Consider the following 52,195-nt stretch of genomic DNA (forward strand, 5'->3'; position numbering starts at 1 on the left):
AGATGTTTATAAGAGACAGCAATGGAGACATCCGATGTCCGGTCCGCTCCATCTCGCACTGATCGTTGCAGCGCATCTTGCCTGCATGACACTGCTGGTGATGCTTTCGCTCTAGAGCTCCCGATACGCATAATGGCAATCAGGCAACGAACGGTTTTTGTGATCGAGACACGCCAGCATGCGGCGTTCGCGTTTGAGGCTGCGAGCCTTGCGCAGGCCCGGCAATTGCTGCGGACGCCATGGCTCGCCGCGGCCTTCGAGGCGTTTCATCGTCGACACCGCGAGCCATCGCAGGCGTGCGAGCCCACCGGTATCCGTGCGGCCACCCCCGAGGAAGCCATGCTGTATCGCGACGTCGCTGACGAATTTGCCGACGGCTCTGATCGCTTCCTGCTCGCCGAGTTGCCCGATGAGACCGGCGCTTCCTAGCAAACGCCATTGCTGGGGAGCGCGCTCGGGCTTGACTTATTGGGAGTGCCGCCGGCTCACTCCGTCTTCCATTCGGCATCGAATACGTTGATCGCCTTCGGGATCAGCTTGAGGCGGGTGAAGACATCGGCAATCTTCTGCTGCTCCGCAAGCACCGAAGCGTCCACGCGCCGGGCGCCGAGCTCGGCGCGATTGACCGAGCGCTCGATGATGTCGGCGGGCAGACCGATCTTCGGACTGAGTTCGGCCGCGTATTGCTTGCGGTTGTCCCTGATCCATAGATCGATCTCGTCGATCGCCGTCAGCACGGTGGTCAGCACCTTCGGATTCTCTTCCGCGATCGGCCGCGATGCGATGTAGAAGGAAACATTGGCTGCAAGGCCGCTCGCGTCCGCAATGCTGCGCGCGCCGAGGCCGATTTCCGCCGCGGCATAGTATGGATCCCAGATCACCCAGGCGTCCACCGCGCCGCGTTCGAACGCCGCGCGCGCGTCCGCCGGCGCAAGGTAGACCGGCTCGATATCTTGATAGTTCAAACCGTTGGCTTCCAGCGCGCGCACCAGGAAGTAATTGACGTTCGATCCCTTGTTCAACGCGACGCGCTTCTTCCGCAGATCGGGAATCGTCTTGATCGGGCTGTCCTTCGGCACGATGATCGCCTCGTTTCGGGGCGACGCGGGCTCGTAGCCGGCATAGACGATGTTGGCGCCGGCGGCCTGCGCGAAGATCGGCGGCGCCTCGCCCACCGGACCGAAGTCGGCCGCGCCGATATTCAGGGATTCGAGCAGCTGCGGGCCGGCCTGAAATTCGTTCCAGCTCACCGTCCAGCCGAGCGGCGCCAGTTTCTGCTCAAGGATACCGCGCTCCTTGAGGAAGATCAGATTGCCGCCGCCCTTCTGGAACGCGATGCGAAAGACCTTGTCTCTTGCCTGCGCGGACGGAAGCGCGCTCCAGCCCAGAAGCAAGCCGGCCATCGCCAGCGCAAGACTTCGACCCAGCCAGTTTCGCATGCTCGCTTTCCCCCTCGAAAGACAGTATTGGAGAGGGCAAGCGTGTTTGATTTTGCTGATCGCAGCAATTTCAAAGATAGGCGATTTCCGGTTCAAGCCTTTCACGCAGCATCGGCGCGGCAGAATTTCTTTGACGCCGTCCGCAACGACAACAGGGAGAGCAGCATGCAACTATCGATGAAGGACCGCGTCGCGGTGGTCACCGGCGGCAGCAAGGGCATCGGGATCGCGGTAGCGCGGCGGTTTGCCGAATCCGGTGCCAAGGTCGCGATCCTTGCCCGCGGCGCCGCCGATCTCACAGCGGCGCGCGAAGCGCTCGCCAGGGATGGCCTTGTGGCGCGCGATTACGTCTGCGACGTCGCGAAGGCCGCCGATATCACCAAGGCCCACGACCAGATCGTCGCGGATCTCGGCAAGATCGACGTGCTCGTCAACAACGCCGGCACCGCGCGCACGCTGGCGTTCGAGAGCATCAGCGACGAGGCCTGGCAGGAGGACCTCGACCTGAAACTGTTCGCGGCGATCCGCTTCAGCCGGCTGGTGTGGCCGGGCATGAAGCAGCGCAGATGGGGCCGCATCATCAACGTGCTCAACACCTTCGCCAAGGCGCCGGCCGGCAATTCCGCGCCGACCTCGGTGTCGCGCGCGGCCGGCATGGCGCTGACCAAGGTCATGGCCAATGAAGGCGGCGAGCACAACATCCTGGTGAATGCGCTCCTGGTCGGCCTGATCATGAGCGATCAATGGGTCAAGCGGCATGCTGCCCAGGCGCCGAGCACGGATTTCGGGGAATTCGCCAAGGGTCTTGCCAAGGGCACGCCGCTCGGCCGCATCGGCACGGCGGAGGAGTTCGCCAACCTCGCCTGCTTCCTGGCCTCGGAGCAAGGCTCCTACATCACCGGCACCGCGATCAATGTCGATGGCGGCCGGTCGCCGGTAGTCTAGAGCCATTTCCGTTCCGATGGAATCGGAACGGGGCTCTAGATTCTAGTTTTGACGCGTTTTCTTGACGCGAACCGGTATCCACTTCGCTCGAAAACGCTCTAGAGCCCCGGTCCTGGTTCAACCAGAACCAGGGCTCCAGATTCTGCTTTGGCGCGTTTTCTTCACGCGAACCGGTGTCCACTCGCTGGAAAACGCGGGCTGGCAACCAACGGCAGGAAGCGACGGCTCAAAAGCAAAAGGCCTCCGTCACCGGAGGCCTTCTCGTCTTAAACCGCGTCCTTGGCGGCCTTGACCGGCCGTGCGCGGACGATCTTCCGGGCCGGCTTGGCCTTGAACATCATCTCTTCGCCGGTGAAGGGGTTGGTGCCCTTGCGCGCCTTGGTCGCCGGCTTCTTGACCACAACGAACTTCGCGAAGCCGGGGACGAGGAACACCCCGGCCTTCTTCAGCTCCTTGTGGCCGACATCGACGAGCGAGTCCAAAACGTTCTTGACGTCGCGCTTGGAGAGTTCGGTGGTGGTCGCGATCTTCTCGATCACTTGCGACTTCGACAGTTGGGTAGCCATGGTTGCTCCATTGATTCTGGAGTGGGCACGATATGGCGGAAAACGCCGAGAAAAACAGTGTTTTCTGCACTCCCAACCACAATATCGCTGTGGACAGCCCCCGAATCAGGGGTTTTTCCAGTGTTTTTTCCAGTCAAGGCGCTTCCGACCCCTAAATTTACAGGGTTTGCGCGGCTTCGGCGCTCCCGAAAACGTCCCCTGGAGAGAATCACCAGGCGCATCCCGCGCGGCCCAAGTGCGACAATGCCGCGCGCAATCCGGGTTGCGAGACGCTGCGGCACGCCACTTCAGGTTTCGGAAACGATCCTCCAAAAGGCCGAGCCATTAGAAAATGACTCGGGTTCCCAATCCAAGGTAACATCGGCGAAGCGTGGCCACGACCGATCGGCTGGCCGCCGGATGCAAGCCTTTATGTATGTGCTGGAGACCCGCGTATGGATTTGAGCCGCCTCGAGATCAACCGCCGCACGGCCCTTCTGACCTCGGCCGCGATTGCGGCCAATGTCATCAATCCGATGCGGGCATTCGCGCAGGAAACCCCGCGCAAGGGCGGCGTGTTCAACGTCCATTACGGCGCCGAGCAGCGCCAGCTCAATCCCAGCATCCAGGCCTCGACCGGCGTCTACATCATCGGCGGCAAGATCCAGGAGAACCTGGTCGACCTCGACGCCAACGGCCAGCCGGTCGGCGTGCTCGCCGAGAGCTGGGAGGCGACACCGGACGGCAAGACCGTCACCTTCAAGCTGCGCAAGGGCATCACCTGGCACGACGGCAAGCCGTTCACCTCGGAGGACGTCGCCTTCACCGCGATGAACATGTGGAAGAAGATCCTCAACTACGGATCGACGCTGCAGCTGTTCCTCACATCGGTCGATACGCCCGATCCGCAGACCGCGATTTTCCGCTACGAGCGGCCGATGCCGCTGAACCTGCTGCTCCGCGCCCTGCCCGACCTCGGCTATGTCTCCGCCAAGCATCTCTATGAGAGCGGCGACATCAGGCAGAACCCGACCAATCTGGCGCCGGTCGGCACCGGCCCGTTCAAATTCGTCAAATATGAGCGCGGGCAATACATCATCGCCGACCGCAACCCGGACTACTGGCGGCCGAACGCGCCCTATCTCGACCGCATCGTCTGGAAGGTGATCACCGACCGCGCCGCCGCGGCCGCGCAGATGGAGGCCGGCGAGCTGCACTACAGCCCGTTCTCGGGCCTGACGATCTCGGACATGGCGCGGCTCGGCAAGGACAAGCGCTTCATCGTCCAGACCAAGGGCAATGAGGGCAACGCCCGCACCAACACCATCGAGTTCAACTTCCGCCGCAAGGAACTGGCCGACATCCGGGTCCGCCGCGCCATCGCGCACGCGATCAATGTGCCGTTCTTCATCGAGAATTTCCTGGGCGATTTCGCCAAGCTCGGCACCGGCCCGATCCCGTCGACCTCGACCGACTTCTACCCCGGGCCGAACACGCCGCAATATCCTTATGACAAGGCCAAGGCGATCGCGCTGCTCGACGAGGCCGGTTTCAAGGCCAGTGGCGGCAACCGCTTCGCGCTGAAACTGCTGCCGGCACCGTGGGGCGAGGACATCTCGCTGTGGTCGACCTTCATCCAGCAGTCGCTGGGCGAAGTCGGCATCCAGGTCGACATCGTGCGCAACGACGGCGGCGGCTTCCTCAAGCAGGTCTATGACGAGCACGCCTTCGATCTCGCGACCGGCTGGCACCAGTATCGCAACGACCCCGCTGTCTCGACCACGGTGTGGTACCGCTCCGGCCAGCCCAAGGGCGCGCCGTGGACCAACCAGTGGGGCTGGGAGGACAAGACCGTCGACAAGACCATCGACGATGCCGCTACCGAAGTCGATCCGGCCAAGCGCAAGGCGCTCTATGCCGATTTCGTCAAGGAGGTGAACACCGAGCTGCCGGTCTGGATGCCGATCGAGCAGATCTTCGTCACCGTGATCACGGCCAAGGCGCGCAACCACTCCAACACGCCGCGCTGGGGCTCGACGAGCTGGCACGATCTTTGGCTGAGTGCGTGAGGCGTGGCTCACCCCTCATGGTGAGGAGCGCGAAGCGCGTCTCGAACCATGGGGCCCCGGTGGTGGCCTCATCCTTCGAGACGCTTGCTCCGCAAGCTCCTCAGGATGAGGAATTGGCCGGCGCGGACTGGCCCGTTGAAATCAGTGGCTTGACGAACAGATCGAAATGGCACGACGAAAGTCGTCGCACTCCAACTCCTTATCAGTCACAATAACGCATGCGTATCCTGAGCCTTGCGGGGCGGCGGCTCGCCGCCTCGATCCCGACCCTGTTCCTGATCCTGATCGGCGTGTTCCTGCTGCTGCAGCTCGCGCCGGGCGACACCGTCGATGCGCTGATGGCGCAGATGGGTGGCGGCGATGCCGCGACCGCCGAGGCGCTGCGCAAATTCTACGGGCTGAACCTCTCGGTTCCGGCGCAGCTCGGCAACTATCTGTGGCATCTGGTCCGGCTCGACCTCGGCTTCTCCTCGATCTACGGCAAGCCGGTGGCGACCGTGATCCTGGAACGGCTGCCGCCGACCATCCTGCTGATGACGGCGTCGCTGTCATTCGCGTTCTTCTTTGGTCTCGTGTTCGGCGTGATCGCCGCGCGTGGCGTCAACCGCTGGCCGGACACGATGATCTCCACGCTCGGCCTGATCTTCTACGCCACGCCCTCGTTCTGGTTCGGGCTGATGGCGATCGTGCTGTTCTCCGTCTATCTGCAGTGGCTGCCGCCGGGCGGCTTCGAGGATATCGGCAACGTCCAGACCGGAATCTGGCGCGTGCTGGATATCGCCGCCCATCTGGTGCTGCCGACGCTGACGCTCGGGCTGATCTTCCTCGCGATCTATTTGCGCATCATGCGCGCCTCGATGCTGGAGGTCTTGAACCTCGATTTCGTCCGCACCGCCCGCGCCAAGGGGCTGGACGAGACCCATGTCATCACCCGCCATGTGCTGCGCAACGCGCTGCTGCCGATGGTGACGCTGATCGGATTGCAGGCCGGCACCATGCTCGGCGGCTCGGTCGTGGTGGAGAGCGTGTTCTCCCTGCCCGGCCTCGGCCGCCTTGCCTATGAATCCGTGGTGCAGCGCGATCTCAACACCTTGCTCGGCATCGTCTTCGTGTCCGCCCTGCTCGTCATATCCGTGAACTTCGTCGTCGATCTGCTCTACGCGCGGCTCGATCCGCGCATCGCGGCGGAGGGCTGACGATGGATGCCGTGAAACGCTACTTCCGCAGCCCGGCCGCGGTGATCGGCCTGATCCTGCTGCTGCTTGTCATCGCGATGGCAATCAGCGCGGGTCTCCTCTATCCGCGCGATCCGCTCGCCCTTGCGGGCCGGCCGCTGATTTGGCCGTTCTCCAACCCGCGCTTCCTGCTCGGCACCGACAATTCCGGCCGCGACATCGCCGCCCAGATCTTCTACGGCGCGCGGATCTCGCTGCTGATCGGCGGCGTCGCCACCGTGATCGCGATCCTGATCGGCATCCTGGTCGGCGCCTTCGCCGGCTACTACGGCGGCTGGGTCGACAATGTGCTGATGCGGATCACCGAGGCATTCCAAACCCTACCGAACTTCGTGCTGCTGCTGGTGCTAGTCGCGGTGTTCGGCTCGACCCTGACCACGGTGACGATCGCGGTCGGCGTGGTGTCATGGCCGGCGCCGGCGCGGCTGACCCGCGCCGAGTTCCTGTCGCTGCGCAACCGCGAATTCGTTCAGGCCGGCAAGACGCTCGGCATGAAGGACGTCCAGCTCATTCTCGGCGAAATCCTGCCCAACGCGCTGCCGCCGGTGATCGTCTATGCCAGCGTGGTGATGGCGGTCGCGATCCTCTTGGAAAGCGCGCTCGCCTTCCTGAGGCTGTCCGATCCCAACGTCGCCTCCTGGGGCAATCTGATCGGGCTCGGCCGCGACGTGCTCCGGGTGCAGTGGTACGTCTCGGCGATCCCCGGCATTGCGATCCTCGTCACCGTGCTCGCGGTGTCGCTGGTCGGCCAGGGCCTCAACGACGCGCTCAATCCGAGGCTGAAGAGCCGATGAGCGAGAGCGTCCTTTCCCTCGACGCCCTGACGGTGCGCCTGCCCGAGGGCGCCGACCGGCCGCATGCGCTGTCCGACGTCTCATTGTCGATTGCCTCCAACGAGATCCTCTGCGTGGTCGGCGAGTCCGGCTCCGGCAAGTCGATGATGGCGAACGCCATCATGCGGCTGCTGCCGAACGAGGTGACGATCGAACGGGGCCGGATGATGTTCGACGGCCGCGACCTCTGCGCCGCCGACAGCGCCGAAATGCGCGATGTGCGCGGCGCCGGGATTGCGATGATCTTCCAGGAGCCGATGACCGCGCTCAATCCGCTGCGCACCATCGGCGACCAGATCGGCGAGATGTTTGCGATCCACACCGGCCTGTCGAAGTCCGAGATCAATGCGCGGGTCGAGGCGCTGCTCGAGGACGTCCGCATCCCCGACCCCAAGGCGGCCGCAAAAGCCTATCCGCACGAGCTGTCCGGCGGCCAGCGCCAGCGCGCGATGATCGCAATGGCGCTGGCGCTCGACCCGAAGCTTTTGATCGCGGACGAGCCGACCACCGCGCTCGACGTCACGACGCAAGCCCAGATCCTGAAGCTGATCCGCGATTTGCAGCAGCGCAAGAAGACCGCGGTGCTGTTCATCACGCATGATTTCGGCGTGGTCGCCGAAATCGCCGACCGCGTCGGGGTGATGCAGCACGGCGCGATCGTCGAGCAAGGCACGGCCGATGATGTGCTGAACGATCCGCAGCATGCCTACACGAAACAGCTGATTGCGGCCGTGCCGCCGCTGAAGGCGCCGCTGCCGCGCATCCTGTCCGGCAAGGACATCCTGACCATCGACGGCGTCTCCAAGACCTACCGCACCGGCGGCTTCCTCGGCCGCGGGGCGCGGATCACGGAGGCCGTCAAGAACGTCTCGCTGCACCTGCCGCGCGGCGCGACGCTCGGCATCGTCGGCGAATCCGGTTCGGGCAAATCGACGCTCGCGCGCTGCATCGTGCGGCTGATCGATCCCGACACCGGGTCGATCGTGCTCGACGGCAAGGACTGGGCAAAGCTCGGCCGCGACGATGTCAGGCGCGAGACCCGCCACATCCAGATGGTGTTCCAGGATCCGTTCGCCTCGCTCAATCCGCGCCGCAAGGCGGCCGAGCTGGTGGCGCAGGGACCGATCGTGCACGGCACCGACCGCGCCACCGCGATTGCGGAGGCGCGAAAGCTGTTCGAGCTGGTCGGCCTCGATCCGTCCGCCGGCGATCGCTACCCGCACGAATTCTCCGGCGGCCAGCGGCAGCGCATCGGGCTCGCCCGGGCACTGGCGTTGAAGCCGGACGTGCTGGTTGCGGACGAGCCGGTCTCGGCGCTCGACGTCTCGGTGCAGGCGCAGGTCTTGAAGCTGCTCGCCGGGCTGCGCCAGCAGCTTGGCCTCTCCATCATCTTCATCACCCACGATCTGCGCGTCGCCGCCCAGATCTGCGATCTCGTCGCCGTGATGAAGGATGGCGCCGTGGTCGAGCAAGGGCTGACCGCCGAGGTGTTCGGCAAGCCGCAGCACCCCTATACGCAGGCGCTGCTGTCAGCGATCCCCGGCGGCGCGTTCGCGCGCGAGCACGGCACCGCAACCGTGTAGCCGGGCACGCGCGGCCTACTCCGCCGCTTGTGGCTTGGGCTCCTCCCGCAGCCGGAAGCGCTTCAGCAATCCGGATACCGTGTCGCGGAATCCGCCATATTCCAGCTCTGAATAGGGCAGCATCGCAGCGCCGGACCAGCCCTGGCTGCGCATCTCGATCGCCTTGCGCTGCGCGCGCTGGCGGACCTCGTCCCACGCAAGGTTGTCAAAGAAATCGGTATAGGACTCCGCGAACTTCCCGTCCCGGTCGATCGAGAAGCCGACGCAGGACACGATCGGCAGGCAGTACATCCCCGTCACCGGGGTGTTGAGCGGCACCGGCATGAGCGGCATCACATGCGAGCCGCGCGCATCGCCGCCCACGAAGTGCGCCTTGGCGAAGGGCGAGATGATTTCTTCGGGCGCCGCGAAAATGCCCTGGTTCCTGACGACCGCGACCGGATCATCCTTGCCGGTGTACTTGCCTGCGATGGAGTGAAGGCGCTGCGCCGAAACGGCGGCGGCGACCTCGCCATAGGTTTTCGAGACGATGCGATCAATGCCGAAGCGCTCGTTGTCGCGAAGCAGCGCCGCAATGTGGTAGCCGTCCGCGGGCGCATCGAGTTCGATCACGCTGTCGCCGGCCGTGTTGTCCATATCGATGATATGGAAACGGAAGCCCTTGATCATCGGGGGCAGCATCAGCCCGGCGCAATACATGGGATCGGCAAAAGCCAGATAGAGCGGCAGGTTGTAGGCGCCGGGGCCGCATTTGTCTGCGGCGAACACCATGAAGGACTCCGCGGGTCTCGCGCCCGAGAGGCTGTGGTCGAAGCTGAGTTCGGCGACGGCCGGGCCCGCGCCGCGAACGTTTCCGGAAGGGGCGTCGACGAGAAGATCCTGGCCGGCGCCGTAGAGGCCGGAGGTCTTCGCAACCGCAGTGGCCGCGAGAAACGTCTTCCAGGCGAATTGGTGGACTTCGGAGCTCCCTTCGCCCCGCGTGTGCGTCATGATGATCGCAATATCGTCGCCGGTATGGCGCACGAACCCGTCGATCAGGAGACCGTTGTCGATCGCCTTCGCGACCTCCCCTTCGACAGCCGCCATCATGCGCGCAGATGGTTTCGTGTGGCCCCCAACGGAGCCAATGTCAGCCTTGATGACCGAAATGGTGAGTTTCATGAGCATCCCTCCGACCGCAGCGCAGCGCCTTCGCCTCGGCGCTCGCTGCGCCGGGGGCGACGGCGCGCTCATTTGCGAAAAAGAACGTCGTGTGGTGCGACAGGTTCCCTGCGCAAATTGCTTGCGGAACTATGGCCCTCCGTCACCGCGTGTCGATACGGGCTATCGACGCATCTGGAATAGCTCGTCATGCTCGATGGGGTTACCACCCGCCCTATGAAGCGCGGTTGAGAAAGATCGGCAGGCCCCGCTTGTTGGAATAGAGAGGACGGTAGCGCTCGGTGTTGTACGCGCTTGCGACGTCCAATTTGCGTGGCCCGAGCTTGGCGTCGGGGATCGGCACGAGGTCGTAGCGGCCCTCGACCAGCGCCGACATGAGGCCGGTTTTGCCTTCCAGGATCGCATCGTAAGCCATGTTGCCGAACGTCAGCGCCACAAGCTTGTCGATGAAGTCCGGATCGCCTGACCGCAGGTCGTAGGTGAGGTCAGAGACGATGGTCTCCTCGCCGGTGCGCCGCTTGATCTCGTCCGCGAACGCTTCGGCCACGCTCGCCTTCCTGCGGTGACCGTAGGCGTCAGGCTCGCCGAATTCCTGCACCTTGTAACCCTCCCACTCGGCGCCCTCGCTGAGCACGATCAGCGCGTAGTTGCTTGGGTTGCCGTGCTTGTCATCCAGGAGAAGCTGGATCAGCTTGTCGAGATTGACCTTGTACTCCGGTATGGCGCATCGGATCGAGGTTGCGTATGCGGTATAGAGTGCCGTAAAGCCGGCATCGCGACCGAAGACGCGGAAAATGCCGATACGCTCATGCGAGCCGACGGTGGTGCGCTGGCGCTGGATGGCATCGCTGGCACGGGTGATCGCGGTCGAGAAGCCGATGCAGTATTCGGTGTTGCGAACGTCGTTGTCCATCGTCTTCGGGATGGCAATGATCTTGACGCCTCGCCTGTTGAGCTTGTCCGCGTAGCTGAGAGTATCGTCGCCGCCGATGGCGATCAGATGTTCGATACCGAGCCCCGCGAGGTTCGCGAGCACCTCGTCGGTGAGGTCCCACGTCGCGGTTGCGATGCCACCCTTGGTGCTCCGGGAAACCGGAAAGTCGCGGCCCGCGAGATGATCGGGCAGCTTCTTCATTTTGGAGGGATTGGTGCGGCTCGAGTGCAGCACGGTGCCGCCGCGCCGGTCGATGACGCGCGTGTTTTCGCGGTTCAGCGGGATGATGTAATGGGACTTGCTGGCCGGGTCGTCGAGGTTCAGGTGCGTGAGGGCCTCCCAGCCCCGGCGAAGACCGACAACCTCGATGTCGTCCTCGCTGCCGCGATAAGTCACGCTCTTGATCACCGCGTTAAGGCCGGGGACGTCACCGCCTCCCGTGAGAATACCAATGCGCTTCCTCGCCATGCCCACCTCCCAGGGTTGCTATCTGGCAATAACGCCTGCGTCGCGTCGGGGTTTCCACAACGCTATCCGCCAACGGCGGAATCCTCGTGATCGCGGCACCGGCCGAACCTGCTTGGGCCCCCTTGGGCCCCCACTCTTCCAGCGACGTTCTCCGACCAGTCCCCGCCTCAGGCGGCTTGCCCCTCCATGCCCATTATCTCGCGTGCGTGGCGCGACGTTGCTCCGCGCTTACCGTGAACGGCGCGAGGCGAGGAAATACTCCGCCCATCGCAGCAGCTCGAAACGATCGCCCTTGACCAGTTCCTGTGCATCGCGGCGCCGGTAGAGCACCAGCATCCAGGGCGCGAGCTTGCGCAGCAATCCATGCGCCATGTACTGCACCGGCTCGGAGAACGGCAGCGCCAGCTCGCTTTCCGGGACGCCCTGGGCCGCGCGTGCCAATTCGCGGCCGAGCGGGATCGTCAATGCGACCGCGCGGCCGTTGCAGCCGGTCCAGCCATAGGCGTTCGGACCCAGCCGGTGCATGCGCGGCAGGAAATCCGCGGTCATCCCGACATAGCCGTTCCAGACAAAGTCGAAGGAGACGTCGCCGATCTGCGGCCACAGGCGCTGCAACCGCTCGGTCACCCGTGCCTTCAGCCGCCCGGTCTTGTCGCCGGGGCCGAGCACGGCGCCGCCGGTGACGAGGCGATTGCGGGCGTCGTAACGCGCGAAATACAGTTCGCCATGGGTGTCCGACATCGCTTGCCGGGCGGGGATGATGGTCTTGCGGACATTGTCCGACAGCGGCTGCGTCGCCATCTGCCACGACAGCACCGGCATCACCTCGGTTGCGATCTCCGGCACCAGCGATTTCGCGAACTCGCCGCTATAGGCATTGGTCGCGACCACCAGCGCGCGGCCGGAGATTTCACCCTTCTCCGTCTTCACCACCCAGCGATCGCCGCGGCGCTCGAAACTGAGTGCCGGCGAGCGGGCATAGATCCGCGCACCGAGGCCGAGCACGGTGCGCGCAAGGCCCCGCGCCAGCGCCAGCGGATTGACGTGACCGCCGGTCCTGTTCCAGAAGCCGCCGTACCAGGCATCCGAACCGAGCATGTCGCGGGTCTGATCGCGCGACAGCAACTCGACAGGCGCGCCGAATTTCGACCATTGCTGCACCCGCCGCTCCGCGATCTTGATGCGACCCGGCGAGTGCACCGGCTGCACCCAGCCGGCCTGCTCCTGCTCGGCCTCGATGTTGTAGCGTTTGACGACGTCGAACAGATCAGCGGCACTGTCGCGCAGCATCGCGACGAAGCGCTCGCCGGCCGCGCCGTGTCTCGCGATGATGTCGTCGGGATCGGGACGCGACAGCGTCGGGATCACCTGGCCGTTGTTGCGCCCCGAGGCGCCCCAGCCCGGTTCGGCGGCCTCGACGATCGCGACGTCGACATTGGCCTCGCGCAGATGCAGTGCGGTCGACAAGCCAGTGAAACCGCCGCCGATGACGACGACATCGGCCTGCTGCGCGCCGGTCAGCTCGGGACAATCAGGGCCGGAGGGCGTCACTGCTGCCCAGAGCGAATTGGGCCAGCGCACGGCATTGCTGTTCATCATGATCCTTTCTTGCGGGCGCCCGGTCATTCTGGTTAGCTAACTCTACTCTCCTATTCCAGCCGGGAAGACAACAAGTGGCACTCAAGAACGTCATCGGAATCGATCACGCCGTGGTCATGGTGAAGGACCTCGACAAGGCCGCCGAGAACTACAAGCGGCTCGGCTTCACCGTGTCGCCGCGCGGCACCCATAGCGCGCATATGGGATCGGGCAATTACACCATCATGTTCGACCCCGACTACATGGAATTGCTCGGCGTGCTGACGCCGACCGAACACAATGCGCCGGCGCGCGCCTTCCTCGAGAAGCGCGGCGAAGGCATCGAACGCATTGCGTTCACCGCGGTGGATTCCGCTGCTGGCGCCGAGGAGATTCGCGCGCGCGGCTATGCGCCGATCGGGCCGACCGATTTCGAACGCCCGGTGACCTTGCCTGATGGCACCGTCTCCGCGGCGAAATTCCGCACCTTCCAGTGGCCGACCGCGGAGGCGCCCGGCGGCGTCCGCATCTTCGCCTGCCAGCACAAGACCCGCGAGACGGTGTGGATTCCCGAATTGATGAAGCACGCCAATGGGGCAAAACGCCTCAAGCAGGTGCTGATCGTCTCGCCCGATCCCGCAGCCGATGCCGCGCATCTCTCCAGGATGATCGACGTCGCCGTCAGGAACGACGCCGACGGTGCGGTTGCGGTGCCGTCCGGCGGCGACCGCGCCGACTTCGTGTTCCTGACCAGGGATCAGCTCGGCAAGCGTTATCCCGGCGTATCGCTGGATGGCCTGTCCGACCGCGGCGGCGCCGGCCTCGTGATCGCGGCCGACCTTGCCGCGACCGAGAAAGCGCTGGGCTCAGCCGGCGTGAAGAGCGGCAACAGCATCACCGTGCCGCCGGCTTCCGGCAACGGCACCCTGCTCGCTTTCGTCAAGGCATAGCTGCCATACCATGCGCGGCGCAGCGTTATGCAACGGCGCCGCGCATGTGGGACTAGGCACAGAAAGTTGAGGCGCTAGTATCTCTCCCAAACAAGAACCGTCCAGGGAGAGAAACATGTCGCATCACCTGATCTCGCGCCGGCAGATGCTGGCCGGCACCGCGGCCGCCGGCGCGGTTGGACTGACCAGATTTCCAGCCCGCGCCGACATCAACTGGAAGAAATATTCCGGCACCACACTCGAGGTGATCCTCGCCAAGGGGCCGCGCGGCGACAATCTGCAGAAATACATCAAGGAATTTACCGAGCTCACCGGCATCAAGGTCGAGTCGGAGCAGATTCCCGAGCAGCAGCAGCGCCAGAAATGCGTGATCGAGCTGTCCTCGGGCAAGCCGAGCTTCGACGTCGTGCATCTGAGCTATCACGTGCAGAAGCGGCAGTTCGAGAAGGCCGGCTGGCTCGCCGACATGTCGGGCTACCTCAAGGATCCGAGCATGACGCCGCCGGACCTCGTCGAGAGCGATTTCTCGGCGGCCGGCCTTCAATATGCGCGCAACGACAAGGGCCAGATGCTGTCGCTGCCGTGGTCGGTCGACTATTTCATCCTCTACTACAACAAGGAGCTGTTCCAGAAGAAGGGCGTCGAGGTCCCGAAGACGCTGGAGGAGATGGCAATCGCGGCCGAGAAGCTGACCGATCCGAAGGAAGGCATCTACGGCTTTGTCGGCCGCGGCCTGCGCAACGCCAACATGGCGATGTGGACCAACTTCTATCTGAACTATGGCGGCGAGTTCCTCGATGCCAAGGGCAACATCCTGACCGACGGCCCCGAGGCGATCGAGGCCACCAAGCTCTATCAGCGCCTGCTGACAAAATGCGCGCCTCCCGGCGTCGCCGGCTTCAACTGGATGGAGTCGATGGCCTCCTTCACGCAAGGCCGCTCGGCGATGTGGATCGACGCCGACGGCTGGGCGCCACCGCTGGAAGACCCCGCCGCCTCGCGCGTCGTCGGCAAGGTCGGCTACACGCTGGTGCCCGCCGGCCCCAAGGGCAAGTTCTCCTCGACCTATGGCGACGGCGTCGGCATCGCCGCCGCGAGCAAGAACAAGGAAGCCGCCTATCTGCTCTGCCAATGGGTGGTCTCGCGCGGCCAGGGCGCGCGCCTGCTGCAGGCCGGCGGCGGCGTGCCGTTCCGCAACTCCATCGTCGACGATGCCGAGGTCGCCAAGGGCGTGAAGACCAAGGAATGGCTGCAGTCGGTGGTTGATTCCGCCAAGATCTCGAAGCTCGGCCTGCCCGTCATCATCCCGGTCGCCGAATTCCGCGACATCGTCGGTGCGGCGCTGACCGCGACGCTGTCGGGCGCCGATCCCGCCACCGAGCTGAAGAAGGCGCACGAGCAATTCCGCCCGATCCTGGAGCGTAGCGAAAAAGCGTGAGCGTGGTGACACAGACTGAGCCGGCGGCGGCCAGCAAAGCGTTTTCAAGCGAAGTGGGTACCGGTTCGCGTGAAGAAAACGCGTCAAAGCAAGAGTCCAGAGCCGCAGGCTCTGGAGAGGCCGCCCCGGCGCGTGAATGGCGTCCGCCGTCCTATTGGCCGTTCGTGATCCCGGCGCTGGTCGTGGTGCTGGCGGTGATCATCTTTCCGTGGGTGTTCACGATCTGGATGAGCCTGCAGGAATGGAAGGTCGGCTCGCCGACCGTGTTCGTCGGCCTCGCCAACTATTTGCGGCTGCCGACCGATCCGCGCTTCGTCGAGGCGGTCGGGCACACGCTGTCCTACACGGCGCTGTCGGTCGTACTGCCGCTGGTGTTCGGCACGCTGGCGGCGGTGGTGTTCCATCAGAAATTCGCGGCACGCGGCTTCCTGCGCGGCATCTTCATCATGCCGATGATGGCGACCCCGGTGGCGATCGCGCTGGTGTGGACCATGATGTTCCACCCGCAGCTCGGCGTCTTGAACTATCTGCTGTCGCTGGTCGGGCTGCCGCCGCAGCTCTGGGTGTTCAACCCCGCGACGGTGATCCCCTCGCTGGTGCTGGTCGAGACCTGGCAATGGACGCCGCTGGTGATGCTGATCGTGCTCGGCGGCCTCGCCGCGATCCCGACCGAACCCTATGAGAGCGCGCAGATCGACGGTGCCAATTTCTGGCAGGTGTTCCGCTTCATCACGCTCCCCTTGATCATGCCGTTCCTGTTCATCGCCGGCATGATCCGGATGATCGATGCGGTGAAGAGCTTCGACATCATCTTCGCGATCACGCAAGGAGGACCGGGCTCGGCGTCGGAGACCATCAACGTCTATCTCTACAGCGTGGCCTTCGTCTATTACGACCTCGGCTACGGCTCGGCGATCGCGGTGGTGTTCTTCCTCCTGATCGTGGCGCTCGCCGCGCTGCTGCTTTACTTGCGCAAGCGCCTGCTGTGGACCTCGGAGCTCGGGGGCGAGGCATGAACCCGCGTCAGATTCTCGGACGGATCGGACTGTGGCTGTCGGTGTTCGTCATCGTCTCGCCGGCGATCCTGTTCTTCCTCTGGATGGCCTCGCTGTCGCTCAAATTCGAGATCGACAACGCCTCCTACCCGCCGGTGTTCTTTCCGGAGCACATCGCCTGGAAGAACTATGCCGACGTGTTCGCCTCCAACCGCTTCCTGACCTATTTCAGCAACAGCCTTGTGGTCACCGGCTGCGCCACGGGCCTTGCGATGCTGGTCGGCGTGCCCGCCGGCTACGGCATTGCACGGATGGCCGCGCATAAATCGGCGATCGTGATCCTGATCGCGCGCATCACGCCCGGCCTGTCCTACCTGATCCCGTTGTTCCTGCTGTTCCAGTGGCTCGGCCTGCTCGGCACGCTGGTGCCGCAGATCATCATCCACCTCGTGGTCACAGTGCCGATCGTGATCTGGATCATGATCGGCTATTTCGAGACCACGCCGCTGGAGCTGGAGGAAGCCGCGCTGATCGACGGCGCGACGCGCTGGCAGGTGTTCCGCCATGTCGCGCTGCCGATCGCCAAGCCCGGCCTCGCGGTCGCCTTCATCCTCGCGGTGATCTTCTCCTGGAACAATTTCGTGTTCGGCATCGTGCTGGCCGGGCGCGAGACCCGCACGCTGCCGGTCGCGGTCTACAACATGATCTCGTTCGACCAGCTGAGCTGGGGCCCGCTCGCCGCCGCCGCATTGATCGTGACCGCGCCGGTGCTGCTGCTCACCGTGATGGCGCAGCGGCAGATCGTCGCCGGGCTCACCGCGGGCGCGGTGAAAGGCGGCTAGAGCGCGTACCCGTCAATCCGCCCGCCGAATGACGCCTGCGTTACCGTCAGAAGCGGACAAACGACACGCGCTCGGTCATGTCGGCTGCGGCCAATAGCAGAAGCCGACGGCACCCGGCTCCATTACGTCTGAGGACACTGAAATCTACATCTTGTCGATGATCGACGAACCACCAACTTCGGACGCGCTATCTTTGGCAGCGGCCGCGACAATCGCGGGGATTACGTCCTCGGCATGATCAACGATAATGGGTTGAAGCAGGTGGTCCCTATGAAGGAAACCTGCGCTGCGTATGTGGTCCAGCATTGCCATCATCGGCGCCCAAAAACCTTTGATGTTCACCAGGACCATCGGCTTACGGTGCTGCCCAAGCTGGGCCCAAGTCATGATTTCCACGATTTCTTCGACGGTACCGATGCCACCCGGAAGTGCCACGAAGGCATCAGAACGCTCGAACATTCTGTGTTTGCGCTCGTGCATGGTGTCTGTGATCGTCAAGTCTTCGAACATCTTGAGCGCATCAGTCGTCGTTTCCCAGTTCGTGAGAAATCTCGGAATGATGGCGCCGACCTTGCCGCCGTTGTTCAGTGTGCCGCGAGCGACCGCGCCCATCACACCATGGGTTCCGCCGCCGTAGATCAGCGTTAATCCCGATGCTGCAAGAGCGTGTCCCAATCGTTCGCCTGCCTCGACATAGGCAACGTCGTGACCAGGCGAGGAGCCGCAATAGACGCAGACTGCTTTGATCGTGCTCATGTGCAGGATAAACGCGATGCACGGCCATAGCGTCAAGCTTGTTGTGCTCGCCAGAGTCCGCTTTGGGTCACAAAGGCGATATCCCTGACGTCGGGTCGCGTGTCTGCTTCGCCCCTGAGTAAGCCTTGTAGCCCGGATGAAGCGCAGCGTAATCCGGGATTCTGGGCCTGCGTGAAGACCGGTCCCGGATTTCGCTTCGCTGCATCCGGGCTACGGAGTCTTCTCTTTCCCACACGCGTGAGAGGGAGCCCGGTGCCTTCGCGGTCGCATGCTCTACGCAGCGAGCGCCTCCAGCACCGCGGCTGAATCGGTGACCCAGCCGAAGATGCCGCCCTGGGCCTTGATCATCTTCAGGCCCATCTCGTGGAATTCCGGGAAGTAGGACGCGCAGCCGTCTGAGATCACGACGCAACGGTAGCCGCGGTCGTTGGCCTCGCGCACCGTGGTGTTGACGCAGACCTCGGTGGTGACGCCGCAGACCAGCAGATTCTCGATGCCGTATTTCTGCAGGATGTCGCCGAATTCGGTGGCGTAGAACGCGCCCTTGCCGGGCTTGTCGATCACGATCTCGCTGCCCTGCGGATAGAGCTCGGGGATGATGTCGTGGCCGGCCTCGCCGCGGATCAGGATTCGTCCCATCGGTCCGGGATCGCCGATCCGAAGCGACGGCGCGCCGCGCTCGACCTTCGCTGGCGGCGCGTCGGAGAGATCGGGCAGATGGCCCTCCCGGGTATGGACCACGAGCAGCCCGGCGTCGCGCACGGCGGCGAGCACCGCGGCGATCGGCTTCACCGCGCGGGCGAGCCGGCTGACGTCATTGCCGAGCGTCTCGCCGAAACCGCCGGGCTCCATGAAATCGCGCTGCATGTCGATGATGACGAGCGCGGTCCTGCTCCAGTCGAGCGTGATCGGCGCCGGCTCCGCCGCGATCGTCCCGCTTGAATTCGCCATGACGCATGCCCCGAATGCGAGAAAACCTGCTTTTTATTAAGCAAACCGCGTGCCATTGCGCAATGATGCGGCGCATCGCGGCGATCCCGATCAGCATGTGACCGTACGCTGCATTTGCGCATTCTGCGATCTTGCTGGCATGATCGTTGCTAGCTGGGAGCCCGACCGAACGAACATCATCGTTCGCGAAATGACAGCCCATTTCAGACAGGCGGGAGGACAGGCATGAATGGACTTGGCGGTCTCAACAAGTCACCCAATGGCGTGGTGATCGGACTGGTGCAGCTGCAGTTGCCTGTGGTTGCGACAAGGTCCGACCTGGCACGGCAGACGGAGCGCATCGTATGGATGGTCGGCAAGGCGCGGCGCAACCTCGGAACCATGGACCTTGTCGTGTTCCCCGAATACTCGCTGCACGGCCTCTCGATGGATACCAATCCGGAGATCATGTGCCGGCTCGACGGGCCTGAAGTCGCGGCTTTCAAGCGGGCCTGCATTGAGAACAAGATCTGGGGCTGCTTCTCCATCATGGAGTTCAACCCGCACGGCAACCCCTATAATTCAGGGCTGATCATCGACGATCACGGCGATATCAAGCTGTACTACCGCAAATTCCATCCCTGGATTCCGGTCGAGCCGTGGGAGCCGGGCAACATCGGCATTCCCGTGATCGATGGACCGAAAGGCGCCAAGATCGCGCTGATCATCTGCCATGACGGCATGTTCCCGGAAATGGCGCGGGAATGCGCCTACAAGGGCGCGGAGATCATGATCCGCACCGCAGGCTACACCGCGCCGATCCGCGACAGCTGGCGCTTCACCAACCAGGCCAATGCGTTCCAGAACCTGATGGTCACGGCCAATGTCTGCATGTGCGGCTCGGATGGCTCGTTCGACTCGATGGGCGAAGGCATGATCGTCAACTTCGACGGCAGCATCATCGCGCACGGCACCACGGGACGGGCCGACGAGATCATCACCGCCGAGGTGCGGCCCGACCTCGTGCGCGAGGCGCGGATCAACTGGGGCGTCGAGAACAACATCTATCAGCTCTGGCACCGCGGCTATGTCGCGGTGAAAGGCGGCGCGATGGATTGCCCCTACACGTTCATGCAGGACATGGTGTCCGGCCGCTTCCGCCTGCCCTGGGAAGATCAGGTCAAGATCACCGACGGCACGTCCTGCGGCTTTCCCGCACCGACACGGATGTTCGGCAAGACCGCGAAGGCCGCCGAGTAGCCGGCCCTTTGATGTGAGCATCATCTCTTCGGAAAACCGCTCCACACTTTTCCGGATCATGCTCTACTTGAAGAAGTGCACGAGGCCGATGCTCAAGCCCAGCAGCAGCATCAGCGACAGCGTGACGGCGGCCGTCACGCGGCCGCCGACGGTCGAGAGCACCCGCACATCGACGCCGAGCCCGAGCGCTGCCATCGAGACGACGGTGAGGATCGCCGCCGTCTTGGTCACCGGCGCGATCGCGATGTCAGGCACGAGCTGGAACGAGCGCAGCGCGGCCAGCACCAGGAAGCCGATGATAAACCAGGGCACCAGCTTGAACGGGCTGATCGAGGCGGTCTTCGAAGTGCCCTCCCTGGCGGCGCCGGCCTTGCGCCGCCGCGCCACCAGCAGCGAGAGGCCGATCACGATCGGGCCCAGCATCAACACCCGCACCAGCTTGACCAGCGTGCCGATCTGGGTCGAGACGATGCCGGCCGGCACGGTCGCCGCCAGCACCTGCGGCACGGCATAGACGGTGAGGCCGGCGAGGATGCCGTATTGCGTCGCCGTCAGCTTGAGCAGCGGAATCAGCAGCGGCAGGCCGAGCACCATCAGCACGCCGAGAATGGCGGTGAACGAGATCGACGAGGCGATGTCGTCGCCATCGGCCTCGATCACCGGCGCCACCGCCGCGATCGCCGAGTTACCGCAGATCGAGTTGCCGCAGGCGATCAGGATCGCGAGCTTGGTCTTGAGCCCCAGCATCCGGCTGAGGCCATAGCTCACCGCCAGCATGATCACGACGGTCACGGCGATGGCGCCGATCAGCAGCCCGCCCGAGGCCACGATCGCGGCAAAGCTGATGGAGGCGCCGAGCAGCATCACCGCGACCTCGAGCAGCTGCTTGGCGCTGAAGGCAATGCCCGAGCGCCAGCGCTCCGACGGCTCCCAGGCGGTGCGCACCGCCATGCCGAGCAGGATCGCGACGACGAGGGCCTCGATATAGGGGTGGTCGAAAACGCGCTCCTCGGCGGCCTGGATGCCGAGCGAGATGACCGTGACGACCCCGCAGAGCAGAATCCCCGGAATGAGCTGGAATATGCGCCTCAGCGCCCCCTGCTTCTGCCCCTGGTCTTGTTCTTGTTCCGGCACAAAATCCTCTTTTCGGAGAAGATTTTATGCGCCATGGCACCCCTCTTGGCTAATATATTTTCGGACTGCCCCGATAGAGAGAAGTTATGTCCCTCAACCTGCATCTGCTCCGCCTGTTCGCGGCCGTGGCGAGAACCGGAAGTTTCTCCCGCGCCGCCGACCTCCTGCACATCAGCCAGCCGGCGATCTCCAAGGGCGTGCGGGATTTCGAGCTGCAGGTCGGCTGCCGGCTGCTGGACCGCACGCCGAAGGGAGTGCGGCCGACCCGGGAGGGCGCGGCGCTGGCGCGGCATGCCGAGACGCTGTTTGCGGCCGAACGCGCCGCCGAGGACGAATTGCAGGCGCTGCGCAATCTCGACAGCGGGTCGCTGCGGATCGGTGCCAGCACCACGATCGCGACCTACATGATCCCGGAATATCTCGGCGTGTTCCACCGTGCCTTTCCCGGCATCGATCTGCACGTCGTGAGCGCCAACACCAGCGATATCGCCGCGCTGATGCTGGGACACGAGATCGAGATCGCGCTGGTCGAGGGACCGGTCGAGGACGAGAATTTGGTCAGCGAAGCCTGGCGTACCGACGTGATGGCGCTGATCGCGGGTCCGGGTCATCGCTTCGCAGCGGTCCAGGGGCCGATCGACATCCGGTCGCTGAACGACGAGATCCTGATCGTCCGGGAACCCGGCTCAGGCACCCGCGAGGTGGTCGCGCAGGCGCTGGCCGCGCACCAAGTCGAACCGCAGCGGACGCTCGAGATCGGCAGCACCGAGGCGATCAAGCAGGCGGTGGCATCGGGTGTCGGCGTCGCCATCGTGTCGATCGCGACGATCGACGATCAGGTGAAGCTCGGAAAGCTGAAGGTGATCCCGATCAAGGGCGTCCATATCGAGCGCACGCTGTGGCAACTGAAATCGCCCGGCCGGCTGGACGTGCCGGCGGCGGTGGCGTTCGAGGGGATCATTCGGGAAGCACGGACCGCGAAAACGGCGCCGCGCGGGCCTGCGGCTAGAGCGCGGCGAACAGACCCTGCGCCCAGGCAACGGCATGCTCGAAGCTGAACACGCCGGGCTCGAAATAGACGGCCCGCGCCAGCACGATGCCGACCACCAGCACCCAGAACACGCTGGTGCCCGCGGTCTTCAGCCATTTCGACACGCCCTCGCTCGCGATCGAAGGATCGACCGCGGGGACCGGCTCGCCGAAGGGATCGAATGCGGATTGGCTCATCGTCGTGACCATCAGGAATACCCTGAGAATGTCGCGACGACGGGGGCGGAAGCAAGGGTAGTGGAATGCCTTTTGCGGCGGTTGCTTGGAAGGACGTTTTCCGGTCTGAAGGCCGGGGAGCATTTCCTTCTCGGCGTCCCCTTCAGCCATCAACTATCGGTCACGCGCCGCGGCGCCACGCGTGGCAGCGTGATCCGCATGCGTGTCCCCATGCCCGGGGCGCTGTCGAGATGGAGCTCTCCGCCCAGCCGGTTCGTGACGATGTTATGAATGATGTGGAGACCGAGCCCGATGCGGCCGATGTCGCGGCGCGTGGTGAAGAAGGGATCGAAGGCCTGCCGCAGCACGTCGTCGTCCATCCCGCAACCGTTGTCGGCGAACAGGATCTCGACCTGGTCCGCGCCTGACGCGCGCAGCCGGATCGTGATCACGCCGCCCTTGCCATCCGGAAAGGCGTGCGCCACCGAATTGACGAACAGGTTGGTCAGCACCTGGCCGTAGGGGCCGGGATAGCTGTTCATGGCAAGACCGGGCGGGCAATCGACCTCGAGCGCCAGGTTGTTCTTCGGCAAGGCCGGACGCAGGTTCGAGAGAACCTGCTCGGTCACCGCGGCGAGATCGAACTGGCTGCGGTCGAAATAGCTGCGATCGACGGCCACCTGCTTGAACGATTGCACCAGGTCCGCCGCGCGCTTGAGGTTGCCGACAAGCAGCGACGAGGCGCTTTCGACGACCTCGATGAAATCGCTCAGGCTGGAGCGCTTCAGCTTGCCGCGCGCGGCCTCGGCAGCGAAGTCGGCGCATTTCTGCTCCAGCACTGACGCAACGGTGAGACTGGTGCCGACCGGACTGTTGATCTCGTGCGCGACGCCGGCCACCAGCCGGCCCAGCGCCGCGAGCTTTTCCGCCTCGATCAGCGACGCCTGGGTCTCCTGCAGATGGTGCAACGCCTTCTCGGCAGCATCGCGCGCGGCGCGGATCTCGCGTTCGCTGCGCTTGCGATCGGTGATCTCTTCGGCCGCAACGTTGACGCCGACGATGCTCCCGTTCGGTTCGCGCTGCGGATGCCAATGCGTGATCCAGCATCGCTCGTCATTGTGGCCCGGGCGCTGGCCGTAAACCTCCACGTCGGTCACGGGCTCTCCGGTCTCCATGATCGACCGGACGATACCTTCGACCGCCGAAGCCAGCGCGGGCACGCAATCGTGCACCGTACGCCCGAGGTGGCCTTCGACCGAAATGCCGCAGATCTCGGTGAGACGCTGGTTGATCTGAAGGTAACGGCAATCGGGAGAGAGGTAGGCAAGACCGATCGGCGCAGTGTCGTAGATCAGCTGCAGCGCCGGTTGCTTTGGGAACTGAACGTCCTGGACGACGGACGACCTCATGTCCACTACCCCCCGTTGCACCAAGTCTAGCGCTTCACGCCCGGCCCGCAAATAGTCCAGCTGAGCCGGAAACGGTGGTCTGATCTGTCTGGACTCGACGGGGCGGGGCCGGCAGCGGCCCCGGGACCGGTGCCTGCGGCGTGCTGACGCAACGTGGACAGCAAGCGCTCCTCAGCGAAGGCCTGCGAAACGCGCAATTTTAGCTATTCACTGCACCGTGCGGACGAAAATTCTCGACGAAGCGCAGCAGCACCCGCGCGCCGGTGTCGGCATCGGCGAGCTCGACATGCTCGGCCGGATTGTGGCTGATCCCGCCGCGGCAGCGCACGAAGATCATGCCGATATCGGCGACATCGACCATCGCCATGCCGTCATGCCCGGCCCCGCTCGGCAGCTCGAACGCGGCATGGCCCTCGGCCGCGACGGCCTCGGCGATCTGCGTCTTGAGCCACGGCGCGCAGGGCACGCTGCGGTTCTCGTGGGTGACATCGATCTGCAAGGCGAGGTCGCGACGTTTTGCGATCGCCTCGATCTGCCGCACGATGTCGGCGACGGCGCGCTTGCGATGCATGTCGTTCTGCGAGCGGATGTCCATGGTGAACGACACCTTGCCCGGGATCACATTGGTGGCGCCCGGCATCGCGTTGACATAGCCGACGGTGCCGACGAGGCCTTGTTCGTCGGACTGGCAAAACTGTTCGATCGCAACGATGCATTCGGCAGCGCCCGCCAGCGCATCGCGCCGCAGCTTCATCGGCACCGTGCCGGCATGGCCGGCGACGCCGGTGAGGCTGGCAGCCAGCCGGGTCGCACCCGAAATCGCGGTGACGACGCCGACCGGCAGCGCCTTCTCTTCCAGCACGGGGCCCTGCTCGATGTGCAGCTCGACATAGCCGAGCAGCTCGCGGCGGGCGCGCGCCGCCCTGCCGATATGATCGGGATCGAGCCCGAACTGGATCAGCGCGTCGCGCATCGACGTGCCGGCGCGATCGCGCGTGGTGAGCACGCTCTCGTCGAAGGTGCCGGCGACTGCGCGGCTGCCGAGCAGGGTCGAGGCGAAGCGCACGCCCTCCTCGTCCGCAAAGCCCACGATCTCGATCGCGAACGGCAGTCGCCTGCCGCGCCGGTTCAGATCGGCGACGCAGGCGATTGCGGAGATGACGCCAAGCGGGCCATCCCATCTGCCGGCGTCGCGCACGGTGTCGTAGTGCGAGCCGAGCATCAGCGCCGGCAGGCCCGGCCGCTCGCCCTCGTAGCGGCCGCAGACATTGCCGATGGCGTCGAGATGCGCGCTCATGCCGGCCTCGCGCATCCAGGACAGGATGAGATCGGCCGCCTTGCGGTGCTCGTCGGTGAGGAAGACTCGCGCCAGATGCTCCGGCGTCTCGGAGATCGTCGCGAGCTGATTGATCCGCGCCACGATCTCGTCGCCAACGGAAGACGGTTTCGAGGACGGTTTTGTCTCGCTCATGCTGTTTCCCATCAGTCCAACGCGGCCGCCGGAGCCCGCTTCACTCGTAGCAGGCCCGATCCGATTCACCAGCCGGCAAATGGCGCGTCGCGCGCAGGCCCCGACCGGGCTCGCACCGGCTGTCCGGCGGTTAGCGACTGCTTAACGGCATTGCATACAACAGCGATCGATCGCTCATAAAATAGGCAAATCTATCTCAATCAGCTTCCGAGCGTTCCGGGGCCGATCATCATTCCCACGTACATTCAGCTACTTACGGAGGAATGATCGCCAAACATGCTCTGGCATGAAGCTTGCGACACTTCCCTCAAGCTCCGCCGTCGGGCGGCTGCGACAAGGACAGGCGGGCCGGACCCGCCGGAGGGAGCAGGCGATGGATTTTGGCAGGATTTCAAGAAGGCATTTATTGCAGGGGAGCGCCGCACTGGCGCTCGGCGGCACGCTTGGCATTCGTGGCGCGGCGGCAGCCGAAACCACGATCGGCTTCATCTATGTCGGGTCGCGCGACGACTACGGCTACAACCAGGCGCACGCGCAAGGAGCCGCGGCGGTGAAGAAGCTTCCCGGCATCAAGGTCGTCGAGGAAGAAAAGGTGCCGGAGACCGATGCAGTCGAGAAGACCATCGAGTCCATGATCAATCTCGACGGCGCCACGCTCATGTTCCCGACCTCGTTCGGCTACTACAACCCGCACGTCCTCAAGATGGCGGGCAAGTTTCCAAAACTGCATTTCGAGCATTGCGGCGGGCTGTGGTCCGACAAGGACCCGAAGAACGCCGGCAGCTATTTCGGCTATATCGACGAAGCGCAATACATCTCCGGCATCGTCGCCGGCTATTCGACCAAGAGCGGCAAACTCGGCTTCGTCGCCGCCAAGCCGATCCCGCAGGTGCTGCGCAACATCAACGCATTCACGCTCGGCGCCCGGCTCGCCAATCCGAAGGCGACCACGCAGGTGATCTTCACCGGCGACTGGTCGATGCCGGTCAAGGAAGCCGAGGCGACCAACAGCCTGATCGACCAGGGCGTCGACGTGCTGACCTGCCATGTCGACGGACCGAAGACGATGGTCGAGAACGCCGCGCGCCGCGGCGCTTTCGTCTGCGGCTATCACGTCAACCAGTCGCCGCTGGCGCCGAAGGCCTATCTCACCGGCGCCGAGTGGAATTGGGAGGCCCTCTACCCGAAATTCGTCAAGATGATCACCGCCGGCGAAGCGATCCCGAACTTCTATCGCGGCGGCCTCAAGGAAGAGATCGTCAAGGTGTCGCCCTATGGCGAGATGGTGTCCGCCGAGGCGCGCAAGCATGCCGACGACGTCAAGGCCAAGTTCATGACCGGCGAGTTTACGATCTTCAAGGGCCCGCTCGTCGACAACAAGGGCAAGACGGTGATCGCTTCCGGCACCGATCGCGGCCAGCAGGATCCCGAGCTCGAGAAAATGGACTATCTCGTCGAAGGCGTGATCGGAGCCACCGCGTGACGACGGAAACGGCGGAATCGGTGGAGGCGGCCGGCATCGCTCCGGCCGCCGATCCCGGATTCCTCCAGCGCCACGGCGCGAGCATCGAATACATCCTGATCCCGGCCGCGGCGCTGGTCGGCGCGCTCGCGGTGTTCGGCGGTTTTGTCGCGCTGTACGGCAAGAACCCGCTCGATCTGTATTTCTACATGTACTACGGCGCGTTCGGCACCGCCTTCTCCTGGCAGAACACGCTGACCCGCGCCGCACCGCTGATCATGACCGCGCTGTGCACGGCGCTGCCGGCGCAGCTCGGCATGGTCATCATCGGCGGCGAAGGCGCGCTGCTGATCGGCGCGCTGTCGGCAACCGCGGCCGCGCTGGCGCTGCAAGGCGCGGCGCCGATCGTGGTGCAGATCGCCATGGTGATCGCCGGCATGATCGGCGGCGGCCTCTGGATCACGCTGTCGGGCGGCCTGCGGCAATATCGCGGGGTCAACGAGACGATCTCGAGCCTGCTGCTGGTCTATATCGCGCTCGCGATCCTCAACCATCTGGTCGAGGGCCCGATGCGCGATCCGGCGAGCCTCAACAAGCCGTCGACGCGCGAGATCGGCGCCGCCAACATGATCGGCACCATTCCCGGCACCGACGTGCATTGGGGCCTGGCGTTCGGCCTCGTCGCGGCCGTTGCCGCCTACATCCTGATCTATCACACCACCTTCGGCTTCGCGGCGCGCGTCGCCGGCGGAAACATCCGCGCCGCCAAGATCGTCGGCCTCAGTGTCGGCAAGCTGATCCTGACCGTCTGCTTCCTCGCCGGCAGCTGCGCCGGGCTGGCCGGCATGATCGAGGTCGCGGCGGTGCAGGGCCGCACCAACGCCAACCTCGCGGCGGGCTACGGCTTCACCGGCATCCTGGTCGCGTTCCTGGCGCGGCAGAATCCGCTGGCGATCATTCCAGTGGCGATCCTGCTCGGCGGCATCTCGGCTTCCGGCGGCTTGTTGCAGCGGCGGCTCGGCCTGCCCGACGCCTCGGTGCTGGTGCTGCAAGGCATCATCTTCGTGTTCGTGCTGGCCAGCGACGCGCTCTATGGGCGCATCGGCTTCCTGAAGGGAAAGTCCTGACATGGCGGACGCATCGCTCGGGCTCTGGACCGTTCCGCTGGCCGTGTTCGGCGGCGCCATCCGCGTCTCGACGCCGTTCCTGTTCGTCAGCCTCGGCGAGTGCATCACAGAGCGAAGTGGCCGCATCAATCTCGGCCTCGAGGGCACGCTGGTGATGGGCGCGATGAGCGCCTACGGCATCTCCTATCTCTCGGGCTCGCCGTGGTTAGGGGTGCTCGCGGCCGGAATCACCGGCGCGCTGTTCGGCGCGCTGCATGCCGGGATCTGCTCGCTGCCGCGCGTCAACGACATCGCGGTCGGCATCGCGCTGATGCTGCTCGGCACGGGCCTCGCGTTCTTCCTTGGCAAGCCGCTGATCGAGCCGACGGCGGCGAGGCTGCCGGCGATCGATTTCGGCTGGTGGAGCGACGTGCCGCAGGTGCGCGCGGCGCTGCGCATCAACGTGCTGTTCCTGATCGGCGTCGCGATCGCGCCGCTGCTCTACTGGGCTTTCCGAACCACGCGCTGGGGCCTGTTGATCCGCACCGCCGGCGAGAGCGCCGATGCGGCGCGCGCGATGGGCCACTCAGTTCTGCTGATCAGGTTGCGCGCCACCATGGTCGGCGGCTTCCTCGCCGGCATCGGCGGCTCCTTCCTGTCGCTGTTCTATCCCGGCAGCTGGAACGAAGGCCTTTCCTCGGGACAGGGCATCACGGCGGTGGCGCTGGTGATCTTCGCGCGCTGGGACCCGATGCTGTGCCTGTGGGCCTCGCTCGCCTTCGGCGGCGCGGCCGCGCTCGGGCCCGCGCTGCAATCGGTCGGTATCACCTCCGGCTATCATCTGTTCAACGCCGCGCCGTACATCCTGACCTTGGCGATCATGATCATCACCTGCTCGCCGAAACGCACGCTGACCGGCGCGCCCGCCGAATTGTCCATCACCCGATAGCATCTCGAAAGATCATTTCATGCCCGAGCGCTTCATCAAGTCCGAGCCCTACGCCTGGCCCTATAATGGCGATCTGCGGCCGCAGAATACCGCGCTCATCATCATCGATATGCAGACCGATTTCTGCGGCGTCGGCGGCTATGTCGACAAGATGGGCTACGACCTCTCGCTGACCCGCGCGCCGATCGAGCCGATCAGGAAGCTGCTCGCGGTGATGCGCGCGCAGGGCTTTCACATCATCCATACGCGCGAGGGGCACCGCCCTGATCTGGCCGACCTGCCCGCCAACAAGCGCTGGCGCTCGCGCCAGATCGGCGCCGGCATCGGCGATCCCGGCCCCTGCGGCCGCATCCTGGTGCGCGGCGAACCCGGCTGGGAGATCATTCCCGACCTCGCGCCGCTGCCGGGCGAGCCCATCATCGACAAGCCCGGAAAAGGCTCGTTCTGCGCCACCGACCTCGAGCTGATGCTGCGGCTGCGCGGCATCGACAACATCGTGCTGACCGGCATCACCACCGATGTCTGCGTCCACACCACCATGCGCGAGGCCAATGACCGCGGCTTCGAATGCGTGCTGGTCGAGGACTGCTGCGGCGCGACCGACCGAAGCAACCACGATCATGCACTGAAGATGATCAAGATGCAGGGCGGCGTGTTCGGCGCGGTGACCAAATCCGCCGACCTGATCGGGGCACTGTCATGATCATCGGCGAGCCGCCCGCACCATCAGGCGCGTTCGGCGTCGATGCCATCGCCATGACGATGCGGTTCGGCGATTTCACAGCGCTCGACAATGTCGAGCTCAAGGTGCGTTCCGGCTCGTTCCACGCCTTGCTTGGTGAAAACGGCGCGGGCAAGAGCACGCTCGTGAAATGCATCATGGGCTATTACCACGCCACCGAAGGCGACATCCTCGTCGGCGGCCGCCAGCAGGCGATCGCCAATCCGAGGGACGCGCATGCGCTCGGGCTCGGCATGGTCTACCAGCACTTTACTTTGGTGCCGGCGATGACGGTCGGCGAGAATTTGGTGCTGGCGCGCGACGACGTGCCTGCCGTGGTCGACTGGCGCAAGGAGAAGAAGGAGCTCGAGGCCTTCCTGGCGCGGATGCCGTTCAAGGTGCCGCTCGACGCAAAGGTCTCCGACATCTCCGCCGGCGAACGGCAGAAATGCGAGATCCTCAAGCAGCTGTATCTGAAGCGGCGCTTCCTGATCCTGGACGAGCCGACCTCGGTGCTGACGCCGGGCGAGGCCGACGAGGTGCTCGGCATGCTGCGCGCGATGGTGGTGGCGGGCGAGCTCACCATCCTGATGATCACGCACAAGTTCCGCGAGGTGATGGCCTTCGCCGACGAGGTGACCATCCTGCGCCGCGGCAAGCTTGCCGGCACCGGCCGGGTTGCCGAGCTGACGCCGGACGAGATGGCCCGCACCATGATCGGCGCCGAGCAGCTGACGGTGCAGCCGCCGCGCACCGGCGAGACCGGCGCGGCCCGGCTCGAGCTCGACAAGCTCACCGCGCTCGACGATGCCGGGGCGATCGCCGTGCACGGCGTGTCACTGACCGTGAAGAGCGGCGAGATCGTCGGCATTGCCGGCGTCTCCGGCAACGGCCAGCGCCAGCTCGTCGAGGTCCTGGCCGGCCAGCGCGAGGCCGAGAGCGGCGTGATCCGCGTCCAGGGCGAGAGCTATGCGGCGAGCCGCGCGGAGATGCGGCGCCACAGGATGTCGCTGCTGCCGGAAGAGCCGCTGAAGAACGCTTGCGTCGGCGGCATGAGCGTCGCCGACAACATCGCATTCCGCGAGTTCGATCGCGCCCCGTTCGCACGCGGCGGCTGGTGGCTGAACCGTGCCGCCTTCCGCAACGACGCCGAGCGCAAGATCAACCGCTACAAGATCAAGACCCGCACGCCGGAGACGCCAATCGCGGCGCTGTCGGGCGGCAATGTCCAGCGCGCCGTGCTGGCGCGCGAGCTCTCGGGCGACGTCGAGGTGCTGATCGCCGCCAATCCCTGCTTCGGACTCGACTTCGCGGCGGTGGCGCAGATCCACGCCGAGATCATGGCCGCCCGCAATCGCGGCGCGGCGGTGCTGTTGGTCAGCGAGGACCTCGATGAGCTGCTGGAGCTGTCGGATCGGCTGGTCGTGATGTTCCACGGCGCGTTCGTGCATGAGGCCCGCGCCAGCGAGGCCGACCTCACCGAGATCGGCCGGCACATGGCAGGGCATTGACCATCCGCGTCATCGCTTCGCTCGCAATGACAAACAGCTCTGGCCACACAAAGATGTCGTCCCTGCCTAGTGCGCAATTGCGCACGGGAGCAGGGACCCATAACCACGAATGTTGATTGTTGCGCAGCGCTGGAACGACGAATCCCGTTCACAACATCCGCCGCGGCGTATGGGTCCCTGCTTTCGCAGGGACGACACCGGAGTTTGTGGCGCGCGATCCCGGCAAGATCCCGCCATTGCAATGACGAAGCTGGCTGCGCTCCGCGTCACTCCGGGACAAACCTACCCGATCTCGAACGCGTATTCCGCGAGATGCTTCAGATTGGCGTGCCAATGCTCGGCGATTGCAAGCCGGGTCGGCACCCAGACATGCTCGTGCTTCTGGATGTAGTCGAGAAAGCGCATCAGCGCGGCGGCGCGGCCGGGACGGCCGACGACACGGCAATGCAGACCGATCGACATCATCTTCGGCGAGGTCGCGCCCTCGGCATAGAGCACGTCGAAACTGTCTTTCAGGTAAGTGTAGAACTCCTCGCCGCCGCCGAAGCCCTGCGCGTTGATGAAGCGCATGTCGTTGGCATCCAGCGTATAGGGGATCACGAGATGCGGCTCGGTGCCGGCAGCCTTGATCCAATACGGCAGATCGTCGGCATAGGAGTCGCAGAGATAGCGCAGGCCGCCCGCCTCCATCAAAAGCCGCATCGTGTTGATCGAGGAGCGGCCGGTGTACCAGCCGAGCGGCCGCGCACCTGTCGCCTCGGTATGCACGGCAACGGCGCGGGCGATCTCCTCGCGCTCCTCGTCCTCCGACATGTCTCTGTGCTCGACCCAGCGCAGGCTGTGGCTCGCGATGTCCCAGCCTGCCTCTTGCATCGCGGCGACAACGTCCGGATTGCGCTTCAGCGCCATCGCGACGCCGAACACCGTGGCCGGCAGCTTCCGCGCGGTGAATATCCGCCACAGCCGCCAGAAGCCGGCGCGTGAGCCATATTCGAACATCGTTTCGATATTGGCGTGACGCTGCCCGACCCAGGGCTGCGCGCCGAGCACGTCGGACAGGAACGCTTCCGAGGCGCGATCACCGTGCAGGATGTTGTTCTCGCCGCCCTCTTCGAAATTGACCACGAATTGCACGGCGATGCGCGCCGCGTCGGGCCATTTCGGGTCGGGCGGATTGCGGCCGTAGCCGCGGAGGTCGCGCGGATAGCGGGCCTCGGTCACATCAGATTTCCTCGAAGCGGATGTTCTGCGCGCCCTTCCACAACACGGTCTTGCCGAAGGCGGTGAGGTTCTCCAGCCCCGAGGTCAGCGTGATGAAATGATTGCCGGCGAGCTGGCCCATCTTGCTGGCGAAATGCACGCCGCCATAGGCGAGCAGAATCTCGGTCTCGCTGATGCCACCGGGATAGAGGATGATCTGGCCCGGCGCCGGATAGCTGGTGTGGTTCTCGTACGACACGCCGAAGTCGAGATCGCCGAGCGGCATCCAGACGCCCTCGCCGCTCCAGCGTACATGGATCGCCTGGCTCTCGAATGGCATCGCCTTGCGGAACGCGGCGACCGTCTTCGGCGCGCGCTGCTCCTCGAAACGGGCGTCAAAGGTGAACTCGCCGGCGCGGACAATCAGTTTGCTCATCGATCTCTCGTGGGTGGGCCAAGAAGTGATGTCCCAACCATTGCCGCCGGCCCGGGCCGGACGCAAGGCCGATTCCGGCCCGGGAAGCCGGTTTTCCGTCGCTCGGCACCCCCGCAACGCAGATTTGAGCAGAGTTTCGTTGCGCCGCGCCTCCCCGTTTGCGAGCCTGCGCGGATACGTCGAACAGGATGACCAGATGACAACAAGCAGTCTGCACGGACATGTGGCACTGGTGACCGGCGGATCGCGCGGCATCGGTGCGGCGATCGTCAAGATGCTGGCGGATGCCGGCGCCGCCGTCGCCATCAATTATCGCGAGCGCTCGGCCGAGGCGGAGACGCTGGCGAAGGGCATCATTGCCGCCGGCGGCCGCGCCGTCGCGATCGCCGCCGACGTCTCGGAAGCTGCCGCCGTCGCCAAGTTGGTCGAGCGCGCCAAATCCGGGCTCGGCCCGGTCGACATCCTCGTCAACAATGCCGGCATCGCCATCGTCAGGGGTGTCGACGACCTCACCGAGGAGGATTTCGACCGCACCATCACGGTCAATCTCAAATCGGCGTTTCTGTGCACGCAGGCGGTGCTGCCGATGATGCGCACCCGCAAATGGGGCCGCATCGTCAACATCTCCTCCGGCGCTGCGCGCGGCGCCGGCTCGATCGGGCCGCACTACAACGCATCCAAGGCGGCCATGGAGGGCCTGACCCGCGGCTACGCCGCACGCCTCGTCAAGGAGGGCATCACCGTCAATGCCGTCGCGCCGTCGCTGATCGAGACCGACATGATGAAGGGACAGAGCGAGCTCGTCAGCCGCATTCCGATGGGCCGTTTCGGCACCGCCGAGGAGGTCGCGCAGGCCGTGATGCTGCTGGTCAACAATCCCTACATGACCGGACAGACCATCGCGATGAGCGGCGGCATGGCGTTCAACTAGGACGCGGCCCCATCAGCGCGCAGCCATAGCCCGATCGATGCGAGTTGAACGAAAGCAAGGTAGTTGGCGGCGAGCTTGTCATAGCGCGTCGGTCGCGGGATCATCGCGCCTGCGGTACGAATGAGTGAACTGATCGAGGCATGAGAGATCATCGCCTGCAGATGAGTGCATCTGGACCAGCAGCGGCAGAGACATGTGCATCCCTGCCGGTTCCACGGATTGCTCCGGTATCCTGTCCCTTGGGTTTGGCAAATGCTCGTTTCATCCGCACGGAACGATTGATTTCGCCGAGTGGGAACACGTTGCCAAGAAGCCACAGCGATTGAAGGGAATGGAAATTGGAGGCGTCATTCTCGTGGCGGCGCACGCGCTCGCGGCTTATTGGTTAGGGATCAGATCGGGCAACATGAATCATTTCCAGCCCGGCAGTTTGTTTCAGACGCTTGATTGATCAGAGCTGGAATTGGCATGAGCAATTTCAGAAGCTATGGAGCTTGTCGCGAAATGAATTTCGATAATCAGACCAGATCTTCTTATTCGAACCACACACATTCAGCATCAGTGACCTCCGCCGATAAAACGGATGAGGGCCAGGGCGGCGAGGCACGCTTTGGATTTAGGGCAACGGACTTGATCGTATACCCTGCGCACGGCGTCGGCCAAATTGTAGCGATTGAGGAACAGACGGTGGCGGGGGCTTGCCTCGAGTTCTTTGTCGTCTATTTCGCGAAGAGCAAGATGACGCTCCGCGTTCCGACGCGGAAGGCGGCAAACGCCGGAATGCGTCAACTGTCCGATCCCGTTTCGATCGAGCACATGCGACGAATCCTGGGACAGGCGCCGCACAAAGCGCGGGGTAATTGGTCCCGACTTGCTCAAGAATACGAAAGCAAGATCAATTCGGGCAATATTGTCGCTATCGCGGAGGTCATGCGCGATCTGTATCGGCCCGCGGTCAATCCCGAGCAGAGCTACAGCGAACGACAGCTGTACGCTGCGGCGGTCGAACGCCTGTCCGGAGAAGTGGCGCTCGTTAGCGGCATTACTGAAGAGGAAGCCGTCAAGCAGCTTGAAAGCCTCATCATTGCTGAGGTCAGGCGGAGCGCATAGAGACTGGTCGCACATCCTCGGAACGTCTGCGTCGTTCCGGCGCCGCCGGCCGGATATGATTTCCTAGGATGGCCGTTCGACGAAGGCGACGGTCTTGTTGCTATAGGTCCATATCGCGCCGTCGCGTTTGCTGATCCCGAGAAAGGCGGTCTTTGTACCGGCATATTTCATGTCCCGATTGCCCCCGTCGATGCCATAGGCCCATGGGTCGAGGCACAGAAACTCGGTGACCTTGCCGTCGGCTCCCGATGTGCGGTGGCCGACGATGCCCACATAATGGGCGCCGCCGAGGGAAGCCCGCACCGGCACCTTGTTTTCGAGATTCTTGATTGTCCAATCTACCGCTTTGCTGGGATCGCGGCCCGCGCTCACCTGGTCGCGCGCCGTCGGTTCGGCCATTTTCCAGCCCATATAGCGGACAAACACGATCTTGATGATCGAACCGCACCAATATTCATTGTTCACTGCCTTGAGGAAGCCGTCATTGTTCTGGTTCCACGGCAGCTTGCTCTTCTTGTAGTTTTCCATCGACGCGTCAGCGGTCGCCGCCAGGGTGGGAAGGGTGTGCAGCTGTTCATCCACCAGCATTTCATAGACGCGATGGCGGCTGTCCAATTCGTCGCTGGCGTCCTGATTGCTGTAGAACTTGCGATAGGCGGCGGGTGCCTTGGCCGCCGTCGTGACGGTGTGGAAATAGTGCCAGATTAAATCGGTTTTCCACGAGGGATCGCGGACATGGGTGTCGGACATGGAGAGGGTCCATATAAGGCATTCGGCTGCGGCGGCTTCGCGGTCTTGTCCTGCTTGCGGTTGGACCAGCCGCGCTGAATGGTTAGTCCCCGCCAGATTGATGACGGTTCAACGTGGACTTGGTGACGCCCAATCGCGTCTTGGCAGGAACACGATCAAACAGACCGCCTCGGAAGCACCCGCCGCATGAACGAATCTCGGTCTCCTGTTGTGCATCGCATGAGCCGGGGCTCGTGACCCCAAGGTCAGTTGCCCCCGAACTATCTGCAGCTGCCGACGGCGCACAGCCATATTGCCGCCGTCGAACGGCGGATAAGCCATCGCGTCTCGTAGTGGTAGCGCGCGAACCAGCTATCTGAAGCGGATCTAACCGATGAGTCCCCGTCATCCGCGCGTTGACAGCATCTTTTGGAGTATTGCCTCAACCGGCTGCGGCGAAATCCCAAGTTCGGCAAGGCCGGGCGACGACACGGTATCGATCTGCATCAGCTCCACCTGATTGCGCGTGAGAATCGGGTCCGGGAGTATTTCGGAAGCCCATGCCAGGGCGTGCCAAACGGCGAGCGGGATCGGGACCAGGATGGGCGCAAGACCGGCCTGATGCGCGATGATTCCGACCAATTCTTCGTAGGAATAAACGCGAGGGCCGCCGCATTCGAAGATCGTCGGTTGCGTCTCGGCTCGCTGGATGATCCGGACAGTCGCCTCCGCCACATCTTCCACATAGGCCGGCTGCAGTTTCATCGAGCCGCGGCCGAACATCGGATAGATCGGCAGCCGCCGGAGAAGGTTGAGGATGGTCGTAAGAAACGCATCGTCCGGTCCGAACATGACGGCGGGTCGGATGATATACGCGCCGGCAAACGTAGCCCTGACCACCAGTTCACCTTCGCCGCGCGCTCGGATGTACCGCGATCGAGACGCGGCATCGGCGCCGATGCCTGACAAGTGAACGAGTCGTTTGACTCCGGCCCGGTGCGCTTGGGCCGCTACCCGCTGGGCGGACTCGACATGAACGGAATGAAACGTCTCACGCCCGCGCTCGACGTAAAGGCTGACGGTGTTGACGGCGGCGTAAGCGCCGGCAAGCGCATTTGCGACAGACCGTTCGTCGTGAATATCGGCCTGGACGAACAGAAGTTGGGAATCATGCGGTCCAAACTGGCTGCGCCCGCGATCTGGATGCCTTGACGCGATCCGGACGGGAAATTCGTGATCGCGCAGATGCTGAACGATGCGGCGACCGAGAAACCCCGTTCCGCCGAATACAGTGACGGTGCGACCGTTCGTTGCCATCCTTTGATCTTTGCACGAGAGAACGCGCCATAGCCCGAGCCGAAGCTGACGTCAGGGCGATGGCCGTCTGTCGGAACAATACCCTTTCGCAGCGACGGTTGGAATGCAGGCCGCTTCGAACCGCTATTGGACGGAAGCCGGATGCAAAGGCCGAGCGAAACTGAGTTCGTGGCCGTCGGGGTCAGCCAGGTGGAAGAAACGCTCACCCCATTCGGCATCGCGGGGCACTGTCGCCGGCTGGTAACCCCCCGCGAGCGCGCGTTCGTAAAGTGCGTCAACATCGGTGACGTAGAAGATGACCCGACCCCACCAGGACCAGCGTCGTTCGGCAGGTTGGTCGATGAGGTTGAGGTAGCTCGGACCTGCTCGAAAGCTGGTGAACGACGACCATTCGCCGCCATGCAGGATCTCAAAGCCCAGGGCTCGGTAGAATCGGACAGCTCGTGGCATGTCATGGGTGCCCAGCGTGAGCGCGCTTATCCTCTCGATCATGGCCAAAACTCCCCTGTTCTACCTCCCTACGCTTTTTTGAAGTCGCGGCGCCGAGATTAACCTCTCATGTGCGTCGAACGGTAAGCAAGTCAGCGCCGCCCGCCCCTTTCCTTGCGTCGCCGCTCACGGCGAGCGGTAGATGCCCCAAACTGCTCGAACCGAAAGCGCGGACGCTCTAAGCTCTTCATCGCGTCGGCCAAACATCAAGTCCAGGCGCCCGCAAAACCAATCGATCCCGGTGGCACCCGCGAAAAGGAGGGGAGCATGAAGGGCGATAAAGACGTTATCGAACACCTCAACAAAGCGCTGCGCCACGAGCTCACCGCAGTGAACCAGTACTGGCTGCACTACCGCCTCCTCGACAATTGGGGCTACAAGATGCTGGCCAAGGCGTGGCGCAAGGAATCGATTGAAGAAATGCAACACGCAGACAAGCTCATCGAACGCATCATCTTCCTCGATGGATCTCCCAATATGCAGACGCTGGAATCCCTCCATATCGGGAAGACCGTGAAGGCCGTGCTCGATAGCGACTTGCAAGCCGAATTGTCGGCGTACTCCCTCTACGCTGAAGCTGCGACCCAGTGCCATCAGGTCAAGGACTACGTGACACGGGATCTGTTTGAGCAACTCATGCACGATGAGGAAGAGCATATCGATTTTCTGGAAACCCAGATCGAACTCGTCGCGAGGATCGGCCTCGAGCTGTATGCCCAGCGTCATATCGGAGAGCTCGACAACGACTAAAGTGCAAACGACTGCTGTCGGCCCAAATCGGACACCGCGGCGGCGCGGAATTATGACCGCTGCTCGCCCGTTAGGAATTCGTTAACCATCGCGGCCTAGCCTAACCTCAAGCCTGGTCATCATCAGCCGATTGCCGCTCGGTTCGGTCCAGGAACAGCCGGTGTCCGCCAAGACGCTGACATATGCCGCGCCAGGTGCGCGCCTGAAAATCTCGCCAGTGGCCGCTCGTCGCTTGCTAAGCGACTGCGCTTGCCGCGCTCACTTAGGAGCAAAATCCTGGTGTATAGCCCTCAGTCCCCAGCTCGGTAGAGCAATTGTGAGGCAAGAATGACCGATATTTGCGAGATGAAGGCGCGCATTACCGTGTTTGGGGTCGGCGGTGCCGGTGGCAATGCAGTCAACAACATGATCGCGGCCGGGCTGCAAGGCGTCGACTTCATCGTCGCCAATACCGATGCACAGGCGCTTACCATGTCGAAGGCCGAGCGCCTCATCCAGATGGGCACGCGGGTGACGGAAGGTCTCGGCGCTGGCTCGCATCCTGAAGTGGGGCGCGCCGCAGCCGAAGAGACGATCGACGCGATCCGCGATTCTTTGACCGGCGCACACATGGTGTTCGTTACTGCCGGCATGGGCGGCGGTACCGGCACCGGCGCAGCGCCCATTATCGCCAAGACCGCGCGCGAGCTTGGCATTCTCACCATCGGTGTAGTCACCAAGCCATTCCACTTCGAGGGCCAGCGCCGCATGCGCCTTGCCGAGGCCGGCATCGCGGAACTACTGAAGGTGGTAGATACTCTGCTGATCATCCCAAACCAGAACCTATTCCGGGTGGCCAACGAAAAAACCACGTTCTCCAATGCTTTCGTGTTAGCCGATCAGGTGCTTTATTCGGGTGTGGCCTGCATCAGCGACCTCATAGTCAAGGAAGGCCTGATCAACCTCGATTTTGCCGACGTTCTCGCCGTCATGCGGGAGAAGGGCAAGGCCATGATGGGCAGAGGCGAGGCTTCCGGCGCGAACCGCGTGGTCACCGCCGCCGTAGCCGCGATTTCAAATCCATTGATCGAGGACCCCTCGATCAAGCGTGCCAGCGGCCTCATCATTTCCATCACTGGCGGCAAGGACCTGATGTTATTCGAGGTCGACGAAGCTGCTACCCGCATTCGCGACGAGGCCGACCAGGACGCCAACATCATCATTGGCGCATCGTTTGATGAAAGCCTGGAGGGTATCGTCCGCGTCTCGGTAGTGGCGACCGGCATCGATAATCTTGACCCGGCACCCCACGCGCAACCAGCGGAAAGCTCACTTACAGAGCTCGCCGGCAGGCTGCGCAACGACAGCCGTCAAATCGCCGGATCGAGCGCAGTACACCGCTGACCGACGCGCACCGCATCGGCGCGTCGGTCCAGTGCGCGCAATAAAGGAGCGTTTCGGTATCGACCTTGGCTACTCCGCGTCCATGAACGCCGGGCACTCGGCTATTTCCGGTCGTGGCCCGAAGGCGAAGTGCCGCGATGTCCGCTCCCGCGCCGCTGTTGGGGCAGAAGCAGACATCAGGCGGCCGGCTCGCAGCAACCGACTTTATGAGTACGCACCCTGGCTATGCCGGCTTGACCGGCTCGCTTGATTGCCTTACGCCTCACGCCATGAACCGCTCGATCCTGATCGCCAATTTCTGGTGGCTCGCCGACTGACAGGCGGGCCGAACGCGTTCATGCATTTCGGGGCCGCCGCATCGGGCGGCCTTTTTCTTTCACCTCATCCGGCCCGCATGCGGCGTCCCCATTCAACCGAATGGAGACAAGCCGTGACCAAACCGATCATCCTCACCGGCGACCGCACCACCGGGCCGCTGCATCTCGGCCATTACGTCGGCTCGCTCAGAAGCCGCCTCGCGTTTCAGGACAGTCATGAGCAGTTCCTGCTGCTCGCCGACATGCAGGCGCTGACCGACAACGCGCACGACATCGGCAAGGTCCGCGGCAACGTCATCGAGGTCGCGCTGGATTATCTCGCCGTCGGCATCGATCCCGAACGAACCTCGATCTGCCTGCAGTCGCAACTGCCGGCGCTCGCGGAATTGTCGTTGCTCTATCTCAACCTCGTCACCGTCGCGCGGCTGGAGCGCAATCCCACCATCAAGGACGAGATCCGCGCCCGCGGATTCGGACGCGACATCCCGGCGGGCTTCCTGTGCTACCCGGTGGCGCAGGCCGCCGATATCACCGCGTTTCGGGCCACCGTCGTGCCGGTCGGCGAGGACCAGGCTCCCCTGATCGAGCAGACCAACGAGATCATCAGGCGCGTCAACGCGCTCGCCGGTCGTGCGCTCCTGCAGGAGGCGGTGGCCATCATACCGCGCGCGGGACGGCTGCCGGGCGTCGACGGGCGCGCCAAGATGAGCAAGTCCGCCGGCAATGCGATTGCTCTCTCGGCCTCGCCCGGTGACATCTCGGCCGCGGTGCGCGCGATGTTCACCGACCCCGATCATCTGCGCGTCGGCGACCCCGGCAAGATCGAGGGCAATGTCGTCTTCAGCTATCTCGACGCGTTCGATGACGATCACCACGCGGTCGAGGAATTGAAGGCGCGCTATCGGCGCGGCGGTCTCGGCGACGCAGCGGTCAAACGGCGGCTGGAGGACATCCTGCAAGCCCTGATCGCGCCGATCCGGGCCCGGCGCGCCGAGCTGGCAAGCAATCGCGACCATGTCGCTGACGTGATCAGGCGCGGAACCCTGAAAGCCCGGGAGATCACCGAGCGCACCAAGCGCGATGTGATGGCGGGACTCGGCGTGTTCCAGCTCTGAATGCGCTGTCATCAAACCATGGCAGGAACTGTGCTTGCCTGTAACAGTTGTCCGCTTGGCGAAAACCGGATTTGGAGCTTGTCGTGATCGATCCGAAAACGCTTCTCGAACGCGCCGCACAATTGACCGATCAGGCCAAGGGCGAGGAAGATGCCGGCATCCGCGAGCGGCTGCTGCGCATGGCCGAGCATTACCGCGACCTGGCCGCGCATGAGGCCTGGGCGAACGAGAACCCGCCATCGGTCGGCGCGATTACCAGTGCGCTCAGCCCCCGCGCCCATTGACCTGTGCTTCGTCAGCTCACGCGAATGCGATAGCCCAGTGACTGCCGCGCGCCCGGCGCGATGTGCATGAGGCCGGGCTTGCCGGCGAACTCGCCATCGAATTCGACCGGGCTGGCAAAGCCGTGCCACGGCTCGATGCAGAGGAACGCCGCGCCGCCGACCTTCGACCAGATGCCAAGTTCGTGAAAGCCGCGCCACGACACCTCGATCGCGGGGCCCTGCGCAGCAGCAAAGCGAACCGACGCGCTCGCGACCTGATCGAGGATCATGGCGTCGTCGTCGAACAATTGCTCCGACAATGCGAGCACCCTGCCCTTGATCGGACTTGGCTCAGCTTGTTGCCTCATCAACCCGTCCTTGAGCCGCCGGATCGGCGCCGGCTCATCCTTCTCGAAGGTCAGCGCGTAGGCCTCTTTTGCCAACCCCGGCAGCAGCGGCCAGTTGAAGGCGGGATGACCGCCGAGCGAGGCCGGCAGCGTCTCGGCGCCGGTGTTGACGATGTCGAAGGCGACATCGAGAGCGGCGCCATCAACGGCATAGGTGACCTCGAGCCTGAATGCGAAGGGATAGCGCGCACGCGTCTTCGCATCGTCGGTGAGCGCGAGCTTGCAGGATCGGGGCCCCTGCTCCACCCAGGCAAAGCGGCGGTCGCGCGCAAAGCCGTGCTGCGTCATCGGATAGGTCTTGCCGTTGTGGCGCAGCGTATCGTTCTTCAATCGGCCGACGATCGGGAACAGGATGGGCGCATGGCGTGGCCATTGCGGGCCGGCCTGCCACAACAGTTCGGTCCCGTCGGCATTTCCGAGCGACGACAATTCGGCGCCCTGCGCCAAAATGGTTGCGGCGATTCCGTCGCCGCGCAGCGTGTGACTGTCGCTCATGCCTCGCCTCGCCGGGTTGCGCTATGCCCCGACAGGAGATGTTCGAAGCCGGCGAGGCCGTCAACCCCAAAGCAATGGGACCGCCCACGCGTGGCGGGCCACGCTCCGGGCCTAGCCGGTAATCTTGGAGAAATCGGGCTGGCGGCGCTCGGCAAAGGCGGCGAAGGCCTCGCGCGCTTCCGCACTCATCAGCCGTTCCTGGAAGATCTCGCCCTCGCGCGCCATTTGCGCGCTGATCCTGGCGGGGTCGCGCATCAGCGCCTTGGTGTGCTGGAGCGAGCCGAACGGCCGCTTCGCCAGCGCGTCCGCCGCCGCGCGGGCCTTGGCGCGCAGCTCCGCGAGCGGCACAACCGCGTTGGCGAGGCCGATCGAGACCGCCGTTTCCGCCTCGACCGGTTCGCCGAGCGCGAACATCGCATAAGCCCGCGCATAGCCGATGCGCTGCGGCAGCAGATAGGTCGACGCCGCCTCCGGCACCAGCGCCAGATTGACGAACGGCGTGATCAGCCGCGCGGTCGGTGCGAGGTAGACGAGGTCGCAATGCAGCAGCATGGTGGTGCCGATGCCGACCGCATTGCCCTGCACGGCGGCAATCAGCGGCCGCGTCGCCTTGGCCAAAGCGGCGAGGAAGCGCGTCACGTGGCGCTCGCCCTGCACGCCGCGCGACACCGCCGCGAAATCGGCGAGATCGTTGCCTGCGGTAAAGCTGTCGCCGTCGCCCTGCAGCAGCACGGCGCGGATCGCGGAATCGCCCTCCGCGCGCTCGAGCGCGTCGGCCATCGCGCCATACATCGCGTTGGTGATCGCGTTCTTCTTGTCCGGGCGCGCCATCGTCACGGTGAGGACACCGCCGTCCAGTGCTACGACCACTTCACTCATGCTGCGCTCCTGTTGCTTGTTGTTTGACGCGTCTTCTTCACGCGAACCGGTATCCACTTCGCTCGAAGACGCTCTAGCTGTCCTTGTCTTTCGGAAACTTGTCTTGCAGGCTGGTCAGCCAGCGCGACACCACGTCGATTTCAGCGTCCGAGAACCCCTCCATCAGACGGTTGTTGATCGCCCTCGTCCGCGTTGCGGCGCGTTTGCCGAGCTCCTGCCCCGCCGCGGTCAGATAGAGCCGCTGGCTGCGCCCATCCTCGCCATCGCGCCGGCGCTTGACGAGGCCTGCACGTTCCATCCGGTCGGCGAGCCCGCTCATCGCCGACGGCACGATGTCGAGCGCCTGCGAGACGTCGCCGATCAGCGCGCCGTCATTGCGCCCGAGAGAGAACAGCACGCCGGCCTGAGCCGAGGTCAGATCGTGGGCGGCCGTCTCCTGATCGATGGCGCGCTGCAACCGGCGATAGGCCACGGTCAGAAGAAAGATCAGCCGGTGTTCCGCTTTCATCACGCCGTTATATATTTCGTACGCGAAATATCAAGATATTTCGTGCGCGAAACATCCGCTATCGGCAGAGATCCGTCATTGCGTTCCGCGGTCTCAGAACCCCGCACTCACCCAATCCGCACGCGCTCAGCTGGAACAAGCCGTTCCCATCGGCGCAACTGCGACATTTTGATCCCGCCGCCCGATCGTTGCGCTGCGGCCCGGCAGAAAACCCTTGATCGACGTCGATCAAACGGGAAATCTTTGCATCCGGGAGCCGCGTTGCGGCTCTGGCGGGGTCACGAGAGTGTCATGACGTTAGCGGCAAGTCCGGACAGGGAGCGCGTTGTCCGCCCGAAGCGGGCACGCCATCTCAGCGAAGCCATGCGTTGCGAGACCGCCTTTCGCCTGATCCTGTCCGAGTGCCTCGAGGAAGTCGCGACCAATCACGAGGCCTTGAGCTCCGGCGATCCGGCCGCGCTCCATCAGACCCGCATTGCACTGACACGGCTGAAAGCCGCGATCGCGTTCTACGGCCCGATGGTGGCGGATAGCGAGTGGACGCGACTGAAATCCGAACTGAAATGGCTGAGCGCACACCTCGGCGCAACGCGCGACCTCGACGTCGCGATCGAGAACAGCAAGGGCTTGCCCGAAGAACGCATGCTGCAGGCGGCGCGAACCGATGCGTCCGAAGCCCTCAGGGAAGCGTTGCAAAGCGACCGCTACTGGCAGTGGTTCGACGGCATGTGGGACTGGGTCGGCAGCGGCCCCTGGACCACGCGGCAGGATCCCCGTGCCGCGCAACGGCGCGCCGTGCCGGTCGCGGTCTTTCACGCGCGGCGGCTGGCGCGGTGGCATGGCAAGCTGTGCCAGAAGAGCCGCGGGCTGCAAGGCATGGGCAAGAACAAGCGGCACCGCGTCCGTCTCGCCAGCAAGCGGCTGCGCTACGCCATCGAGTTCTCGGAGGGCGGCTTGCCCCCTGACGAATACGCGTCATGGCGGATCGTCCTGAAGCATCTGCGCAAGGGGCAACAACTGCTCGGCGAATTGAACGACGACGAGGTGCGTCGCGGATTGCTCGAGAGTGTCGATGCACCCGCGCAGCGCGCCCACGAGCGCAAGGCCAAGCACCAGCGCGTCCACGAGCGGAAGCGCAAGAGCCGGCTGCTGCGCCACGCTGCGGCGGTCTATCGAAAAATCTCCGGCTGAGCGCGCGTCAGCGCAACGTCGACGGCGCGGCGGATGCGGCTCGCGTCGACGATCACGCGCATGAATGATGTATAAAACATCATTTATTGCTCTTGTGCCATCATTAGTTGATGTGCATAAATGACATTCAAATAGACGCGACTCCTCAAATCGACGGCCATCAATCGATGATCACCGCGGCGCAGCTACGAGCTGCCAGAGCCTTGCTTGGCATCGACCAACGGCAGCTCGCCGAGCTGTCCGGACTTTCGGTGCCAACCATCCAGCGGATGGAGGCGAGCGAAGGCACCATTCGCGGCAACGTCGACTCGCTGGTGAAACTGATCGACGCGCTCGGCACGGCCGGCGTCGAGGTCATCAACGAGGGCGCCGTCAGCAGCGGCGGCGGCCGCGGGGTGCGATTGAAGGCCGGATCAGGCTCACCGAAGGTGCAGACATGATCCCGGCGGTCACTCAGCAGATCTGGTGTGTAGCCGCCCTGCTGGGAACGACCGCTCTCGCGATTGCAACGCGCCGATCGCGCCAATCGACAGCCATCGTCTACGGCATGACCTTTGCGATTTCGCTGGTCGCATTGGCCGGAGCCCTGTTCGCGCTGATCGCCCGCAGCGGCGCGACGGAACTGATACTGCCGGTCGGCTTGCCATGGCTGGGATCGCATTTCCGCCTCGATGCGCTCGCCGCATTCTTTCTCGTCGTGGTCAATCTCGGCGGTGCGGCCGCAAGTCTTTACGGCCTTGGTTACGGCAGCCACGAATCCGCGCCACAGCGCATCCTTCCGTTTTTCCCGGCGTTCCTGGCCGGGATGAATCTCGTCGTGCTCGCCGATGATGCGTTCACCTACCTGCTGTGCTGGGAGTTCATGTCGCTCGCGTCATGGGCGCTCGTCATGGCGCATCACCGTGACGCGGACAATGCCCGCGCAGGCTACGTCTATCTCGTGATGGCAAGCTTCGGGACGCTGGCTCTGTTGCTTGCCTTCGGCCTGCTGGCGGGAGCCGGCGGCAGCTACAGCTTTGCGGCCATCCGCGCCGCCCCGCACACTCCGTCCGAGGCCACATTGGTGCTCGCGCTGATGCTGCTCGGCGCCGGGTCGAAAGCCGGCCTGATCCCGCTGCACGTGTGGCTGCCGCTGGCTCATCCCGCCGCGCCGAGCCATGTCTCGGCGCTGATGAGCGGCGTGATGACGAAGGTCGCGATCTACGGATTCATCCGGGTCGTGTTCGATCTGCTCGGGCCGCCAGGCTGGTCGGCGGGTGTCGTGGTTCTCATCCTCGGCGGCGCGACCGCAGTCATGGGGATCCTCTATGCGCTGATGGAGAAGGATCTCAAGCGCCTGCTCGCCTACAGCACGATCGAGAACATCGGCGTCATCTTCGCAAGCCTCGGCCTTGCGCTGGCATTTCAGGCGAACGGCCTTGGCCTCGCGGCGGCCCTCGCCTTCACGGCCGCATTGTTCCACGTGCTCAACCATTCGCTCTTCAAGAGCCTGCTGTTCTTCGGGGCGGGCGCGGTGCTGACGTCGACCGGCGAACGCGACATGGAGAAGCTGGGCGGCCTGATCCACCGCATGCCGCTCACGAGCTTCGTCTTTCTGGTCGGCTGCGTCGCGATCTCGGCGCTGCCGCCGTTCAACGGGTTCGTGTCGGAATGGCTGATGTTTCAGGCCGTCCTGCAGAGCCCCGACCTGCCGCAATGGCTGCTGAAGATCATGGTGCCCGCGGTCGGCGCCTTGCTGGCGCTGGCCGCGGCGCTCGCCGCCGCATGCTTCGTCAAGGCTTTCGGAATCACATTTCTCGGCCGCGCGCGGAACCCGGCCGCTGAAGCCGCCGGCGAGGTCGATCGCTATTCGCTCGCCGCGATGTTCAGCCTCGCCGTGCTCTGCTTCCTCGCCGGTATTCTGCCGGGCCTCGTGATCGACGCGCTCTCGCCCGTTGCGCAGGTCGTGATCGGCCACCGGATGCCGGTTCAGATGAACGATCCCTGGCTCTCGATCGTTCCGATCGAGGAGAGCCGCAGTTCCTACAACGGATTGCTCGTCTTTGCTTTCATCACCGCAGCGGCGTCGCTCGCGGTGTACTTCATCCATCGCTTTGCGTCGCGCGCGATCCGGCGCGGACCGGCCTGGGGTTGCGGCTTCGCCGATCCGACACCGGCGGCGCAGTATTCCGGCGTGAGCTTTGTGCAGCCGATCCGCCGCGTGTTCGGCACGCTGGTTTTCCAGGCCCGCGAACATGTCGATATGCCCGCACCAGGCGAACTGCGGCCGGCCCGCCTCAGGGTGGATATGCACGACCTGGTCTGGGAGCGGCTCTACACACCCGTGGCGGAAGCCGTGTGGTTTTTCGCCGATCGGCTGAACCAGCTCCAGTTCCTGACCATCCGCCGCTACCTCAGCCTGGTGTTCGCAACCCTCATCACATTGCTGCTGGCGCTCGCGATATGGTCGTGATCTCGGACATCCTCGTTCAGCTCGGCCAGATGGCGCTTGTGCTGCTGCTCGCGCCGCTGCTGACCGGCGTCGTGCGCAAGATCAAGGCCCGGCTGTTGCGGCGGAAAGGGCCGTCGATCTTCCAGCCCTACCGCGACCTGCTGCGGCTGCTGCGCAAGGAGGTCGTGCTCGCCGAAAACGCGTCCTGGCTGTTCCGCGTCACGCCCTATTTGACGTTCGCGGCCATCTGGGTCGCGGCGGCGCTGGTCCCGACATTCGCGACCGGCCTGCAATTCAACTGGAGCGCCGACCTGATCGCGATCGTCGCCCTGCTCGGCAGCGCGCGCTTCTTCCTCGCGCTTGCCGGCATGGACGTCGGCACCAGCTTCGGCGGCATCGGCTCCAGCCGCGAGGTGATGATCGCCGCACTCGCCGAGCCGGCCATGCTGTTGATGGTATTCTGCGTCGCGCTGATTGCCGGTTCGACGCAGCTGTCGACGGTCGCGACCTTCATGGCGTCGTCGGAGGTCGGACTGCGCGTCTCGCTCGGCATGGCGATGATCGCCCTCATCATGGTGGCGCTCGCCGAAAACGCGCGCATCCCGGTCGACAACCCGGCGACGCATCTGGAGCTGACCATGGTGCACGAGGCGATGATCCTCGAATATTCCGGGCGTCACCTCGCCATGATCGAGTTCGGCGCCTTCCTCAAGCTGCTGCTCTACATCTCCCTGATCATCTGCGTGTTCTTCCCGTGGCAGATCACCACGGAAGGCGCCGGGCTGCTGTCCTATCTGGTGAGCGTTGCCGCCTACATCCTCAAGCTTGCGGTCGCAAGCTTCCTGCTTGCCGTGTTCGAGACCGCGACGGCCAAGATGCGGGTGTTCCGCGTCCCCGAATTCCTCGGCGCAGCGCTGATGCTCGGCCTGCTCGGCACGCTGCTTCGGTTCGTGTCACGGGGCTTCTGATGCACAACCTCGCCTTCGACATCGCCCATCTGCTCGCCGGCGGGCTCGTGCTGATCAGCTTCATGATGCTGTACCAGGACCGCCTGTATGCGCTGCTGAATATCTTCGCGCTTCATGCCGTGGTGCTCGCAGCTTCGGTCGCCTGGCAGGCCTTCATCCAGAATGCGCCGCATCTCTACGTGACCGCAGCCATCGCACTGGTCTTCAAGGCGATCGTCATCCCGGTGGCGTTGCATCGGATCATCAAGCAGCTCGGCATTCATCGCGATATCGAGACCGCGGTGAGCATCGGTCCGACCATGCTCGCGGGCATGGGGCTCGTCGCCCTGTCCATGGTACTGATGCTGCGCGTCACCGGCGCGGCCGATCCGCTGGCGCGGGAAGACCTCGCCTTCGCACTGTCGGTGGTGCTGCTGGGATTGCTCGTCATGGTGACGCGGCGCAACGCCGTCAGCCAGGTCGTCGGCTTCATGTCGCTGGAAAACGGCCTGGTGCTGGCCGCGACCGGCGCCAAGGGCATGCCGCTCGTCGTGGAGATCAGCGTCGCCTTCTCGATCCTGATCGCATTCATCGTGATCGGCGTGTTCCTGTTCCGCATTCGCGAGCGGTTCGACACCGTCGACGTCGGCGCGCTCGATGAATTCAGGGGGGAGCGCCGATGACTGCCGCGTCGGATGCCGTCACCTGGGTCCTGTTGATACCGATCACCGCCGCGGCGGTGCTGGCCGCGCTGCCCGGCTACCGCTTGACCGCGGGTCTCAATATCGTGGCCAGTCTCGGCACCTTGCTGGCCGCGCTTTCGCTGCTCGTGGTCGAGCGCCCGCAACCCGGCCAGTACCTGCTGATCGACGATCTCAACATTGTCTTCATCGTGCTCAACACCTTCGTGGGATTCACCACGAGCGTGTTCAGCGCAAGCTATATCGCCCACGAACTCGAGACCGGGCGGCTGACGCCGGGCTATCTGCGATTCTACCATGCCATGTATCAGGTGATGATGTTCGGCATGAACCTCGCATTCGTGTCGAACAATATCGGCCTGATATGGGTCGCGGTCGAGGTTGCCACGCTCACCACCGTCCTGATGGTCGGCATCTACCGGACCCATGCGGCGCTGGAAGCGGCCTGGAAGTATTTTATCCTCGGCAGCGTCGGCATCGCGCTGGCGCTGTTCGGCACGATCCTGGTGTACATGGCGGCGCTGCCGGTGGTCGGCGAGGGTCAGGACGCCATGGTGTGGACGGTGCTGATCAGCCGTGCGGCGACGTTCGACCCGGCATTGCTCAACGTCGCCTTCATCTTCCTGCTGCTCGGATACGGCACCAAGGTCGGGCTGGCGCCGCTGCACGCCTGGCTTCCGGATGCGCATGCCGAGGGCCCGACCCCGATTTCCGCCGTGCTCTCCGGCCTGCTGCTCAACGTCGCGCTCTACGCGGTGCTCCGCTTCAAGATCCTGCTCGCCGCCAATCCGGATGCGATATCGCCCGGGCCGCTGATGGTGACGATGGGGCTGACCTCGCTGCTGTTCGCGGCCTTCATGCTTTACCGCCGCCGCGACATCAAGCGGCTGTTCGCCTACTCTTCGATCGAGCACATGGGCATCATCGTGTTTGCGTTCGGCATGGGTGGTCCGCTCGCCAACTTTGCCGGCCTGCTGCACATGGTGATGCACAGCCTCACCAAGTCGGGAATCTTCTACGCGGTCGGCCACATTGCGCAGGTGAAGGGCACGCAGCGGATCGCCAACATTCGCGGCCTGACCGAGTCGCATCCGGCACTCGGCTGGAGTCTCGTGATCGGCGTGGTCGCGATCGCCGGCCTGCCGCCGCTCGGTATCTTCATGAGCGAGTTTCTCATCGTCAGCTCCACCTTCGCGCGCCAGCCGCTGCTCGCCATCCCGCTGGTGCTCGGCCTGCTGCTCGCCTTCGGTGCGCTGATCCTGCGCCTGACCAGCCTTGCGTTCGGCGAGCCGCGCGGCAATGCCGCGCCGGCGGATGCGTCCTATTTGCCGATGTTCGCGCATTTCGCGCTGGTGCTGACTGCGGGCATCTACCTTCCGGGACCGCTGGTCGTCTGGTTCCAGCACGTCGCCAACCTGCTGGGTTAGCGCGAGGGAGAACGGGATATGCCGAGGTTGATCGATCTGATCCGGGCCGGCCACAGGATCGAACGGCATCATCCATGGCCGCGCGCCGTGGTGGACGGCGATACCTGGCGCACCGCCGCTCACGCATTTGCGGATGGCGGCCTGAGCCTGCTCGGGCTGTGGGGCGAGCCGTCGCGCGTGCACATGGCCATCCTTGACGACCGCACGTCCGATATCGGTGTGATCAGCCTGGAGTGTCCCGATCGCCAATTCCCTTCGGTCGCGGCCCATCATCCGCCGGCGCTTCGATTGGAGCGCACCCTCCACGACCTGTTCGGATTGCAGGCGACAGACACACCGGATTCCCGTCCCTGGCTCGATCACGGCTGTTGGCAAACGCGCTTCCCGCTGGGCGAACGTCGCGATGCATCGGCGGACGCAGCGCCCTATCAATTCCTCCCGGCCAAGGGGGACAGCCTGCATCAGATCGCGGTCGGTCCGGTGCATGCCGGCATCATCGAGCCCGGGCATTTCCGCTTTACCGCGAGCGGAGAGACGATGGTCCGCCTCGAGCAGCGGCTCGGCTACACCCACAAGGGCGTCGAAGGGCTGATGACTGGCAGCACGATCGAGCAGGCCGCGCGGCTCGCCGGCCGGGTCTCCGGCGACAGCACGGTCGCCTATGGGCTGGCATTCGCGCTAGCGGTCGAGGCCGCGCAGCGGATTGCCGTGCCGCCGCGCGCGCTGTTGCTGCGCGCGCTGATGGCCGAGCTCGAGCGACTGGCCAATCATCTCGGCGATATCGGCGCGATCTGCAACGATGCGTCATTTGCGCTGATGCAGGCGCATTGCGCCGTGCTGCGCGAATCCGTGCTGCGCGCGGCCGACGCTGCATTCGGCCACCGCCTGATGCGCGACCTCATCGTTCCCGGCGGCGTCACGCGCGATATCGCCGGCGATGGAGCCGACGCAATCCGGGCCGTACTCGACCAGATCCGCCGGCATTTCCCTGCGCTGGTCGAGCTCTATGACAACACCGCCTCGTTGCAGGACCGCACCGTCAGCACCGGCATCGTAACTCCAACGCTCGCCCGGCAATTCGCTGCCGGTGGTTATGTGGGGCGTGCGAGCGGCCGCGACCATGACGCCCGAAGCAAGCCCGGCTATCTCCCCTATGATGGCCTCCGCTTCGAAGTCCCCGTCCTCAGCGAGGGCGACGTCAACGCCCGGGTCTGGATCCGGATCCGCGAGGTTGAGCAGAGTCTTGCGCTGGCGTACCAGATCCTCATTGGCCTCGAGGCAGGCCCGGTCAAAGTGCCGCTGCACAGTGCGGCAGAGCCTTGCGAGGGCATGGCCCTCGTCGAGGGTTTCCGCGGCGACATCCTGGCCTGGCTGCGCCTGAACGGCGATCGGATCGAGCGATGCCATCTGCGCGATCCGTCGTGGTTTCAGTGGCCGCTGCTCGAGGCGGCCATCGAAGGCAACATCGTGGCGGACTTCCCACTCTGCAATAAGTCGTTCAACTGCTCCTATTCCGGGCAGGATCTCTGAGGGCTTGAGGCGATGCGCAAACTTCTGTTCCAGAGCCTGTTTCGCCAGCCATTGACGGAGGAAGCGCCGCGGCCCGATGACGCTGCGCTCGCGGAGCTGGCGGCTGCGGTCGGCCACACCGCACGACGACGCCTCGGCCGCAGCCTCTCGATCCGCGAGGTCGATGCAGGCTCCTGCAACGGATGCGAGCTGGAAATACACGCGTTAAGCAATGCATATTACGACGTCGAACGGTTCGGAATCCGGTTCGTTGCTTCGCCCCGTCACGCCGACGTGCTGCTGGTCACGGGTCCGGTCACCAAGAACATGCGCGAGGCGCTGGAGCGCACATATCGTGCGACGCCAGATCCCAAATGGGTTGTCGCTGCGGGCGATTGCGCAAGGGATGGCGGATGCTTCGCCGGCAGCTACGCCGTGGTTGGCGGAGTCTCCACCGTTGTTCCTGTCGATCTCCATATTCCGGGTTGCCCGCCTTCGCCGATCGCCATCCTGCGGGGCCTCGTGACCTTGCTCGAGGCGGTCGACTCCGGGGTCGCGGCAAGGTGAAGGCACGGAAAGAAACGAGCACCTCCGCGCGCACCGTGGGCGAGGCGCGCTAGTGTCCCGAATCCGAAGTTCGCATCATTTGCCGCACCTTCGGAGCGAACTTCGGATTCGATAAGGACACTAGCAAACTTATGATTCTAGTGTGCTTTATGAATGCGAAGTT

At 64.3% G+C, this 52,195-nt stretch carries 52 protein-coding genes; 33 read left to right on the top strand and 19 right to left on the bottom strand.

Annotated features, from left to right (window positions below):
- The first annotated feature begins 159 nt into the window (after nt 1–159).
- Entirely contained in the window at nt 160–429 is a 270-nt protein-coding gene (locus AC1VNY_RS32760; RefSeq protein ID WP_482408265.1) for a hypothetical protein, read from the top strand.
- 56 nt (nt 430–485) lie between these two features.
- Here AC1VNY_RS32760 and AC1VNY_RS32765 read toward each other — a convergent pair whose 3' ends face one another.
- Nucleotides 486–1,439: a sulfonate ABC transporter substrate-binding protein gene (locus tag AC1VNY_RS32765; protein ID WP_482408266.1), complete on the bottom strand. Its 954-nt coding sequence runs from the start codon at nt 1,437–1,439 to the stop codon at nt 486–488.
- A gap of 165 nt (nt 1,440–1,604) precedes the next feature.
- On the opposite strand from AC1VNY_RS32765, the gene AC1VNY_RS32770 reads away from it, so the two are divergent.
- The gene (locus AC1VNY_RS32770; protein ID WP_482408267.1) at nt 1,605–2,384 is read left to right on the top strand and encodes an SDR family oxidoreductase; all 780 of its coding nucleotides are present in this window, start codon (nt 1,605–1,607) and stop codon (nt 2,382–2,384) included.
- A gap of 266 nt (nt 2,385–2,650) precedes the next feature.
- Here AC1VNY_RS32770 and AC1VNY_RS32775 read toward each other — a convergent pair whose 3' ends face one another.
- Nucleotides 2,651–2,950, bottom strand: coding sequence for an HU family DNA-binding protein (locus tag AC1VNY_RS32775; protein ID WP_021077434.1), 300 nt, complete (start codon nt 2,948–2,950; stop codon nt 2,651–2,653).
- Nucleotides 2,951–3,384: 434 nt separating this feature from the next.
- Between AC1VNY_RS32775 and AC1VNY_RS32780 the strand changes: the two genes are divergently transcribed.
- The 4 genes from AC1VNY_RS32780 (at nt 3,385) to AC1VNY_RS32795 (ending at nt 8,649) form a co-directional block, all read left to right on the top strand.
- A complete protein-coding gene (locus AC1VNY_RS32780; protein WP_482408268.1) occupies nt 3,385–4,998 on the top strand; it encodes an ABC transporter substrate-binding protein in 1,614 nt (537 codons plus the stop codon).
- 218 nt (nt 4,999–5,216) lie between these two features.
- Complete coding sequence (locus tag AC1VNY_RS32785) at nt 5,217–6,194, top strand: ABC transporter permease (RefSeq protein WP_304499138.1); 978 nt, start codon at nt 5,217–5,219, stop codon at nt 6,192–6,194.
- A gap of 2 nt (nt 6,195–6,196) precedes the next feature.
- On the top strand, nt 6,197–7,027 hold the full coding sequence (locus AC1VNY_RS32790) for an ABC transporter permease (protein ID WP_016843116.1): 831 nt from the start codon (nt 6,197–6,199) through the stop codon (nt 7,025–7,027).
- Nucleotides 7,024–8,649: an ABC transporter ATP-binding protein gene (locus AC1VNY_RS32795; protein WP_482408269.1), complete on the top strand. Its 1,626-nt coding sequence runs from the start codon at nt 7,024–7,026 to the stop codon at nt 8,647–8,649. The genes AC1VNY_RS32790 and AC1VNY_RS32795 overlap by 4 nt, the downstream gene beginning before the upstream one ends.
- A 15-nt stretch (nt 8,650–8,664) precedes the next feature.
- On the opposite strand, the gene AC1VNY_RS32800 is transcribed toward AC1VNY_RS32795, so the two are convergent.
- From AC1VNY_RS32800 to AC1VNY_RS32810, 3 genes are all read right to left on the bottom strand, one after another.
- Complete coding sequence (locus AC1VNY_RS32800; protein WP_482408270.1) at nt 8,665–9,882, bottom strand: fructose 1,6-bisphosphatase; 1,218 nt, start codon at nt 9,880–9,882, stop codon at nt 8,665–8,667.
- Between the two features lie 142 nt (nt 9,883–10,024).
- Complete coding sequence (locus AC1VNY_RS32805; RefSeq protein ID WP_482408271.1) at nt 10,025–11,212, bottom strand: 6-phosphofructokinase; 1,188 nt, start codon at nt 11,210–11,212, stop codon at nt 10,025–10,027.
- A gap of 228 nt (nt 11,213–11,440) precedes the next feature.
- Nucleotides 11,441–12,808, bottom strand: a complete 1,368-nt coding sequence (locus AC1VNY_RS32810) for an NAD(P)/FAD-dependent oxidoreductase (RefSeq protein WP_482408306.1) — start codon at nt 12,806–12,808, stop codon at nt 11,441–11,443.
- Between the two features lie 77 nt (nt 12,809–12,885).
- Between AC1VNY_RS32810 and AC1VNY_RS32815 the strand changes: the two genes are divergently transcribed.
- The 4 genes from AC1VNY_RS32815 to AC1VNY_RS32830 all read left to right on the top strand — a co-directional run bounded on the left by AC1VNY_RS32815 (nt 12,886) and on the right by AC1VNY_RS32830 (nt 17,015).
- Nucleotides 12,886–13,740, top strand: a complete 855-nt coding sequence (locus tag AC1VNY_RS32815) for a VOC family protein (protein ID WP_482408272.1) — start codon at nt 12,886–12,888, stop codon at nt 13,738–13,740.
- A gap of 115 nt (nt 13,741–13,855) precedes the next feature.
- The gene (locus tag AC1VNY_RS32820) at nt 13,856–15,178 is read left to right on the top strand and encodes an ABC transporter substrate-binding protein (protein WP_482408273.1); all 1,323 of its coding nucleotides are present in this window, start codon (nt 13,856–13,858) and stop codon (nt 15,176–15,178) included.
- Nucleotides 15,179–15,231: 53 nt separating this feature from the next.
- Nucleotides 15,232–16,194 (top strand): carbohydrate ABC transporter permease, encoded by a 963-nt coding sequence (locus AC1VNY_RS32825; RefSeq protein WP_411780077.1) that lies wholly within the window; start codon nt 15,232–15,234, stop codon nt 16,192–16,194.
- Nucleotides 16,191–17,015 carry a carbohydrate ABC transporter permease gene (locus tag AC1VNY_RS32830; RefSeq protein ID WP_038383999.1) on the top strand — a complete coding sequence of 275 codons (825 nt, stop codon included), beginning with the start codon at nt 16,191–16,193 and terminating at the stop codon, nt 17,013–17,015. Before AC1VNY_RS32825 ends, AC1VNY_RS32830 begins: the two co-directional genes overlap by 4 nt.
- Before the next feature lie 144 nt (nt 17,016–17,159).
- Here AC1VNY_RS32830 and AC1VNY_RS32835 read toward each other — a convergent pair whose 3' ends face one another.
- Together AC1VNY_RS32835 and AC1VNY_RS32840 are read right to left on the bottom strand one after the other, a co-directional pair.
- Nucleotides 17,160–17,771 (bottom strand): LOG family protein, encoded by a 612-nt coding sequence (locus AC1VNY_RS32835; RefSeq protein WP_482408274.1) that lies wholly within the window; start codon nt 17,769–17,771, stop codon nt 17,160–17,162.
- Between the two features lie 273 nt (nt 17,772–18,044).
- Entirely contained in the window at nt 18,045–18,722 is a 678-nt protein-coding gene (locus AC1VNY_RS32840; protein ID WP_482408275.1) for a cysteine hydrolase family protein, read from the bottom strand.
- A gap of 225 nt (nt 18,723–18,947) precedes the next feature.
- Between AC1VNY_RS32840 and AC1VNY_RS32845 the strand changes: the two genes are divergently transcribed.
- The gene (locus tag AC1VNY_RS32845; RefSeq protein WP_028339439.1) at nt 18,948–19,961 is read left to right on the top strand and encodes a formamidase; all 1,014 of its coding nucleotides are present in this window, start codon (nt 18,948–18,950) and stop codon (nt 19,959–19,961) included.
- Between the two features lie 63 nt (nt 19,962–20,024).
- On the opposite strand, the gene AC1VNY_RS32850 is transcribed toward AC1VNY_RS32845, so the two are convergent.
- Nucleotides 20,025–21,095 (bottom strand): YeiH family protein, encoded by a 1,071-nt coding sequence (locus tag AC1VNY_RS32850; RefSeq protein ID WP_482408276.1) that lies wholly within the window; start codon nt 21,093–21,095, stop codon nt 20,025–20,027.
- 86 nt (nt 21,096–21,181) lie between these two features.
- Here AC1VNY_RS32850 and AC1VNY_RS32855 point away from each other — a divergent pair, with 86 nt between their 5' ends.
- Complete coding sequence (locus tag AC1VNY_RS32855) at nt 21,182–22,153, top strand: LysR substrate-binding domain-containing protein (protein ID WP_482408277.1); 972 nt, start codon at nt 21,182–21,184, stop codon at nt 22,151–22,153.
- Here AC1VNY_RS32855 and AC1VNY_RS32860 read toward each other — a convergent pair.
- The 3 genes from AC1VNY_RS32860 to AC1VNY_RS32870 form a co-directional block, all read right to left on the bottom strand.
- On the bottom strand, nt 22,101–22,472 hold the full coding sequence (locus tag AC1VNY_RS32860; RefSeq protein WP_482408278.1) for a hypothetical protein: 372 nt from the start codon (nt 22,470–22,472) through the stop codon (nt 22,101–22,103). The two genes, AC1VNY_RS32855 and AC1VNY_RS32860, sit on opposite strands and share 53 nt — an antisense overlap.
- The gene (locus AC1VNY_RS32865; protein WP_482408279.1) at nt 22,472–23,710 is read right to left on the bottom strand and encodes an ATP-binding protein; all 1,239 of its coding nucleotides are present in this window, start codon (nt 23,708–23,710) and stop codon (nt 22,472–22,474) included. The genes AC1VNY_RS32860 and AC1VNY_RS32865 overlap by 1 nt, the downstream gene beginning before the upstream one ends.
- 199 nt (nt 23,711–23,909) lie before the next feature.
- Nucleotides 23,910–25,181 carry an allantoate amidohydrolase gene (locus tag AC1VNY_RS32870; RefSeq protein ID WP_482408280.1) on the bottom strand — a complete coding sequence of 424 codons (1,272 nt, stop codon included), beginning with the start codon at nt 25,179–25,181 and terminating at the stop codon, nt 23,910–23,912.
- A 373-nt stretch (nt 25,182–25,554) separates the two neighbouring features.
- Here AC1VNY_RS32870 and AC1VNY_RS32875 point away from each other — a divergent pair, with 373 nt between their 5' ends.
- From AC1VNY_RS32875 to AC1VNY_RS32895, 5 genes are read left to right on the top strand one after another with little or no spacing between them, the layout of a single operon-like run.
- On the top strand, nt 25,555–26,664 hold the full coding sequence (locus AC1VNY_RS32875; RefSeq protein ID WP_482408281.1) for a BMP family ABC transporter substrate-binding protein: 1,110 nt from the start codon (nt 25,555–25,557) through the stop codon (nt 26,662–26,664).
- Entirely contained in the window at nt 26,661–27,770 is a 1,110-nt protein-coding gene (locus AC1VNY_RS32880; protein ID WP_482408282.1) for an ABC transporter permease, read from the top strand. Before AC1VNY_RS32875 ends, AC1VNY_RS32880 begins: the two co-directional genes overlap by 4 nt.
- A 1-nt stretch (nt 27,771) precedes the next feature.
- Nucleotides 27,772–28,698 carry an ABC transporter permease gene (locus AC1VNY_RS32885; RefSeq protein ID WP_028339446.1) on the top strand — a complete coding sequence of 309 codons (927 nt, stop codon included), beginning with the start codon at nt 27,772–27,774 and terminating at the stop codon, nt 28,696–28,698.
- Nucleotides 28,699–28,717: 19 nt separating this feature from the next.
- Nucleotides 28,718–29,401 (top strand): biuret amidohydrolase, encoded by a 684-nt coding sequence (biuH, locus tag AC1VNY_RS32890; protein ID WP_482408283.1) that lies wholly within the window; start codon nt 28,718–28,720, stop codon nt 29,399–29,401.
- Complete coding sequence (locus AC1VNY_RS32895; protein WP_482408284.1) at nt 29,398–30,930, top strand: ABC transporter ATP-binding protein; 1,533 nt, start codon at nt 29,398–29,400, stop codon at nt 30,928–30,930. The genes biuH and AC1VNY_RS32895 overlap by 4 nt, the downstream gene beginning before the upstream one ends.
- Before the next feature lie 282 nt (nt 30,931–31,212).
- On the opposite strand, the gene puuE is transcribed toward AC1VNY_RS32895, so the two are convergent.
- Together puuE and AC1VNY_RS32905 are read right to left on the bottom strand one after the other, a co-directional pair.
- A complete protein-coding gene (gene puuE / locus AC1VNY_RS32900) occupies nt 31,213–32,151 on the bottom strand; it encodes an allantoinase PuuE (RefSeq protein WP_482408285.1) in 939 nt (312 codons plus the stop codon).
- A 1-nt stretch (nt 32,152) separates the two neighbouring features.
- A complete protein-coding gene (locus tag AC1VNY_RS32905; protein WP_482408286.1) occupies nt 32,153–32,566 on the bottom strand; it encodes a DUF3830 family protein in 414 nt (137 codons plus the stop codon).
- A 196-nt stretch (nt 32,567–32,762) separates the two neighbouring features.
- On the opposite strand from AC1VNY_RS32905, the gene AC1VNY_RS32910 reads away from it, so the two are divergent.
- The 3 genes from AC1VNY_RS32910 to AC1VNY_RS32920 all read left to right on the top strand — a co-directional run bounded on the left by AC1VNY_RS32910 (nt 32,763) and on the right by AC1VNY_RS32920 (nt 34,607).
- A complete protein-coding gene (locus tag AC1VNY_RS32910) occupies nt 32,763–33,497 on the top strand; it encodes an SDR family NAD(P)-dependent oxidoreductase (RefSeq protein ID WP_482408287.1) in 735 nt (244 codons plus the stop codon).
- Between the two features lie 193 nt (nt 33,498–33,690).
- Nucleotides 33,691–33,948, top strand: coding sequence for a hypothetical protein (locus AC1VNY_RS32915; protein WP_482408288.1), 258 nt, complete (start codon nt 33,691–33,693; stop codon nt 33,946–33,948).
- A 17-nt stretch (nt 33,949–33,965) separates the two neighbouring features.
- A complete protein-coding gene (locus AC1VNY_RS32920) occupies nt 33,966–34,607 on the top strand; it encodes a CarD family transcriptional regulator (protein WP_482408289.1) in 642 nt (213 codons plus the stop codon).
- A 63-nt stretch (nt 34,608–34,670) separates the two neighbouring features.
- On the opposite strand, the gene AC1VNY_RS32925 is transcribed toward AC1VNY_RS32920, so the two are convergent.
- From AC1VNY_RS32925 to AC1VNY_RS32935, 3 genes are all read right to left on the bottom strand, one after another.
- Nucleotides 34,671–35,357 carry a hypothetical protein gene (locus AC1VNY_RS32925; RefSeq protein WP_482408290.1) on the bottom strand — a complete coding sequence of 229 codons (687 nt, stop codon included), beginning with the start codon at nt 35,355–35,357 and terminating at the stop codon, nt 34,671–34,673.
- Nucleotides 35,358–35,741: 384 nt separating this feature from the next.
- A complete protein-coding gene (locus AC1VNY_RS32930) occupies nt 35,742–36,653 on the bottom strand; it encodes a complex I NDUFA9 subunit family protein (RefSeq protein ID WP_482408291.1) in 912 nt (303 codons plus the stop codon).
- A gap of 123 nt (nt 36,654–36,776) precedes the next feature.
- Nucleotides 36,777–37,145, bottom strand: coding sequence for a VOC family protein (locus AC1VNY_RS32935; protein ID WP_482408292.1), 369 nt, complete (start codon nt 37,143–37,145; stop codon nt 36,777–36,779).
- A gap of 264 nt (nt 37,146–37,409) precedes the next feature.
- Between AC1VNY_RS32935 and bfr the strand changes: the two genes are divergently transcribed.
- The 5 genes from bfr to AC1VNY_RS32960 all read left to right on the top strand — a co-directional run bounded on the left by bfr (nt 37,410) and on the right by AC1VNY_RS32960 (nt 40,991).
- Nucleotides 37,410–37,892 (top strand): bacterioferritin, encoded by a 483-nt coding sequence (gene bfr, locus AC1VNY_RS32940; protein WP_482408293.1) that lies wholly within the window; start codon nt 37,410–37,412, stop codon nt 37,890–37,892.
- Between the two features lie 327 nt (nt 37,893–38,219).
- On the top strand, nt 38,220–39,275 hold the full coding sequence (ftsZ, locus tag AC1VNY_RS32945; RefSeq protein WP_482408294.1) for a cell division protein FtsZ: 1,056 nt from the start codon (nt 38,220–38,222) through the stop codon (nt 39,273–39,275).
- A gap of 137 nt (nt 39,276–39,412) precedes the next feature.
- Complete coding sequence (locus AC1VNY_RS32950) at nt 39,413–39,592, top strand: hypothetical protein (protein ID WP_482408295.1); 180 nt, start codon at nt 39,413–39,415, stop codon at nt 39,590–39,592.
- 113 nt (nt 39,593–39,705) lie between these two features.
- Entirely contained in the window at nt 39,706–40,707 is a 1,002-nt protein-coding gene (gene trpS / locus AC1VNY_RS32955; protein WP_482408296.1) for a tryptophan--tRNA ligase, read from the top strand.
- A gap of 83 nt (nt 40,708–40,790) precedes the next feature.
- Nucleotides 40,791–40,991 carry a hypothetical protein gene (locus tag AC1VNY_RS32960; protein WP_016843073.1) on the top strand — a complete coding sequence of 67 codons (201 nt, stop codon included), beginning with the start codon at nt 40,791–40,793 and terminating at the stop codon, nt 40,989–40,991.
- An 11-nt stretch (nt 40,992–41,002) separates the two neighbouring features.
- Here the strand turns inward: AC1VNY_RS32960 and AC1VNY_RS32965 are convergent, their stop codons facing one another.
- The 3 genes from AC1VNY_RS32965 to AC1VNY_RS32975 all read right to left on the bottom strand — a co-directional run bounded on the left by AC1VNY_RS32965 (nt 41,003) and on the right by AC1VNY_RS32975 (nt 43,259).
- Nucleotides 41,003–41,872 carry an aldose 1-epimerase family protein gene (locus tag AC1VNY_RS32965; protein WP_482408297.1) on the bottom strand — a complete coding sequence of 290 codons (870 nt, stop codon included), beginning with the start codon at nt 41,870–41,872 and terminating at the stop codon, nt 41,003–41,005.
- A 111-nt stretch (nt 41,873–41,983) separates the two neighbouring features.
- Nucleotides 41,984–42,751 (bottom strand): enoyl-CoA hydratase-related protein, encoded by a 768-nt coding sequence (locus tag AC1VNY_RS32970; protein ID WP_482408298.1) that lies wholly within the window; start codon nt 42,749–42,751, stop codon nt 41,984–41,986.
- 73 nt (nt 42,752–42,824) lie between these two features.
- On the bottom strand, nt 42,825–43,259 hold the full coding sequence (locus tag AC1VNY_RS32975) for a MarR family winged helix-turn-helix transcriptional regulator (protein ID WP_482408299.1): 435 nt from the start codon (nt 43,257–43,259) through the stop codon (nt 42,825–42,827).
- Nucleotides 43,260–43,550: 291 nt separating this feature from the next.
- Between AC1VNY_RS32975 and AC1VNY_RS32980 the strand changes: the two genes are divergently transcribed.
- The 8 genes from AC1VNY_RS32980 (at nt 43,551) to AC1VNY_RS33015 (ending at nt 52,032) form a co-directional block, all read left to right on the top strand.
- Complete coding sequence (locus AC1VNY_RS32980; protein ID WP_482408300.1) at nt 43,551–44,450, top strand: CHAD domain-containing protein; 900 nt, start codon at nt 43,551–43,553, stop codon at nt 44,448–44,450.
- Between the two features lie 167 nt (nt 44,451–44,617).
- On the top strand, nt 44,618–44,890 hold the full coding sequence (locus AC1VNY_RS32985; RefSeq protein ID WP_028339461.1) for a helix-turn-helix domain-containing protein: 273 nt from the start codon (nt 44,618–44,620) through the stop codon (nt 44,888–44,890).
- Nucleotides 44,887–46,902, top strand: coding sequence for a hydrogenase 4 subunit B (hyfB, locus tag AC1VNY_RS32990; RefSeq protein WP_482408301.1), 2,016 nt, complete (start codon nt 44,887–44,889; stop codon nt 46,900–46,902). The genes AC1VNY_RS32985 and hyfB overlap by 4 nt, the downstream gene beginning before the upstream one ends.
- Nucleotides 46,893–47,849 (top strand): respiratory chain complex I subunit 1 family protein, encoded by a 957-nt coding sequence (locus AC1VNY_RS32995; RefSeq protein WP_482408302.1) that lies wholly within the window; start codon nt 46,893–46,895, stop codon nt 47,847–47,849. Before hyfB ends, AC1VNY_RS32995 begins: the two co-directional genes overlap by 10 nt.
- Complete coding sequence (locus tag AC1VNY_RS33000) at nt 47,849–48,511, top strand: hydrogenase-4 component E (RefSeq protein ID WP_016843065.1); 663 nt, start codon at nt 47,849–47,851, stop codon at nt 48,509–48,511. The genes AC1VNY_RS32995 and AC1VNY_RS33000 overlap by 1 nt, the downstream gene beginning before the upstream one ends.
- Entirely contained in the window at nt 48,508–49,956 is a 1,449-nt protein-coding gene (locus AC1VNY_RS33005) for a hydrogenase 4 subunit F (protein WP_482408303.1), read from the top strand. Before AC1VNY_RS33000 ends, AC1VNY_RS33005 begins: the two co-directional genes overlap by 4 nt.
- An 18-nt stretch (nt 49,957–49,974) precedes the next feature.
- Entirely contained in the window at nt 49,975–51,486 is a 1,512-nt protein-coding gene (locus tag AC1VNY_RS33010) for a hydrogenase large subunit (RefSeq protein WP_482408304.1), read from the top strand.
- A gap of 12 nt (nt 51,487–51,498) precedes the next feature.
- Nucleotides 51,499–52,032, top strand: a complete 534-nt coding sequence (locus AC1VNY_RS33015; RefSeq protein WP_482408305.1) for an NADH-quinone oxidoreductase subunit B family protein — start codon at nt 51,499–51,501, stop codon at nt 52,030–52,032.
- The last annotated feature ends 163 nt before the right edge of the window (nt 52,033–52,195 follow it).

This window comes from Bradyrhizobium ferriligni (assembly GCF_056837965.1).

Bases quoted from the DNA above. Each gene is read 5' to 3' on its own strand.
- AC1VNY_RS32765 (WP_482408266.1), bottom strand. From the start codon at position 1,439: ATGCGAAACTGGCTGGGTCGAAGTCTTGCGCTGGCGATGGCCGGCTTG.
- AC1VNY_RS32770 (WP_482408267.1), top strand. From the start codon at position 1,605: ATGCAACTATCGATGAAGGACCGCGTCGCGGTGGTCACCGGCGGCAGC.
- AC1VNY_RS32775 (WP_021077434.1), bottom strand. From the start codon at position 2,950: ATGGCTACCCAACTGTCGAAGTCGCAAGTGATCGAGAAGATCGCGACC.
- AC1VNY_RS32780 (WP_482408268.1), top strand. From the start codon at position 3,385: ATGGATTTGAGCCGCCTCGAGATCAACCGCCGCACGGCCCTTCTGACC.
- AC1VNY_RS32785 (WP_304499138.1), top strand. From the start codon at position 5,217: ATGCGTATCCTGAGCCTTGCGGGGCGGCGGCTCGCCGCCTCGATCCCG.
- AC1VNY_RS32790 (WP_016843116.1), top strand. From the start codon at position 6,197: ATGGATGCCGTGAAACGCTACTTCCGCAGCCCGGCCGCGGTGATCGGC.
- AC1VNY_RS32795 (WP_482408269.1), top strand. From the start codon at position 7,024: ATGAGCGAGAGCGTCCTTTCCCTCGACGCCCTGACGGTGCGCCTGCCC.
- AC1VNY_RS32800 (WP_482408270.1), bottom strand. From the start codon at position 9,882: ATGAGCGCGCCGTCGCCCCCGGCGCAGCGAGCGCCGAGGCGAAGGCGC.
- AC1VNY_RS32805 (WP_482408271.1), bottom strand. From the start codon at position 11,212: ATGGCGAGGAAGCGCATTGGTATTCTCACGGGAGGCGGTGACGTCCCC.
- AC1VNY_RS32810 (WP_482408306.1), bottom strand. From the start codon at position 12,808: ATGAACAGCAATGCCGTGCGCTGGCCCAATTCGCTCTGGGCAGCAGTG.
- AC1VNY_RS32820 (WP_482408273.1), top strand. From the start codon at position 13,856: ATGTCGCATCACCTGATCTCGCGCCGGCAGATGCTGGCCGGCACCGCG.
- AC1VNY_RS32830 (WP_038383999.1), top strand. From the start codon at position 16,191: ATGAACCCGCGTCAGATTCTCGGACGGATCGGACTGTGGCTGTCGGTG.
- AC1VNY_RS32835 (WP_482408274.1), bottom strand. From the start codon at position 17,771: ATGAGCACGATCAAAGCAGTCTGCGTCTATTGCGGCTCCTCGCCTGGT.
- AC1VNY_RS32840 (WP_482408275.1), bottom strand. From the start codon at position 18,722: ATGGCGAATTCAAGCGGGACGATCGCGGCGGAGCCGGCGCCGATCACG.
- AC1VNY_RS32845 (WP_028339439.1), top strand. From the start codon at position 18,948: ATGAATGGACTTGGCGGTCTCAACAAGTCACCCAATGGCGTGGTGATC.
- AC1VNY_RS32855 (WP_482408277.1), top strand. From the start codon at position 21,182: ATGTCCCTCAACCTGCATCTGCTCCGCCTGTTCGCGGCCGTGGCGAGA.
- AC1VNY_RS32860 (WP_482408278.1), bottom strand. From the start codon at position 22,472: ATGGCTGAAGGGGACGCCGAGAAGGAAATGCTCCCCGGCCTTCAGACC.
- AC1VNY_RS32865 (WP_482408279.1), bottom strand. From the start codon at position 23,710: ATGAGGTCGTCCGTCGTCCAGGACGTTCAGTTCCCAAAGCAACCGGCG.
- AC1VNY_RS32870 (WP_482408280.1), bottom strand. From the start codon at position 25,181: ATGAGCGAGACAAAACCGTCCTCGAAACCGTCTTCCGTTGGCGACGAG.
- AC1VNY_RS32875 (WP_482408281.1), top strand. From the start codon at position 25,555: ATGGATTTTGGCAGGATTTCAAGAAGGCATTTATTGCAGGGGAGCGCC.
- AC1VNY_RS32885 (WP_028339446.1), top strand. From the start codon at position 27,772: ATGGCGGACGCATCGCTCGGGCTCTGGACCGTTCCGCTGGCCGTGTTC.
- biuH (WP_482408283.1), top strand. From the start codon at position 28,718: ATGCCCGAGCGCTTCATCAAGTCCGAGCCCTACGCCTGGCCCTATAAT.
- AC1VNY_RS32895 (WP_482408284.1), top strand. From the start codon at position 29,398: ATGATCATCGGCGAGCCGCCCGCACCATCAGGCGCGTTCGGCGTCGAT.
- AC1VNY_RS32905 (WP_482408286.1), bottom strand. From the start codon at position 32,566: ATGAGCAAACTGATTGTCCGCGCCGGCGAGTTCACCTTTGACGCCCGT.
- AC1VNY_RS32910 (WP_482408287.1), top strand. From the start codon at position 32,763: ATGACAACAAGCAGTCTGCACGGACATGTGGCACTGGTGACCGGCGGA.
- AC1VNY_RS32915 (WP_482408288.1), top strand. From the start codon at position 33,691: ATGTGCATCCCTGCCGGTTCCACGGATTGCTCCGGTATCCTGTCCCTT.
- AC1VNY_RS32920 (WP_482408289.1), top strand. From the start codon at position 33,966: ATGAGCAATTTCAGAAGCTATGGAGCTTGTCGCGAAATGAATTTCGAT.
- AC1VNY_RS32925 (WP_482408290.1), bottom strand. From the start codon at position 35,357: ATGTCCGACACCCATGTCCGCGATCCCTCGTGGAAAACCGATTTAATC.
- AC1VNY_RS32930 (WP_482408291.1), bottom strand. From the start codon at position 36,653: ATGGCAACGAACGGTCGCACCGTCACTGTATTCGGCGGAACGGGGTTT.
- AC1VNY_RS32935 (WP_482408292.1), bottom strand. From the start codon at position 37,145: ATGATCGAGAGGATAAGCGCGCTCACGCTGGGCACCCATGACATGCCA.
- bfr (WP_482408293.1), top strand. From the start codon at position 37,410: ATGAAGGGCGATAAAGACGTTATCGAACACCTCAACAAAGCGCTGCGC.
- ftsZ (WP_482408294.1), top strand. From the start codon at position 38,220: ATGACCGATATTTGCGAGATGAAGGCGCGCATTACCGTGTTTGGGGTC.
- AC1VNY_RS32950 (WP_482408295.1), top strand. From the start codon at position 39,413: ATGTCCGCTCCCGCGCCGCTGTTGGGGCAGAAGCAGACATCAGGCGGC.
- AC1VNY_RS32965 (WP_482408297.1), bottom strand. From the start codon at position 41,872: ATGAGCGACAGTCACACGCTGCGCGGCGACGGAATCGCCGCAACCATT.
- AC1VNY_RS32970 (WP_482408298.1), bottom strand. From the start codon at position 42,751: ATGAGTGAAGTGGTCGTAGCACTGGACGGCGGTGTCCTCACCGTGACG.
- AC1VNY_RS32975 (WP_482408299.1), bottom strand. From the start codon at position 43,259: ATGAAAGCGGAACACCGGCTGATCTTTCTTCTGACCGTGGCCTATCGC.
- AC1VNY_RS32980 (WP_482408300.1), top strand. From the start codon at position 43,551: ATGACGTTAGCGGCAAGTCCGGACAGGGAGCGCGTTGTCCGCCCGAAG.
- AC1VNY_RS32985 (WP_028339461.1), top strand. From the start codon at position 44,618: ATGATCACCGCGGCGCAGCTACGAGCTGCCAGAGCCTTGCTTGGCATC.
- hyfB (WP_482408301.1), top strand. From the start codon at position 44,887: ATGATCCCGGCGGTCACTCAGCAGATCTGGTGTGTAGCCGCCCTGCTG.
- AC1VNY_RS32995 (WP_482408302.1), top strand. From the start codon at position 46,893: ATGGTCGTGATCTCGGACATCCTCGTTCAGCTCGGCCAGATGGCGCTT.
- AC1VNY_RS33000 (WP_016843065.1), top strand. From the start codon at position 47,849: ATGCACAACCTCGCCTTCGACATCGCCCATCTGCTCGCCGGCGGGCTC.
- AC1VNY_RS33005 (WP_482408303.1), top strand. From the start codon at position 48,508: ATGACTGCCGCGTCGGATGCCGTCACCTGGGTCCTGTTGATACCGATC.
- AC1VNY_RS33010 (WP_482408304.1), top strand. From the start codon at position 49,975: ATGCCGAGGTTGATCGATCTGATCCGGGCCGGCCACAGGATCGAACGG.
- AC1VNY_RS33015 (WP_482408305.1), top strand. From the start codon at position 51,499: ATGCGCAAACTTCTGTTCCAGAGCCTGTTTCGCCAGCCATTGACGGAG.